The sequence below is a fragment of the Acinetobacter sp. CAU_H_60 genome, assembly GCF_058599385.1.
Window position 1 is genome coordinate 2,998,214 of the sequence record NZ_CM178653.1, and the last position, 57,671, is coordinate 3,055,884.

The following is a 57,671-nucleotide window of genomic DNA, read 5'->3' on the forward strand; positions in this document are numbered from 1 at the left end:
TGTAAACAAAGCAAAAAACATGAAGACATAAGCCATCGCCACGGAGCGTCGCATCTTGGTGAGTGTGTCTTGAGTCATGTTTAGTCAACCTTAGTGTGCGGCCCAGCACAAGCGAGTTCCGCAGCAGTATGTCTTTTTTGAATTATTAAAAAATCAGGTACTACTATATTGAAATTTTCAATATTTCGCACCTGAAATTATGACAAATTTAAACAGAATTTAAACTTTTTTTCACTTTAAACCATTGTGCATATAAGGCTGGCAGGAAAAACAGCGTTAATAGCGTTGCAACGATCAATCCTCCCATAATGGCAACCGCCATTGGCCCGAAAAAAATACTTCTGGATAAAGGAATCATGGCCAGAACAGCAGCCAGTGCAGTCAGGACAATCGGACGGCAACGGCGCACTGTGGCATTGATAATGGCATTCCATTGCGATTCACCTGCCTGAATATCCTGTTCAATCTGGTCAATGAGAATCAACGAGTTACGCATGATCATGCCTGATAAGGCAATCGTACCCAGCATGGCCACAAAACCAAAAGGTTTATTGAAAATTAACAGGAATAAGACCACGCCAATAATGCCCAATGGCGCCGTCAGGAAGACAATGAAGGCACGTGAAATACTTCGGAGCTGGATCATCAGCAAAGTCATCACCACCGCTAAAAATAATGGCATACCCGCATTTACTGAATTCTGCCCTCGCGCAGATTCTTCGACTGTGCCGCCTACTTCAATCAGATAGCCACTTGGTATTTCTGATCTGAGCTGCTCAAGTTGATCTTTCAGCTCGTTGACCACGGTTGCCGGTTGCAGCTGTGTCCGGATATCGGCTCGTACCGTAATGGTCGGCAAACGATTCCGATGCCAGATCAGGCCTTCTTCAAAGCTGTATTCGATCTTGGCAATCTGGGCCAGAGGAACTGAGCTCCCATTCGTGGTCGGTACTGCCAGACTACTCAGTGAACCGACATCGACACGTTCAGCCTGATCACCCCGTAAACGGATTTCAATCAGTTCACGTTTTTCACGATATTGATCAATCGCAGTTCCAGAAATCGAGCTATTCAGGAAATTGGCCAAATCGCTACTGCTCACGCCAAGCTGACGGGCGCGGTCCTGATCAATATCCAGCTTGATGACTTTACTTGGCTCGCCCCAGTCCAGATGCACATTAGTGGTATTCGGATTGTCTCCGACCGTTGCTGCAACTTTCTGTGCCCATTGACGGACTAATCCCAGGTCTTCACCCGATACACGGAACTGTAATGGATAGCCAACGGGTGGGCCATTTTCCAGTAGAGATACCCGGGTACGGGCTTCTGGTAACAGCACCCGAATCTGGTCGCTTAAGGATTTACGGATTTCATTGCGGTCTTCTAAGGAGGAAGCCAAGACCACAAACTGGGCAAAGCTGGCTTGCGGCAATTGCTGATCTAGAGGTAAATAAAAACGCGGTGAGCCGGTACCGACATAGACCACATAATTATCAATTCCCTCCTGTTTGGACAGGAAGCTTTCAACTTTTTTCACTGCCGCTTCAGTTGCTTTTAATGAAGCACCCTCTTCCAGTTTCAGATCCACCAGAATTTCGGCACGGTTCGATGGCGGGAAGAATTGTTTAGGCACCAGATTAAACATCAAAATGGATAGCACAAAAATCCCGACAGTCGACGCAATGACCGTTTTACGGTAGGTGACACAGATATTCACCCAGCGACGAAAGCCCTGATAGAAATTGGTTTGATAAGGATCATGATGTTCACCAGCATGATGGACCAGCGGCTCCGGTTCAGGGCGTTTGCGTAAACGCGCCCAGAGACGTTGATACCATGGCGCTCTCTGCACCAGATCCTTGTTAAAATCTGGCAGGAGTTTGTCACCCAGATAAGGCACAAACAGGACGGCTGCGATCCAAGATACTAATAGTGCCAGCGTCACCACCTGGAAAATCGAGCGGGTATATTCCCCGGTACTGGATGCTGCTGTCGCAATCGGCAGGAAACCAGCAGCAGTAATCAGGGTTCCGGTCAGCATTGGAAATGCTGTGGTTCGCCAGGCATGACCGGCCGCCTGTAAGCGGCTAAAGCCCTGCTCCATTTTGATTGCCATCATTTCAATGGCAATAATCGCGTCATCCACCAGAAGGCCAAGTGCCAGAATCAGGGCACCCAGAGAAATCTTATGCAGACCAACATCAAACAGCTGCATCCCGGCAAAGGTCATTGCCAGTACCAGCGGAATCGAAAAAGCCACCACTAGACCGGTACGGAACCCGAGTGAGAAAAAACTCACTAAGAGAACAATAATCACTGCCTCGGCCAGAACTTTCATAAATTCATTAATACTGCGCTTCACTGCTACCGGCTGATCTGAAACTTTTTGCAGATCCATTCCTAAAGGCAAAGTTTTCTGCAACCGGGCAAATTCCTGTTCCAGATTTTTACCCAAGGCAATAATGTCACCCCCTTTACGCATCGATACGGCAATGCCGATGCCATTTTCGCCCATAAAGCGCATACGCGGTTGTGCCGGATCGGTAAAGCCGCGATAAACTTCAGCCACATCGCCGAGCTGGATGGTCTTGCCATTCACCAGTAAAGGTAGCTGCTGCAATTCTTCGACATTATTCAGCGCCCCACTGACCCGCACCTGAATCCGGTCAGAACCGGTTTCAAAAAAGCCCGCCTGAGTCATGGCATTTTGCTGCTGCAGTGCCTGCTGAATGGCAGTCACCGGAATACCCAGTTGGGTGGCTTTGGTGTTGGAGATTTCGATCCAGATTTTTTGGTCTTGGAGTCCAATCAGTTCAACTTTGGCAACATCCTTGACCCGTTGCAACTGTAACTGCAAACGGTCGGCATATTCTTTAAGCGTCGCATAATCGAAGTCATTGCCTTTAATGACGTAGATGTTGCCAAAGGTATCGCCAAATTCATCATTAAAAAATGGACCTTGTACGCCTTGCGGTAATTCATGCCGAATATCATTGATTTTCTTACGGACGTTATACCAGACATCTGCGACATCCTTGGAAGCCAAGGAATCCTTGGCAATAAAGGTCACCATAGATTCTCCCGGACGGGAATAGGCCATGATTCGGTCATATTGTCCGGTAGTCATCAACTCTTTTTCAATCCGGTCGGTAACCTGTAAGGATACTTCTTTAGCACTGGCACCCGGCCAGTAAGTCTGGATTACCATCACCTTAAAGGTAAACGGCGGATCCTCACTTTGTGACAGTTTGGAATAAGAGACGATGCCGATCAGACCGAGCAGGATCATGAAATACAGTACCAGACCTTTATTCTTTAAGGCCCATTCAGACAGGTTAAAGTTCATATTTAACTCCCTGCCTGAATTTTCACACTACGGTTTTCACGGTCAATCGGATTGATTTTTTGCTGGTCACGCAGCAGATGCACTCCACCAATCACCACATAATCATCAGCCTTTAAACCACTGAAGACTGGCACAGAATCACGGCCATAAGCACCCAGCTGCACCGGCACTTTGCGAATAGTATGATCCGGCTTGACTACTATCACATAGGCCTGCTGATCAGTCGCTGAAACGCTGGATAAAGGAACGCTAAGGACATTGTCCTGACTGTTCTGGAAGAACACCCGGGCACTCTGACCGAGCTGAATCTGGCTATTACCTTCGCGTAAAGCCACTTTCACCCGGAAGGTACGCGATTGATCTGCTGCTGGTGAAATCTCACGAACAAAGGCAGCAAATTTTTCATTCGGTTTGGACCATAAAGTGACCCAGGCCGGCTGACCGGTTTTAATTTCGGAAATCGCCTGTTCAGGAACCCCAATTACGACTTCACGCTCACCGGCAATCGCCAGTTCAAAGGCAGCCTGCCCTGCTGCAACGACCTGACCAATTTCGATATTGCGTGCAGTAATTACCCCATTTTTATTGGCAATGAGCTGGTTATAAGCGGTCTGGTTTTTGGCCGTATCATAATTGGACTGAGCCTGTTTCAGATTTGACGCAGCTGCCTTATATTGATTTTCAACCGCATCATATTGCGAGCGGCTCACAGCATTGGTCGGTAACAGCTGCTTGAAACGCTGTAATTCATCCTGAGCAATTTTACTGGCCGATTGAGCACTTTCTAGCTGGGCACGTGCTGCATTTAATTGAAGTTGAGCATCTTTCACATCTAGGGTCGCCAAGACTTGCCCGACTTTTACCTGATCACCCACATCGACAAAACGCTGGGTGACCTGCCCGCCTACCCGGAACGCCAGTGCCGTTTGCTGACGTGCCTGGACATCACCGGCATAGCTTTTCAATTCCTGATGTGAAGTTTTCGGTGTGGTCACCATGACAAATGGAACTTCCTGTTCTGCTGCAGCGCTGTCCTTGCTACATCCTGAGAAAGCCATACTGCATAGGACGATCATGCCAGCCAGTGCGCTCTGTATCGTGCTCATTATTGTTCGCTCTTATCTAATCATCATTTTTAGGGCAAAATAGGTAGATATATAAATTGCTTATTTTTTAATTAATATACCACCCGGTACACTAATTAGGATTCTGCAGTTAAAACAATGACCATATTGATTTTTTTTGGATGAAATTGTGCAAATACCGGTTGGACGGCCCAAGGATCTGGAAAAACGCCAGCGTATTCTGAACGCAGCTAAACAGCTGTTTTTACAGCATGGTTATCATGGTTCCAGCATGAACCAGATTGCGCTGGAAGCCAGTGTGACCAAACTCACTGTCTATAATCATTTTCAGGATAAGGCCACGCTGTTTAGCTGTGCGGTTGAAGAAACCTGTGAGGCAATTCTGCAGGAATCTCCTAAAGTTCTACAGCCTGATAGTGATTTTCAGCAGGAGCTATATCAGATCTGTCTGCGCTCATTCAATATTGCCAATCTGCCGGAAGCTCTCAAACTGGACCTGCTCATCATGCAACTGGCCTATGAAAAAAATCCGTTGGCGGAACGTTTTTATACGGCCTCACATATCAAGCTGAATCAGGCCTGGCATGATTTCTTTGAGCAGGCGCAGCAACATCAATTTATCCAGACTGATGATCCGCAGCATCAGACCGAACTGATGGTGTCCTTACTGCTAGGTATGCGACATCACAAAGTCTTACTGGGCTTAAGTCCGCTACCCGACATGCAACAACGCCATCAGATCATTCAGCAGGCCATCGAGATCTTTATGCTGAAATATGCAATTTCCCGTTAAATTTCTTCTATCTGGCCGGATCCTTGCAACAGCGTAAAGACTAAAATTCATTCAATTATCAACAAATGATATTCAACTTTTGTCTGCAAAAGACTTGGATTGTCATGCAGTCGGGGTATAGTCAAAGGAAGAATCGGAGGAATATAAAAAATGGTTCAACAGATTGATGCACCTCTACGCGAAGACGTACGTTTACTGGGTAATCTACTGGGAAAAACCCTGAAGTTACATGCGGGGCAAGATTTGTTTAATCAGGTCGAGCAAATTCGGGCCTTATCGAAAGGTGCTCGCGATGGACAGGTTGAAGCAGAAAAACAGCTGGAACAATTATTCCTGACTTTAGAAGATCATGAAATCCTGCCATTGACCCGTGCCTTCACCCATTTCTTAAACTTTGCCAATATTGCCGAACAGTACCATGTGGTACGTCGTCGCCGTCAAAGCGAATTTGAGGAAAGCACAGAATCTCCAAATCCTCTGATGCCTTTATTTGAGAAATTTAAACAGCAAGAAATTTCTGCAGAAACCTTATATCAGCAAATCTGTGAATTAAAGATTGAACTGGTGCTGACCGCACATCCAACAGAAGTCAGCCGACGCACCCTGATCCAAAAATATGATGGCATCAATAATGCCCTATCTAAATTTGACCAGCAGAAATTGACCCCGCGTGAACGTCAGGCAGTTTTGGCTGACTTAAAACAGCTGATCAGTTCTGCCTGGCAAACGGACGAAATCCGTCAACATCGCCCAACCCCGGTGGATGAAGCCAAATGGGGCTTTACGACAATCGAACAGACCCTCTGGAATGCGGTACCCAAATTCATTCGTGAACTGAACGGCATGGTTGAGGAACAATGTGGCCAGACTTTGCCGCTAGATGTTGCTCCGGTACGTTTCGCTTCCTGGATGGGTGGCGACAGGGATGGCAACCCGAATGTGACGCATAATGTGACTCAGGAAGTATTGTGGTTGTCACGCTGGAAAGCAGCTGATCTTTATCTGCGTGATATTGAAAACCTGCGCTGGGAACTTTCTATTCAGCAATGCAGTGATGAAATTACACAGGCGTTAGGCCATCAACATCCTGAACCGTACCGTGAATATTTACGCGATATCCGTGAACGTCTAAAAATTACCCGGGCTTGGCTGGCTGAAAAACTGCATGGCAAAGATGCTGATGATAGTCGGGTCATTAAAAGTAAAGATGAGTTATTAAAACCTTTACTGACCTGCTATCACTCATTGATGGCGTGCAATCTGGCAGAACTTGCCAATAGCAGTCTGCTGGACCTGATTTACCGGGTGAACTGTTTCGGCATTGAACTGCTCAAACTGGATATTCGTCAGGAATCGGGTCGTCATCGTCAGGCCATTTCAGCCATTACTGAATATCTGGGTCTGGGTAATTTTGAAACCTGGACTGAACAGGCCCGTCAAAACTTCCTGTTGCAGGAACTGCAAAGCAAACGTCCTTTACTACCTAAGCACCTGAATGAACCAGCGGGTAGCCTGATTGAACATCCGGATGTACAGGAAGTGTTTATCACCATGCGCACATTGGCCGAACAGCCAAGTGAGTCTCTGGGTGCCTATATTATTTCCATGGCCGAATACCCAAGTGATGTGCTAGCTGTCTTGCTGCTGCAAAAAGAAGCCGGGATTAAACAGCCTTTACGGGTAGTACCTTTATTTGAAACCTTAAAAGATCTCGACGGTGCTGCTGACACCATGTCGACACTCTTTAATATGCATTGGTACAAACAGCATATTCAGGGCAAGCATGAAGTCATGATTGGTTATTCGGATTCAGCCAAAGATGCCGGCTTTATGTCAGCCAACTGGGCACAGTACCGTGCGCAGGAAGAACTGACCGCAGTTGCTAAACAGCATGGTATACAGCTGACCCTGTTCCATGGTCGTGGCGGCTCGATCAGCCGCGGCGGTGCACCCACCCAACAAGCCTTGTTCTCGCAACCGCCGGGTTCGATTTCAGGGGCCATTCGGGTGACTGAACAAGGTGAGATGATTCGCTTTAAATTTGGTCTGGAAGAAATCGCGCTACAAAATCTGGAAATTTATACTGCAGCGACTCTGGAAGCGACTTTATTACCGCCACCCGAACCGAAACCGGAATGGCGTGATCTGATGCATAAGATGACGGATCTATCGGTACAGGTCTATCGTCAGACAGTACGTGAAAATCCGCATTTCGTAAAATACCTGCGTACCGTGACCCCAGAACTGGAACTGCAAATGCTGCCGCTTGGTTCACGTCCTGCCAAACGTAAGGTCAGCGGTGGAATTGAATCCTTGCGTGCTATTCCCTGGGTCTTTGCCTGGACCCAGATCCGTTTGATGTTACCGGCCTGGCTGGGTACCGGTGCTGCATTAAATGAGGTACTGGATCAAGGGCAACGTACAATTCTGGATGAGATGCTAACTGAATGGCCTTATTTTCAGACCTTGATTGATATGCTGGAAATGGTGCTGTCTAAAGCAGATAGCAATGTCGCGCTCTATTACGAATCGCATCTGACTCAGGATGAAGACCTGAAAGAGCTTGGTACGGAATTGCGTCAACGCTTGCAGGATGCGATCCAAACCCTACTCACTTTAAAAGGTGAATCAAAACTGCTGAGCAGTAATGGCGTCTTGGACCAGTCCATGACGGTGCGTAAACCTTATCTGTTACCGCTCCATTTACTACAAGCCGAACTGATGAAACGTCGTCGGTTGTATCTGGAACAGCAGCAGGCTGAACACACTCCGGTCGATCATGCATTAATGGTCAGTATTGCCGGCATTGCCGCCGGTTTACGAAATACCGGTTGATTTTTTCCCTTCCATTTAAAGCACATCTACACGATGTGCTTTTTTATTGATCAGTCAATAGCCAAAAAAAAGCTTTATTTATATATCAAATTAAAATTACTTATAGAAGTTGAATATGAATTGTCCGGGAATTAATCCACTGATTTAACTTTAGTTTTGATTTAAAAAACTTTTACCGCACGGTAAAATCTCAAATAAAGTCATAGAATTAATTTGAACAAAAATTTTGTTTCAGTGATTAAATCTTCTAAAAAACAAGAGTATGATGTGCACAATTTATCTTTTGAGTGCTCATTTTATGTCCAATTGGTTTCCCAAGTGGCGCCCTTATGAGGGTAGTATCGATGCACGACCAGTAGGTACCGCAGAGTATTTACCGCCTGCCCAGACCCTGATCTTGGGGGTACAACATGCCTTTGCCATGTTCGGTGCGACGGTACTGGCGCCATTTCTAATGGGTTTTGATCCCAATCTGGCCATTTTAATGTCGGGGATCTGTACCATCCTGTTCTTCCTGATCACGGGTGGTCGTGTACCAAGTTATCTGGGTTCAAGCTTTGCGTTCATTGGGGTAGTGATTGCGGCAACCGGTTATGCAGGTGCTGGCGGACTAAATCCAAATATTGGTGTCGCCGCTGGCGGGATTATTGCCTGTGGTGTGCTTTATGCCTTGATGGGTGTTCTGGTCATGGCAACGGGAACCCGCTGGATTGAAAAATTGATGCCGCCTGTAGTGACCGGTGCGGTGGTGATGATTATTGGTCTGAACCTGGCCCCTGTGACTGTGAAAAACGTCATGGGCAATACCTTTAATATGTGGATGTCACTGGTGACCGTCCTGTGTATGGGTTCCATTGCGGTGTTTACCAAAGGTCTGGTACAGCGTTTATTGCTCTTGATCGGTTTATTGCTGGCTTACTTCATTTACTACATTTTAAGTAATGTGATGGGCTATGGGACTGCAATTGATTTTGCGCCCATTCAGCAAGCTGGCTGGTTTGGTGTTCCGAGCTTCCATGCGCCAGTATTTGATAGCAATGCCATGCTGATCATTGCGCCTATTGCCCTGATTCTGATTGCAGAAAACCTGGGACATATTAAAGCCGTAGGTGCCATGACCGGTGAAAATCTGGATCCGCATATCGGTAAAGCCTTTGTGGCGGACGGTATTGCAACTACCTTGGCAGGTGGTGTGGGCGCACCGGGTATGACTACCTATGGTGAGAACATCGGTGTGATGGCAGTTACCCGGGTTTACTCAACGATTATCTTTGCAGTTGCAGGTGTGTTTGCGGTATTCCTCGGTTTATCACCGAAATTTGGTGCGATTATTCATACCATTCCAACAGCGATTTTAACCGGCGCCTCAATTGTGGTCTTTGGTCTGATTACTATTGCCGGTGCGAAAATCTGGATCGAAAATAAAGTCGATTTTTCACAGAACAAAAACCTGATGGTAGCAGCAGTGACCATTATTCTGGGTACGGGTGACTTTGCCCTGACCTTCGGTAACTTTAACCTAGGTGGAATTGGTACAGCGACCTTTGCTGCGTTATTCCTGAACTGGTTCTTTAGCCTGGTCGATAAAAAATAATTCGAAGACTTAAATTTTCAAGCAGCCGCCAGGCTGCTTTTTTTATATTGCAAGAATTGTTTAAATAGGCCTGATCTTTTATATGAGCATCCTGCCGATGCGTCTGGATTTTTTTGATTTACGTCTTTTTCTCAATATAGTCGACACAGGTAGTCTGACCAAAGGTGCTGAACGCTCTGCCATTTCCTTACAGGCAGCCAGTGAGCGGATTAAAAAGCTGGAACAGCAATATCAGGTCAGTCTGTTCAGCCGCCATTCTGCTGGGGTAAAAATGACTTTTGCGGGACAGGTCTTTGCTGAGCATGCCCAAGCCCTGTTGCAACAGGGACAACAGTTGTCTCAAGCCATGGCCGGCTTTAGTGAAGGACTCAATTCCAATATCAGCTTATGGTGTAACTCTTCAGCACAAAGTGAGTACCTTCCCCTATTATTGCCCCAGTATCTGGTGAATAACCCAAATATCCAGATCGACCTCAAAGAAGCAGAGAGCAATGACATCATTGCGGCTTTGGCGAGTGGTACTGCCAAGCTAGGACTTATTTCCAGCTTTTTTCCTGCACCACAATTACAGACTTTGGAATTTTCAGATGATCCTCTGGTGCTGATCTGCCCTGAACAGCATGATCTGGCAGCTAATCAGGCATTAACATTAGCAGACTGTCTGAATTATCCCTTTGTTGGTCTGATGCAATATCACTCTTTGCAGCAATCCATCGAAACTCAGGCTCGCTTGCTGAACTGTGAAATTCAATACCGCTTACGCTTACCAAATTTTGCCGCCATTGCCCAGGTTGTGGCCAATGGTGTAGGTATCGCGATCATGCCAAAACGTGCTGCACAACGTTTGTCGAAGCTCTATGCATTTCAGCAAATCCAATTGACTGGAGATTGGGCCAACCGCAAGTTATTGTTAGCTGCAAAGAACTTTGATGAACTGAGCACGGCCTATCAGCACTTTAGCCAGTTCCTCATTTCTGCGGATGTACAAAAAATCCTGAATTAAATCCAGCCGAATTGATGCAGCATCATATAGCTGCCTAAGGCAATCAGGCCGATAAAAAATACCGTCCGGAATTTCTGTTCAGGGATACGGGAACGGATTTTTTTGCCGAACCACATCCCGATCAAGGCTGGAATCAGTGCAATCGCCGACATGGCATAATCAATCGGCATATCTTCCACCGGGTTTTGGTGCAGGAAAATTGCCAAACACACCGTCGAGGTAGTAAATACCAATCCTAAGGCCTGAACCAGATCATCACGTTTTAAATGCAAGGTTTGCAAATAAGGCACGACCGGAATTACCACTACCCCAGTTGCCACGGTCAAGGCACCCCCGAGATATCCCATAATCGGAGAAAGCCACTTTTCATGCTGGCTTAAATCTGGCATCCGTTTCGCCAATAAACCATATAGGCCATACAGGGCAAGCATCCCGCCCAGTAAGGCTTCACTATGAAATTCAGAATGACCCAAGGTCGGGAAAATACTCCAGACTGAACCCACGATAATGCCTGCCAGCAATAGCCAGAAACGGCGAATCAGTTTCAGCACATGACCTTCGGCAAAGAGTTGCCAGAAATTGGTCAGCATCGAAGGTACAATCAGTAAAGTTGCTGCCTGAAATGGACTCATAAATATGGTCAACAAACCCATGGACACCGCAGGCAGACCTAATCCAATGGTGCCTTTAATCAGGCCAGCCAGAGCAAAAATAGCAATAACAAAAGCAGTCATCTGATGACCCTAAATTAACTTAAGCCCATGCTATAGAAATCACGAATAGAGTAAAATCAGGGTTTTAAGAAGGAAGCCTCAAGTAAATATTGAGGCTTCAGATGGATGTGCCGAAACTCATCAGATTCATCAGCAAAAATCGGATATGAAAATTGTTTAAGGACGGAATTCTTTCAGTTCACGCTGAATGAAATACTGGAACATTTCCCGGTACAAATGTTCAATAAACGCCTGATCCACACCCTGCTGTTGTGCCAAGGCTTTGACATTTTCCACAATCTGCTCCACACGCTCCGGTGATTGCAGATCAGTTTCAGTTTTTTTAAAACGGGTGGTTTGATCAACATAAAATTGACGCGCAGCGATCAGCTCGACTAAAGCTGTATCAATGGCATCGATCTGTTGACGTGCATGTTGTAATGATTCAGCTTTGATTTTTTCCATGTTTATTCAGTCACTTTCAGTTTAGTTATCACTCTTATACTTTTCTTCTAACACATTACTGAAAATACTTTCAATCATCCAGACACGATATAAGCTATTAAATGTATAACTTTGCCCATCAATACGCAGTTCCAGCACCGGTAAATTCGGCTGGGACTTCATTTCACATAAGGTGTCATTTTCCTGCAACTTGGCCAGAACGTCTTCCTGGGTCAGTTCAGTAATATTCAGTTCCTGCTGCATACGCTTGAAATGCGCTGCATAAGACAGATCATAACCACGAGTCCAGACCGCTTCCAGAATCTGGTACATGGCTTCAATCCGCTGCTCTTCCGGACAGCTATAAAACAATTGTGCCATCGGCATCACGGCCTGCTCGGTTGGCCGGCAGAATGGGGTAAATTTAACTTCAGTCCGCTTGGATAAGCGCGTCGCCAGACTCCAGTCAAACCAGTCCCGTCCCTGATAAGACAACGGATAGACATTCAACTGGATATTATAAAAATCAGCCAGCTCTTCCTTGATATAAGCCAGTAACAACCAGGAAATCGGATCTTCCAGAGCGATATACAAATCCAATTCAGGATCCATGGACTGGATTTCATTCAGCTCTTCGGCATCACTGATCAGATGCTCGCGCCATTCAATATGATTGATCAGGAAAATCGGGTTGCCGGTCAGTAATCTCTGCTGTTTCAGGCGACGGGTCAGACGTAACAAGTCATCTACCGCCTGATACTGGCGTCCGCCAAACTGGAAATAACTGGCCAGAATCGGACTATGCTCAAAAATCCGTTCAGGAAAATTCTGCGGCGCATGATGACGGCTGGCCATCGCATATAAAGTGCGTAATTTTCCGTTCTGTTTTTGCCAGAGCATATGAAAGACATCTTCTAGCAAATACAGAAAATCCTGTCCGCGTAATGGCGTATTTCTCAGGATGGTTTCTGCCTGCTTTAAGGCTTCAGCTGTCGGTAATTCTGGGGTCTCATGAAAGCTGAAACGATGCTGTTTAGATAAAATTTTGGCATCATTCAGGCAATAGTGCTGCCATTCATCAAAAGACATCTGATTAGGTGGCTCAGCCCGCTGATCTGAAATGATGACTTTGAGTGGCTTCAGTTCTGGGCTGAGAATTTCTTCCAGTTGCGGTAACTGTTGTACCGCCAGATAACTATAAACATCATCCAGTCTTAAATAGATGCTCAAGCCATCTTCAATAGATAACACCGTTTGACGAACTGGTTTCTGGTAAAACCAACTCGATCGGATTGGATCAAACCAACGGCGTAGCAGGGACATGAGAGGTGCCTCGAAAAGATTTTGTCATGCCAGCCCTTGCCAGCAGGATCGTTTTATTCAACATCCTATTATGAGGATGTTTATGACCTGATATAAGTCTTGTGCAAAACTTATATCAAGTCAGCAACAAATGTTCAATGTTTTCTAAGACTTTAGATTTCAAGATTTAGGTCAGTCACAGCCCCGGTCTCAGCGCCAGAAGTCAGTTTGGCGAATTTCGCCAGTGCCCCGTGGGTATAATTTGGTTTCGGTTTCACCCAGGCCGCCTGACGTGCAGCAAGCTCTTCATCCGAAATATGCCAGGTCATTTCACGGGTTTCCGCATTAATGGAAATTTCATCGCCATTTTGCACCAGACCAATCGGGCCACCCTCATAGGCTTCCGGTGTGACATGACCAATCACAAAACCATGACTTCCGCCTGAGAAACGGCCATCAGTAATCAGTGCGACTGAATCCCCCAGACCTTTACCAATAATAGCAGAAGTCGGTTTTAGCATTTCCGGCATGCCCGGTCCACCTTTCGGGCCAACACCGCGAATTACGACCACTTCACCTGGCTGAACTTCGCCATCCAGAATCCCGCGCATCGCGCCCTGTTCACCTTCAAACACCCGTGCCGGTCCTTTGAAATATAGGCCTTCCTTACCGGTAATTTTGGCGACTGCCCCATTCGGTGACAGGTTGCCTTTCATAATGATCAGATGTGAGTCTTTTTTCACTGGCTTGTCGAATGGCAAAATAATCTGCTGACCTTCTGGATAATCTTCTACATCGGCCAGGTTTTCTGCCAGTGTTTTTCCAGTCACAGTCAGGCAGGAACCATCTAGCATACCGGCATCCAGCATGCGTTTCATCAATGGCTGGATCCCACCAATAGCAATCAGTTCTGACATTAGATATTTACCGGATGGGCGGACATCGGCCACAACAGGAATCTCTTTTCCAATTCGTACAAAGTCATCCAGACTCAGCTCCACACCCGCCGTATGCGCCATGGCTAACAGATGCAGTACACCATTGGTTGATCCACCTAATGCAATTAATACTTTAATTGAATTTTCAAAAGCCGCTTTGGTCATGATGTCACGTGGCTTGATATCCAGACGGAGCAGATTCATCACTGCTTCACCAGCACGGGCACAGTCAATCTGCTTGCCTTCAGACACCGCTTCCTGTGCAGAGGAACCCGGCAGGCTCATTCCCAGAGCTTCAATCGCAGAGGCCATAGAATTCGCGGTATACATCCCACCACAAGAACCTGGACCCGGCAAAGACACTTCTTCAATGTGTTTCACCTGAATTGCATTAATTTCGCCTTTGGCATGCTGACCGACCGCTTCAAATACCGAAATCATGTCGGTATGGCCTTCACCCGGTTTGATGGTACCGCCATAAATAAACAGACCCGGACGGTTTAATCGTGCCAAGCCCATGATGCAGCCCGGCATGTTTTTGTCACAGCCCCCTATCGCAATCACGCCATCATAGGCCTGACAGCCGACCACCGCTTCAATCGAATCGGCAATAATTTCCCGCGATAGCAAGGAGTATTTCATCCCTTCAGTCCCGTTGGAGATCCCGTCGGAAATAGTGATGGTATTGAAGATAATCCCCTTACCACCGGCAGCATTAACGCCCTGCTCGACTGTACGCGCCAGACCATCAATATGCATGTTGCAGGGAGTGACATTGGCCCAGGTCGAAGCGATCCCAATAAAAGGACGAGTAAAGTCTTCATCCTGAAAACCGGTGGCACGCATCATGGATCGGGCCGGTGCATTTTCAATGCCTTCATAAACAGGCGCGGAATGTTCTCGGATATTGTCTTTACTCATTTTATTCGTCCTGAGTGTAATTTTTGAGAAGCCTAAATATTGGCTAGGTTTTATCCGATTGTATAGAAAGCAATCTCGACATAAAAGTAAGACTCTGTGTATCTGACTCAGTTATTTTTTATTTTCTTAGATGAGTATTTGAAGTACGAAGTTGCCATACATAATAAAAGACCCGGTCTTTTCAAGCCGGGCCTTTTACTGAGACTGTAAATCAGTCATGGGATGATTTCTGATTAGATTCATCTTTACACTATTTAAAATCAATTACTTATAAATTTTTAGTGTAGGCGTACTTAATTCACCTGATGCAGACCAAGTTCTTCATTGGAAGCCAACACCACAGATGCCAGAATCGGAGCCGCCAAAATCACAGGAACAGCTAAGATCCAAAAGACGACGGTATAATGTGGATCAAAGAAAAATTGAATGCTCAGTGCAGCTAAAATCATAATGAGCGCTAAAATTGCCACAAAGCGGCTAATAAATTTCATGGACATGCGTGTAATCACTTTTGCATTGATACTGTCGCTTTAGTATACACATACTTTTTTCAAGACTTTATCGGTTTTAAGTATCTAAAGCCCTCTCTCCATTGATTTTATTGAAAGTTTAGGTGTTTTACTTAAGTTTAAATCGCTAAGGAATAAAAAAGCACTCCCATCTGGAGTGCTTTTTCGCGCTATAAAAATTTACAGCTTAGATTTCACGTACCGCACCTTTTGCAGCACTTGTAGTGTGCATCGCATAAGCTTTCAATGCTTTAGAAATCTTACGTGGACGTTCTTCCACTGGGTGCCAGCCTTTTTCATCCTGTGCTGTACGACGAGCGGCCATGGTCGCATCATCTACTGCCAGGTGAATGGTACGGTTTGGAATATCGATTTCGATACGATCGCCATCTTCAACCAGACCAATCGCACCGCCTTCAGCCGCTTCTGGAGAAACGTGACCAATGGATAGACCTGATGAACCGCCAGAGAAGCGGCCGTCAGTTAACAGTGCACATTCCTTACCTAAACCTTTCGATTTCAGGTAGCTGGTTGGGTACAGCATTTCCTGCATACCAGGGCCACCACGTGGGCCTTCGTAACGAATCACAACCACATCACCTGCTGTGATTTTGCCACCCAGAATCGCGTCTACCGCAGAATCCTGGCTTTCAAATACACGTGCAGTCCCATTGAATTTCAGGATTGATTCATCTACACCGGCCGTTTTTACGATACAACCATCTAGCGCGATGTTGCCATAAAGTACAGCCAGACCACCGTCTTTAGAGAATGCATGTTCTGCATTACGGATCACACCATTTTCACGGTCGCCATCCAAACGTGAGTAGTAACGGTCTTGTGAGAATGCAGTCTGGGTTGGTACGCCACCTGGTGCTGATTTAAAGAATTTATACACTTCTTCATCTTCAGTACGGATGATGTCCCATTTATCTAAAGCATCTTTTAATGTTGCTTCGTGAACCGTACCTACAGAGGTATCTAACAGGCCTGCACGATCCAGTTCACCGAGGATCGACATGATCCCGCCGGCACGGTGCACGTCTTCCATATGTACATCATTCTTCGCAGGAGCGACCTTACAAAGCACTGGTACTTTACGAGATAGACGATCGATGTCATCCATGGTGAAGTCCACACCCGCTTCGTTTGCAGCAGCTAATAAGTGTAGAACGGTATTGGTTGAACCACCCATTGCGATGTCCAAAGTCATGGCATTTTCATACGAAGCTTTAGTCACCATTGAACGTGGTAATACGCTGTAATCGTCTTGTTCATAATGGCGTTTTGCCAGTTCAACAATGAGAGAACCTGCACGTTCGAACAGTTTTTTACGGTTCGCATGAGTTGCCAAAGTTGAACCGTTACCTGGAAGCGATAGACCCAATGCTTCAGTCAAGCAGTTCATTGAGTTCGCAGTGAACATGCCTGAACATGAACCACAGGTTGGACATGCAGAACGTTCGTATTCAGCCACTTCTTCATCAGTATAGTTATCATCTGCAGCGACGATCATGGCATCGATCAAGTCGATGGCTTTATCATTACCACGGATTTTCACTTTACCGGCTTCCATTGGACCGCCAGACACGAATACCACTGGAATGTTCAGGCGCATTGCTGCCATTAACATCCCCGGAGTGATCTTGTCACAGTTCGAGATACACACCATCGCATCGGCACAGTGTGCGCTGACCATATATTCTACCGAGTCAGCAATTAGGTCACGTGAAGGCAGTGAATACAGCATACCGTCATGACCCATCGCGATGCCGTCATCGACAGCAATGGTATTGAATTCTTTTGCTACACCGCCTGCCTGTTCAATCTGACGTGCCACGAGCTGACCTAGATCTTTAAGGTGAACATGACCCGGTACAAACTGGGTGAATGAGTTCACCACTGCAATAATCGGTTTACCGAAGTCTTCATCCTTCATCCCAGTTGCGCGCCATAAGCCACGCGCACCCGCCATGTTTCTTCCGTGTGTCGATGTTTTTGAACGATAGTCAGGCATTTTATATTTCCAACAAAGTTTGAGCTTGAAATGAACCAAAAAAGGTTCACTCTGGCTAGATCATACTGACAATGAGCTTAAATCAGTCGAATGTTAGACCTATCATACTACAAGCCATTGTTTTACAAGATGACCTATTCGTTGTAGATGCAGACAAAAATGTCTATAGAGAGGTCTCGGTGAGCTGACAATAAAAATCTCTTAATAAAGCTACTATACCGCCATCATGGAGTAGACAATACAAAACTTTCATGAATAATTTTTAGAATTTGCATGATTTTTTTTTATATAAAATTTAATTAAAAGTAGGAATCTATAATCGCTGTAACAGTTAAGTGCATTGTAGATTAGGCGGCCATTTGGCTTTTAGCTTATAATAGCTGCCAAGTTTATTTGGAATTTCATGTGTGAAAATCATATTTGCAGGCACACCAGAATTTGCAGCAACTGCATTGGCTGCGCTTCTCAAAACCGATCATGAAATTGTGGCGGTCTATACTCAGCCGGATCGTAAAGCCGGCCGTGGTCAGAAACTTACCGCTTCTGCTGTGAAACAGCTGGCGCTTGAACATGACATTCCGGTATATCAGCCACTTCATTTTAAGTCTTCAACTGAAGAAGGTCTGGCAGCTCAGGCTGAACTGAAAGCGTTGAATGCCGATGTGATGGTTGTAGCTGCCTATGGTCTGATTTTGCCGCAAGTGGTTCTGGATACGCCTAAATATGGTTGCCTGAATATTCATGGTTCACTGCTGCCACGCTGGCGTGGTGCTGCGCCGATCCAACGTGCAATTGCAACAGGTGATCACGAAACTGGCGTGACCATCATGAAAATGGCTGCCGGGCTGGATACTGGTGACATGATGTATAAAACCTTATGTCCAATTACTGCAGAAGATACCTCAGCCAGCCTGCATGATAAACTGGCTGCTCAAGGTGCTGAAGCAATTGTAGCGGTACTGGAATCTGAAGAAAAATTACAACAGTATTTAGCTGCCCGGGAAGTGCAGGACGAAGAACTTACCGTCTATGCTCATAAGCTGTCTAAGGCAGAAGCCCGAATTGACTGGAGCTGTACTGCCTCTAATATTGACCGTAATATCCGTGCCTTTAATCCTTGGCCAGTCGCTTTTATTCCTCTGGATGAAAATAACAACCTGCGGGTTTGGGGTTCGGTACTTTCAGAAAAAAATGCACACTGTCATACCGCTGGTACAATTCTGGCGATTGATAAACAGGGTGTGCATGTAGCCTGTGGTGATGAAAAAGCAGTATGTTTAACTTCACTGCAATGGCCGGGCGGCAAACCGCTCAATCCGGTACAAATTAACCAGACCCAAAAATTACATGTAGGACAATTATTGGCATGAGTCATTCTGAATCAGGCACATCTCACCTTAACTTGCGTGCCCAAGTGATTCGTACCTTACTTGCTGTACAGCAAGGACAATCTCTGGCCAGTATCTTGCCGCTGCATTTAAAGAAAGTGGCAGACCGTGACCGTGCCCTGTTCCATGAACTGGTTTTAGGTACTTTGCGTCAATGGTATGCGCTTAAAAGTATTACCTTGCCTCTGCTGGTGAAGCCTTTAAATAATGATACGGTCGAAACCTGTCTCTATGTCGGCCTATACCAGTTACTGGAAACCCGGATTGCACCGCATGCTGCCATTTCTGAAACCGTAACTGCAGTAAAGCAACTTGGTTATCAGGCTTTAAGTGGTGTAGTCAATGCCATCCTGCGCCGTGTTTCACGTGAAACATCGGAATTTCAGGCAGCACTGGATCAAGCTCATGGCCTGCCAAGCTGGCTCTTTAAACGTCTGAAAAAAGATTGGCCAGAGCAGCTTACTGAGCTGAGTCATGAACTGAAACAGATTGCTCCACTGACTTTGCGCGTAAATGAACGTCAGGTTAGCCGCGAAGACTATCTGGAAATTCTGGAAGAGCACGAAATTCCTGCCCATGCCTGTGCTGTTTCCAAGGTCGGAATTGTCCTTGATGCCAATGTACAAGTACCTGACTTACCTGGTTTTGATGTCGGTGGTTTTTCGGTACAGGATGAACATGCCCAGCTTTGTGCTACCTTGTTGCCAAATCTGGATGACAAGTTTGTGATTGATGCCTGTGCAGCACCGGGTGGTAAAACGGCGCATATTCTAGAAAAATATCAGCCGCGTAAACTGATTGCTTTGGATCAGGATGCCAAGCGCTTAACACGTGTCACTGAGAATCTTGAACGTCTGTTACTTGAAGGCGATCATGTTGAAATTAAAGCCGCAGATGCCATCACCTGGCAGGCACCGGAACAGCCGGACTGTATCGTGCTGGATGCGCCGTGTTCAGCCATCGGTGTAATGCGTCGCCATCCAGATATTCGTCTGTTACGTCATTCAACCGATATTACCCAGACAGTAGAGTTGCAAAAGCAGATTCTGGAAAATATGTGGCAGCAACTCAAAGTTGGCGGCACCCTGCTCTATATCACCTGCTCAATTCTCAAAGCGGAAAATGAACAGCAGATGGTCGAATTCTTTAGCAAACACCCCGAGGCTAAAGAAATTAAAATTGAAGCTAATTGGGGCATTGAACAGATCCATGGCCGTCAGCTGCTACCTAAAACCGGTCAAGGCGATGGCTTCTTCTATTGCCGGATTGAAAAAACTGCTTAAATGATATTGCTAAAAGAAAAGGTAGCTTTGGCTGCCTTTTTTATTGTTTTGATTTGAAATTCTTATTGTACAAATTTAAAAATCACTAGACTGGTCGCCAATGCCGCCATCCCACTGACCAGGCCATACACGGTTTCATGACCTTTAGAAAAACGTTTTGCAGTCGGTAAGAGTTCATCTAGTGCCAGATAAACCATCACCCCACCGATAATCCCAAACACCATGCCATAAATGGTATGACTCATATACGGCGCCAGAATGAAATAACCCAGCGCAGCGCCCAGAGGTTCAGCAAGGCCTGAAACCAGACTGGCCACAAGTGCATAATCTTTACGGCCTGTTGCACCATAAACCGGTAATGCAATCGCAACACCTTCAGGTACATTATGAATCGCAATGGCGACCGCCAAAGGTGCACCGAGTGCAGGACTTTCCAAAGTTGCAAAAAAAGTCGCCAATCCTTCTGGCAGGTTATGTGCACTAATCGCAAATAATGTCAGCAGACCGGTTCTTAGCAGTTGCGGCTGACTCAGATCCTGTTTCGATTGTGCCTCAATGGTTTCATGCGGATTAGGAACGAATCGATCCAGCAATAAGACCAGTACCACCCCCAATAAAAAGGCAAAAGTACCATAAGCAAAACCGGATTTTTCATCAAAGGCCAGGCTAAATGAACTGATCGATTTGTTTAGAATTTCTGTGAGCGAGACATAGATCATTGCTCCCGCAGCAAAGGCCAGTCCGAAGGCTAAAACCCGGTAATTCGGTTTTTTTAAGAACAGCACTAATCCCCCACCTACTAGGGTAGCCAGACCTGCCAAAAATGTCACTGCAAAAGCAGTATAGACTTGCACATCGGTAACGGGAGCAATTCCCATAAGTCTGCCCATTAAAAAGTCATTATCACCAAAGATGATAATGACTTTCATTTACAGCAACAATGTGTTTATGTGAAGATTTTTAGTCTTCTGGTTCTTCTGGATTTTTTGCCAGATGCATGACAGCCAGTGCCAGACCACCCCATAATAAAACCATGGAGAAAATCATCATAATCAATGCAGATGTATTCATATTCGTTCTCCTAACTATGACGATCTTTAACTAGACTGAACAAAATGGCGCCCAGAATAAAGAATGCAATGGTGCCCCCACCGATCAGCCATAGCGTGCTTGCAGGATAACCACCATAGCCTTCTGCCATGATTGATTTCAGGGTTAAAGCCAATGCCAATAATAAAGACAACGGCGTGATCAGGGTCAGCATGAACTTCCAGCTGCCCCCCAGTTTCAGGCTGGCAAACTCGTTCACATGTGTTTCCAGCTCTTTCATCAATGGACGGCGGAACCAGGACAGTAAAATAATCGATAACAGACCACCACCCACGATACCAATGTTATTGGCAAAGTAGTCAATGATATCGACAAATGTAATGGCACTATGCGTTGAGAACATCAAGGTGGATACAACTGCTGAACCACCCGCAATAATCGTCACTGACTTGTTCTTCGACCAACCCAGCTTGTCCTGGAATGCCGCAATTGGTACCTGCAGAATACTCACCATGGAGGTAATACCTGCCACCGTCAATGAACCAAAGAACAGGAAGCCGAACAGGTCACCGCCTGCACCTAAGCTGGAAATGATTTTCGGGAAGGCAATAAAGGCCAGACCGATACCACCAGAGACCACATCTTCAACTTTCGCACCTGAACTGAACGCCATAAAACCAAGCGCTGCAAAAACCCCAATACCTGCCAAGATTTCAAACGACGAGTTAGCCAATGCCACCACGACACCTGAACCGGTCAGGTTAGTTTTACGTTTCAGGTAAGAGGCATAGGTCAACATAATCCCGAAGCCCACTGAGAGTGAGAAGAAGATGTGACCAAACGCAGCCAGCCAGACTTTATAATTGGTCATGGCTTCCCAGTTTGGGGTAAAGAAAGCATTTAAGCCATCGACTGCACCCGGTAAACGTACCGCCTGAATCACCAGAATCGTGAATAAAATTACCAGTAATGGCATAAAGATTTTATTCGCCAGTTCCACCCCACGGCGTACCCCACCGTAGAGAATCAGCATCACGGCTGCCCAAACGATCACCAGACCAAAGAACAGTACAGGGACGAAACCGAAGGTCAGGCCCTCACCATTTTGCAGGTAGCTATTGAAGAAAAAGGCTTGTGTATCTGTGCCCCACTGCTGTCCAAAGGAATAAATCATATAGCTGCCGGCCCAAGACAGGACGCTGGCATAATAAATCCCGATGATCAGGGTCACCATGACCTGCCACCAACCCAGAGATTCTGCATTCATGAGTTTTTTATAGGCCATTGGTGGTGCTTTGCGGAACTTATGTCCGACTGCATAATCTAAAAATAATAGAGGTAAACCTGCTGCAAAAATCGCAATCAGATAAGGAATCAGGAATGCCCCGCCGCCATTTTCATAGGCAACGTATGGAAAGCGCCAAATATTCCCCAAACCAACGGCAGAGCCAATGGCTGCAATAATAAATCCTGATCGTGCCGACCAATTCTCTCGAGTATCTGTCATAGAACACCTAAACTTTAAACTTCATTCAATACTGCTTGTTATGGTTATGTCGCGAGCACTGAAGAAGCATTTCAATTATTTCGGGTGTTTGAATTAGAGTTATACCTTTTGGGCATCGAATTCTAATATACAAACAGGTCAGCTAGCCGGACAGCTTGCTTAAAGTCTGAGCAGAAAGCAGACCTTGTAGATGGTTCAACAATACTGACTTTTTCAAATTTTTTCTGTAATTTCTGCTTAAAACATTCTTTTTTTATAATCTATTCTTATCAAATGCTCAATAATTCTACGCTGAGCTCTTGATTTTCTTAGTTATATATAAACAAACTTTTTGGAATATATTGTTTTTAAGTTTTACTACAGTTTTCAAGCAATTTTTCGCTCTTAATTCATCAAGTATTAAATAGAAATTGAAAAAGTATTTTTTAAATCTTCTTCGTTCATTTTCTTCTGAATAAAAACAGAGCTATGTCTTAATTTATTCAGTCTATATTTTTGGCCTACTCTGCTGCCTTTTTAAGCAATAAAAATCAAAATTCCACAACCGGCCTTTCTTATGCCAATTGTGGAACAGTACTGATTGATTCGATCAGCTTAACATTTGATGACAAGCATACGTTCTTCCTGCATGTCACGAATCGCAGACTGAATGCCTTCACGGCCCAGACCGGAATCTTTGACACCGCCATAAGGCATATTATCAACACGGAAAGATGGAATATCATTGATAATCACACCGCCCACATGCAGATGATCCCAGGCATACATCATCTTCTGCAGATTCTGGGTATAGATACCGGCTTGCAGACCAAAGCGACTGCTATTAATACAGGCAATCCCTGATTCAAAATCGCTATAAGCTTCAATAATGGCGACAGGGCCGAAAACTTCATTACGGTAAATTTCCAGTTGATGATCTACCTTTTCCAACAGAATCGGTTCAAACATCGCACCTTTCACTTCACCACCAGTCAGTACATTAGCACCTTGCGCTACGGCATCTTCCATCCAGCGATGTAAACGTTTAGCTTCAGCTTCCTTGATCATTGGTCCTAGCAAGGTTGTTTCCAGATCCGGATCACCGGCTTTCAGATGTTGCAGTTTCTGAACCAGCTTGTCTTTCAGTTCTTCAAAAATATCCTGATGCACCAGAATGCGTTGCACACTGATACACACCTGCCCTGCATGACCATAAGCACCACCAATCAGACGGTCAATCAGCTGTTCGCTGAGTTCAGTATCTGGCTCAATCATCACTGCGGCATTCCCACCGAGTTCCAGAGTAACTTTTTTGCGGCCGGCACGGGCTTTCATATCCCAGCCCACGACATCGGAACCGGTAAAGCTCAGCAATTTAAAACGGTCATCTGTGACCAGTACATCCGCCAGATCACGTGGACACGGCAGAACTGAGAAGGCATTCTTCGGTAAATCGGTTTCTGCCAGAATCTCGGCAATTTTTAAGGCTGAAACTGGAGTCAGACTCGCCGGTTTTAATACAAATGGACAACCTGCAGCAATTGCCGGTGCAATTTTGTGTGCGGTCAGATTTAATGGAAAATTAAACGGACTAATCAGAGATACAGCACCAATCGGTACCTGTTTCACCATGCCCTGATAACCGGAAGCTGCGGCGGTGACTGCCAGAGGCAAAATACGGCCCTGATCCATCTGGGTGACCGCATCTGCCGCAATCTGAAAGGTATTGATCAGACGTTCTACTTCTGCGCCAGCTGCTTTACGTGGTTTGCCACCTTCGGCAATCAGGATTTCAGTCAGTTTTTCACGGATTTCATTAAACCGCTTCACACAATGCAGCAGAATTTTCTGTTTCTGGAAAGGTTCCAACGCTGCCATTTCTGCTTCTGCCTGAGTCGCAGACTGAATTGCCTTTTCTAAAGTTTCAGCATCTGCCAACGCGACACGTGCATAAAGCTCCTGACTATATTTATGTTTGACCTCCAGCCATTCACCCGTTTGTACCGGCTGTCCTGCCACATATAATGGATAGTCTTGATGATGTTGTGCTGCTGTCGATCCCATTATTCTGCCCTTCACATTAGCATATACATTTTAGAAATTACCTATATCATGCACTTACTGATTACGTTTAAGAAGATGTATTTAGGTAACAAAATCGCTCAATTTAAAGAAAGCGTAAGGAAAATTAGAAATGCGTACACAATTATTCACTGCATTATTACTAGGATTAGGACTGAGCAGCATAGGCCATGCCGATGTGATTGGTCTTAAAGCAGATGCCAGCTACTGGAATTTTGACGGTTATAGCCAGTCTGCCAATGCCAGCAAACAGGATCTGGATCGCCAAGGCACGGCTCAACTGTCTGTCGCATTTGAACATCCAGTACCACTACTGCCAAATGCCAAAATCAAATATGTGAATCTGGACAATAATAGCGAACAAAGCACCCCGCTGAGTGCTGCCGATATCGAACTCAATAATATCGACTATATTCTGTATTACGAACTGCTGGATACCATTGTCCATGCTGATATCGGTGCAGGTCTGACTAATCTGGATGGTACAGTCAGAAACCTGAATGCAGGTGCCCTGACTCAGTACGATCTAGATGAATACAGTCCATTAATCTATGCTACCGCTGGGGTAAAACTGCCATTTACTGGCATGAGTGCTAAAGCTGAAGCGGTTTACAGTCATGGTAGCGATATTAAAAAGACTGATGTTCAGGCTGAACTGCAATATGACTTTATTGATAACCTGCTGGTTGATGTAGGCGCTAAGGTCGGTTATCGCATCATGAATATTGATGCCGAACAAAATAATGCACCAGACTTGGAACTGGAATTTAAAGGTCCTTATGTTGGCTTAGATATACACTTCTAAATAATATAATGAGTTATGAAAATCAGTCCTTACCCTGTAAGCGCAGACGTACAAAGATAGATGTCATCGACGTCTATGCCAGCTTTCAGGTTCAGACTATTCTACAAACATACAGAGCAGGAAGCTCAAATACCTAAAAACAAGAAGAATAAAGCAGTGCACCAGGACGTGAGGTACGACAGGAGTTATACCTAAGCACGAGATACAAAAAAAGCCCCAACAGGATGTTGGGGCTTTTTTTATCTATAAATTCTTAGCATTGCTTAACAGTTCCGAGCTAAAAATCCAACATTGTAAGAATCGCCTTGTTGTTAATCTGAAAATCCTCACATTTTTTGGGAACAGCAATCATGGTAAAAAAGGTCCTCTTTATTACTTCAAACCAAGGCGTTGAACATGATGAACTGGTCGAGCCTTTAAATTTTCTAAAATCCAAAGGATTTGAAGTGATTCATGCGGCAGAAAAAAATGAAGAGGTGGCAACTGTAAAAGGCGATACCAAAGCTGCTACCTCATATACGCCTGATACCAGTTTTGATCATGTCACACTGGATGATTATGATCTCTTGGTTGTTCCTGGTGGCACTGTGAATGCAGATACGCTAAGAATCAATGAATCTGCCCAGAAAATCGTGCAGCATTTTGCTGATCAGCAAAAACCAATTGCCGCAATCTGTCATGGGCCATGGGTTCTGATTGATGCACAGCGAATTAAGGATAAAAACCTGACCTCGTATAAGAGCATCAAACTGGATCTGGAAAATGCCGGTGGTAAATGGGTCGATGAACAGGTTCATCGCTGCAATACCGGTGACTGGGTGCTAATTACTTCACGTAATCCGGATGATATTCCTGCTTTCAATGACGCCATCTTAAAAGAACTGGAAGACAATGCTGCCTAAGTTCAAACCATAAAAAGCCTCCATCTGGAGGCTTTTTTATTTTCTTGATCTATTTTATTTAAATGCCGCCTTTCAGGCTTTTTAGATAAGCCACTACATCTTTATTACCGGCCATTTCTGCCAGTTCCAACGCGGTATAGGTACTGCGATGATCGACATCTGCGCCTTTGCTAACCAAGAGTTTGACTACTTCCAAATGATCGTTTTCAGCCGCGGCTTGCAAAGCGCTATAGCCTTCTTCATCGGCAGAATTGACGTCCAGACCTTCCAGCAGACCCTGCTCAACCTGATCAACATCACCGATTGAGGCCCAGTACACCAGTTCAGGAAGATGCAGTTCGTCGTCATCTTCAGGGATTGGGGAGATAGAATTAAATTCCATGATTTTCTACCTAAAAATATCTTTATCTTAGAAATATTGCCTTAAATAAACCGTTATATAAACCTAATAAAAGTAATAGATTTTTTCTCTCTAACGTATCTTATCAAATCGATTCAGAGCATATTTGACATCTTCTTTCGAGTTCAATAAATATTTGCCTGTTTTATCTTTTTCAATTCTGATAGATAGCTTACTTCCTTGCGTGATTATCCCGGATTCTATTAGTCGGCTAATATCACTATTTGGAAGAATAATGTAGTTATTTATAAATGATGGTCCTGAAGTTGATCTCAACACAAAAATATAAAAGGTAGACGAGGCATCTTTTGAATCATACGATCTTTGATTAATAGTGAATTTATACTGATTATTAGATTCTGAGATATTCGCTGTTTTAACTTGAATATGGAAATATTTATTATCTTTGGTCGCTACAATATCAATCCCATCATCTACGGTCATAAATGAAGTATTAAAACCAAAGAAAAGTAATTCAGACATAACGGCAAATTCGCCTGCTTTTCCCGTATAAAGAGCGTTTACAACTGGAGGTGGAAGAACAATTTCAGGTGTAGCTCTTTTAATTTTGATTCGGTACATTCCTCTTCTAGGAGCACCCTTAGAATTTTTTGGTTTTACAAAATCAGATTTTGTCTTTTTCTTTGCAATATCTTTCGCTAATAACGATGATACTTTTTTAGATAATTCATCTAAGGGAGCACGTGTATGAGGATACTTTTCTACAATTGCTTCAGCGATCTCATCAACATGCATTTCCTTTTTAGCTTCTCTAAGAACGTCAGCAATCTGTTCAATTAATTCCATTACATTCCCTTAAATAAATTTTATATAATCTTAAAACGATATTTGACTTAATTATAATTTTAAATATAAAGCCTTTATAAATATTTAATCATGCTATTTGGTGGTTTACTTTTACAATAAAAAAAAGCCCCCTTTCGGAGGCTTCTTATTTCAAACTTGGTTTTAAGCTTTTGCAGGAATTGTATCTGCTGAACCAATCTTTTCAGATTCATCATCATGCATGATCAGAGCAACTGCAATCGCTGTAATCAGTACCGGTAAACCCACCGCCATAAAGTTAAAGTGTGCAGGCAGGTTCATACCGAGTAAGCCACCAATCAGGATCGGGCCAACAATCGCCCCCATACGACCAATCGCAGATGACCAGCCAATACCTGTTGAACGTACTGCCAATGGGTAGAACTGCGCAACATAGCTGTATAGCAACATTTGCGAACCGATTGATGCTGCACCAGCCAGGAACACCAGGATGTAAAGCAGGAACTGGTTAGATGCAAAGCCCATTGAGCTCATCACAATCGCACCCATCATACCGAGGAACATTAATACTGGTTTCAGGTGGAAACGGTCAGCCAAAATACCGCCGCCCACAATACCAACCACTGCACCCACGTTCATCGCCATCATGAACATCAGGCTGTTATCCATTGAGTAACCCGCTGCCATCATTAGCTTCGGTAACCAGCTGCTCAGCGCATACATAGTTAGTAGGCAAGTAAAGAAAGCAACCCAGAACAATAACGTATTTACTGCACGGCCACGACGGAACAGGCTCACCACGTTTGCTGCTTCAGGTACATTTTCCTGTGGCAGTTTAAAGGTTGTATTGTCTGTAACACTTAGATTTGGAGCCAAACGTCGTACAATTTGACGTGCTTTTTCCTGTTTGTTGTCTTTGACGATAAAAGCTAAAGATTCCGGCAGGAATTTCCAGATCACAGGTAATAAAAATAATGGAATACCTGCGATAAAGAACATGATTTGCCAACCAAAACTTGGGGTAAACCATGAACCTAATAAGGCAGCCATCACACCACCCACTGCATAACCACTGAACATGGTCGTCACCAAGGTACTACGCATTTTTTGTGGTGCATATTCAGAGGTGAGTGCGACCAGGTTGGGCATTACACCACCAATGCCCAGACCGGCAAGGAAGCGTAAAATACCGAACTCAGTCGGGTTTGAAGCAAAACCGCCGGCAAAGGTCAGACCACTGAATAATACGATACAGATCATGATCACTTTTTTACGGCCAATTTTATCTGCTAGAGAACCAAAGATCATCGCGCCAAACATCATGCCGGCAAGTGCAGTACTGGCAAGCATTCCCGCTTGAACAGCACTTAGGCCCCAGTCCTGCATTAATAAAGGTAAAACAACACCATTGATTGCTAAATCGTAGCCGTCAAACAAGATAATGAGTAAACACCAAGCAACTACATTGAAGTGAAAAGGCGTAAATTTCGCATTATCGACTACAGAATTTATATCTACTGTTTCCGTGGTCATCGTTCTCATCTCCCATGAGTACTTGTCCATAAAATCCTTATGAATATCCGGGGGAATATTCAAGTTTTAGCAATATACGCAAGTGAGATTTAGTGCACAATAAGACCAAATGATGGAGCAATTTCAGCCATAAAATAGCGGCTATTTGTGTGATTTATCACATTTTTATAAAACTAAATAATTGAATAATTAGACATTTATTACTCTCATTAAAATGCTTATATAAATAGTCTATAGACCAATGATTTTTTGATTTATTCAATTTTTTATGAATGATTTTTATACTTTAAACAAAAAATCCCTTTCTTATGAAAGAGATCTTTTGACTTAATTAAGATTTATAGCAAGTAGATTGGCAAAAAGTGACTAGGTTTTAATAGAATTCAGCTTCTGTTTCGCCAGTAAGGTCTCAGCATTTCGTTCTGCATTCAGATCTTTACGTACAATCATAGCCACTGAAATCGCGCCAATAATGGCTGGAATCGCAACTGCCAGGAAGTTCATTTTATGTGGCAGCTCCATACCCAACAGGAATCCAATAATAATTGGACCAACAATTGCCCCTACCCGACCGACTGCAGACGCGCAACCAATACCAGTAGAACGGATTGCCAATGGATAGTACTGAGCCACGAAACTATAGAGCAGAATACTGCTACCAATTGCCGAAGCACCTGCAGCAGCGACCAGCAGATAGATCACAGCTTGTGGAGAGTTAAAGCCTAATCCAACTAATGAAACTGCACCCAACAGGAACATGCCAATAATGACGGGTTTCAGATGGAAACGATCCGCCAGAATACCACCACCAATGGTTCCAACCACTGCACCAATATTCATGGCCATCAGGAACATCAAACTGTTACCCAGAGAATAACCCGCTGCCATCATCAGTTTTGGTAACCAGCTACCCAATGCGTAGACCATAAGCAGACACATAAAGAAGCAGCACCAGAATAATAAGGTACTCATGCTACGGCCCTGCTTAAATAAAGCAGCAATTGAAGCATCGGGTGCATGCACTTCATTCAGTACAAACTGGGTACTTGCAGTGACATTTTGCTCAGGACTGATCTGCTGAACAATTTTACTGGCCTTCTCATTTTGCTGTTTTTTTACCAGGAAAGTTAAAGATTCCGGTAAATACAAATACAGTATAGGCAGCATCAATAATGGAATACCTGCGATATAGAACATGATTTCCCAACCAAAACTTGGGGTAAACCAGGCACCTAATAACGCCGCCATAATCCCGCCGACTGCATAGCCACTAAACATGGTAGTGACTAAAGTGCTGCGCATTTTTTGTGGCGCATATTCAGAAGTTAATGCGACCAGATTCGGCAATACACCGCCAATACCTAAGCCCGCAATAAAACGTAGGATGCCAAATTCAGTCGGACCAGAGGCAAAACCGCCCCAGAACGTAAATCCACTGAATAAGGTCACACAAATCAGGATGACATTTTTTCGTCCAATTTTATCTGCCAGCATACCGAAGAGCATGGCACCAAACATCATGCCGGCCAGAGCGGTACTTGCAAGCATTCCGGCCTGAACTGCCGTCATATTCCATTCTTGCATCAGTAGGGGTAAAGCAACACCGTTGATTGCCAGATCATAACCGTCAAAAATAACGACAAATACGCACCAAAGTACGATCTTCAAATGAAAAGGTTTAAACTTTGCTTCATCCACTACAGCATTCACATTCACTGTTGTTGCTGTCATTTTTCCTCACCTCCAATTGTGAGCTTTTTTATTCTATAAAAAAATGAACGTTCATTCACTTTTGTATATAAAATGGATGATTCTTTAAACCTTGTCTACTGCAAAACTTACCAAGTTAGATTTTTTTAATAAAATTTAGGCTAAAGTCGTAGATCGAATATTTTTTAGACAGACCAATAAGAAAATAAGACGAAGTTGATTAATTATACTTTTCACGTTATTTATATTTTTATTATCTAGGCACAATTAGGAGTATATTTATTTCTTTTCCTAGAAATCTCACGCATAAAAAAAGCCCCCTGCATGAGCAGAGGGCTTTTTAGGAATAATGAGCTGGCGATGACTTACTCTCACATGGGAGACCCCACACTACCATCAGCGCTAAGAGGTTTCACTTCTGAGTTCGGGAAGGGATCAGGTGGTTCACTCTTGCTATGGTCGCCAGCACAACTGGTATGCTTACTCGCTATGGTCTTATCTACGTTGCTTACGCTTCGTTTGCCTAGCTTTCTTCAAATAGAATGCATTAACAGATGTATCTGAGTTGCTGTAGTTTGTTCGATTAGCTTAACTAAATCAAGGTTTCGTCTGATCGTTAGATCAATATGAAATCAATTGATGCTTTATATACAACTGCTTGGGTGTTGTATAGTCAAGCCTCACGAGCAATTAGTATTGGTCAGCTTCATGCATCACTGCACTTCCACATCCAACCTATCAACGTCGTAGTCTTCAACGGCTCTTTAGAGGACATAAAGTCCTAGGGAAATCTTATCTTGAGGTAGGCTTCCCGCTTAGATGCTTTCAGCGGTTATCCCTTCCGAACATAGCTACCCGGCGATGCGACTGGCGTCACAACCGGTACACCAGAGGTTCGTCCACTCTGGTCCTCTCGTACTAGGAGCAGATCCTCTCAAATTTCCAGCGCCCACGGTAGATAGGGACCGAACTGTCTCACGACGTTCTAAACCCAGCTCGCGTACCTCTTTAAATGGCGAACAGCCATACCCTTGGGACCTGCTTCAGCCCCAGGATGAGATGAGCCGACATCGAGGTGCCAAACACCGCCGTCGATATGAACTCTTGGGCGGTATCAGCCTGTTATCCCCAGAGTACCTTTTATCCGTTGAGCGATGGCCCTTCCATACAGAACCACCGGATCACTAAGACCTACTTTCGTACCTGCTCGACTTGTGGGTCTCGCAGTTAAGCGCGCTTTTGCCTTTATACTCTACGCGTGATTTCCGACCACGCTGAGCGCACCTTCGTACTCCTCCGTTACTCTTTAGGAGGAGACCGCCCCAGTCAAACTACCCACCAGACATGGTCCTCGCTCCCGATCAGGGAGCAGAGTTAGAACCTCAATATTACCAGGGTGGTATTTCAAGGACGGCTCCATGGCAACTAGCGTCACCACTTCAAAGCCTCCCACCTATCCTACACAAGTAAGATCAAAGTTCAATGTCAAGCTGCAGTAAAGGTTCACGGGGTCTTTCCGTCTAGCCGCGGGTACACCGCATCTTCACGGCGAATTCGATTTCACTGAGCCTCTGCTGGAGACAGCGCCGCCATCATTATGCCATTCGTGCAGGTCGGAACTTACCCGACAAGGAATTTCGCTACCTTAGGACCGTTATAGTTACGGCCGCCGTTTACTGGGGCTTCGATCAATAGCTTCGCTTGCGCTAACCACATCAATTAACCTTCCAGCACCGGGCAGGCATCACACCCTATACGTCCACTTTCGTGTTTGCAGAGTGCTATGTTTTTAATAAACAGTTGCAGCGGCCTGGTTTCTGAGGCTGCCAACAGCTCAAGGAGCAAGTCCTATCACCGCCGGCAGCGTACCTTCTCCCGAAGTTACGGTACCATTTTGCCTAGTTCCTTCAGCAGAGTTCTCTCAAGCGCTTTGGTCTACTCGACCTGACCACCTGTGTCGGTTTCGGGTACGATTCCAGTGTAACTGAAGCTTAGAGACTTTTCCTGGAAGTATGGTATCAGCCACTTCACCAGTAAACTGGCTTGCTATCAACTCTCAGCATAGAGCACCCCGGATTTGCCTAAGATGCATGCCTACTGTCTTCCACCTGGACAACCAACGCCAGGCTGACTTAACCTTCTCCGTCCTCTCATCGCATTACACTGAAGTATTGGAATATTAACCAATTTCCCATCGACTACGCCTCTCGGCCTCGCCTTAGGGGTCGACTCACCCAGCCCCGATTAACGTTGGACTGGAACCCTTGGTCTTTCAGCGAACGGGTTTTTCACCCGTTTTGTCGTTACTCACGTCAGCATTCGCACTTCTGATACCTCCAGCATGCTTCTCAACACACCTTCATCGGCTTACAGAACGCTCCCCTACCACTTGCAATAAATTGCAAATCCGCAGCTTCGGTACATAGTTTTAGCCCCGTTACATCTTCCGCGCAGGCCGACTCGACTAGTGAGCTATTACGCTTTCTTTAAAGGGTGGCTGCTTCTAAGCCAACCTCCTAGCTGTCTATGCCTTCCCACATCGTTTCCCACTTAACTATGATTTAGGGACCTTAGCTGGCGGTCTGGATTGTTTTCCTCTTGACTACGGACGTTAGCACCCGCAGTCTGTCTCCCGGATAGTACTCATTGGTATTCGGAGTTTGCATCGGTTTGGTAAGTCGGGATGACCCCCTAGCCGAAACAGTGCTCTACCCCCAATGGTATTCGTCCGAGGCGCTACCTAAATAGCTTTCGGGGAGAACCAGCTATCACCGAGTTTGATTAGCCTTTCACCCCTATCCACAAGTCATCCCCTGGCTTTTCAACGACAGTGGGTTCGGTCCTCCAGTTAGTGTTACCCAACCTTCAACCTGCTCATGGATAGATCACCCGGTTTCGGGTCTATACCCAGCAACTAAACGCCCTATTAAGACTCGATTTCTCTACGGCTCCCCTATTCGGTTAACCTCGCTACTGAATATAAGTCGCTGACCCATTATACAAAAGGTACGCAGTCACCACACAAAGTGGCTCCCACTGCTTGTATGCATGCGGTTTCAGGATCTATTTCACTCCCCTCACAGGGGTTCTTTTCGCCTTTCCCTCACGGTACTGGTTCACTATCGGTCAGTCAGGAGTATTTAGCCTTAGAGGATGGTCCCCCTATATTCAGACAAGGTTTCACGTGCCTCGCCCTACTCGACATCATCATATCAGCCCTTTCGTGTACAGGACTATCACCCACTATGGTTGCACTTCCCAGAGCATTCCACTAAAACTGATATGACTTAATGGGCTGTTCCCCTTTCGCTCGCCGCTACTGAGGGAATCTCAATTGATTTCTTTTCCTACGGATACTGAGATGTTTCACTTCTCCGCGTTCGCCTCATAAACCTATGTATTCAGTTTATGATACCGACCTTATAGCCGGTGGGTTTCCCCATTCAGACATCTCCGGATCACAGGATATTTGCCGCCTCCCCGGAGCTTTTCGCAGGCTATCACGTCTTTCTTCGCCTCTGACTGCCAAGGCATCCACCACATGCACTTAATTACTTGACTATACAACCCCAAACAGTCGTTCATCCCTACAAGTAGGATGAGCAACAGATTGTGATGATTACTCATCACTCTCATACAGTTGGCATCTCGTAGATTTAACTACCGTACAGCTTCAATTAGATTCATATACCAAAACGCTTGATTCAGTTAATTTCGCTAGTTCTCATTCAATCACTTCAACAATCAATCTTGCGATCTCTTGTTTCCGCTCTTTCATGAGTATGAACAAATTATTTCAACTCAAATATATTCTGTTAATGATTTAATGCATCCTCGTCGGACTGCATTACTGTGATAAATCACAGAGGTTAATAACAATGCCGCGCATTATACGCCGCTTTCTTACTAAGCTCTATAAGCTATCAAACCGTTTGCTTATTACGTATTCGAACGAATACGTGGTGGAGACTAGGAGAGTCGAACTCCTGACCTCCTGCGTGCAAAGCAGGCGCTCTACCAACTAAGCTAAGTCCCCAGCTTATCAATAAGTCAATGTTCTGATTTTCTGTTTTCTGGCAGATGGTGGGTCTGACAAGACTTGAACTTGTGACCCCACGCTTATCAAGCGTGTGCTCTAACCAACTGAGCTACAGACCCTCAGATACATCGTCATGAAGAACAACTTGTTGTGGATTCTTACCAATCGTCAATCTTTCGTTAAGGAGGTGATCCAGCCGCAGGTTCCCCTACGGCTACCTTGTTACGACTTCACCCCAGTCATCGGCCACACCGTGGTAAGCGTCCTCCCTAAGGTTAGACTACCTACTTCTGGTGCAACAAACTCCCATGGTGTGACGGGCGGTGTGTACAAGGCCCGGGAACGTATTCACCGCGGCATTCTGATCCGCGATTACTAGCGATTCCGACTTCACGCAGTCGAGTTGCAGACTGCGATCCGGACTACGATCGGCTTTTTGAGATTAGCATCTGCTCGCGCAGTAGCAACCCTTTGTACCGACCATTGTAGCACGTGTGTAGCCCTGGCCGTAAGGGCCATGATGACTTGACGTCGTCCCCGCCTTCCTCCAGTTTGTCACTGGCAGTATCCTTAAAGTTCCCACCCGAAGTGCTGGCAAATAAGGAAAAGGGTTGCGCTCGTTGCGGGACTTAACCCAACATCTCACGACACGAGCTGACGACAGCCATGCAGCACCTGTATCAGAGTTCCCGAAGGCACCAATCCATCTCTGGAAAGTTCTCTGTATGTCAAGGCCAGGTAAGGTTCTTCGCGTTGCATCGAATTAAACCACATGCTCCACCGCTTGTGCGGGCCCCCGTCAATTCATTTGAGTTTTAGTCTTGCGACCGTACTCCCCAGGCGGTCTACTTATCGCGTTAGCTGCGCCACTAAAGCCTCAAGGGCCCCAACGGCTAGTAGACATCGTTTACGGCATGGACTACCAGGGTATCTAATCCTGTTTGCTCCCCATGCTTTCGCACCTCAGTGTCAGTATTAGGCCAGATGGCTGCCTTCGCCATCGGTATTCCTCCAGATCTCTACGCATTTCACCGCTACACCTGGAATTCTACCATCCTCTCCCATACTCTAGCTAACCAGTATCGAATGCAATTCCCAAGTTAAGCTCGGGGATTTCACATTTGACTTAATTAGCCACCTACGCGCGCTTTACGCCCAGTAAATCCGATTAACGCTTGCACCCTCTGTATTACCGCGGCTGCTGGCACAGAGTTAGCCGGTGCTTATTCTGCGAGTAACGTCCACTTATCCCAGGTATTAACCAGGTAAGCCTCCTCCTCGCTTAAAGTGCTTTACAACCAAAAGGCCTTCTTCACACACGCGGCATGGCTGGATCAGGGTTGCCCCCATTGTCCAATATTCCCCACTGCTGCCTCCCGTAGGAGTCTGGGCCGTGTCTCAGTCCCAGTGTGGCGGATCATCCTCTCAGACCCGCTACAGATCGTCGCCTTGGTAGGCCTTTACCCCACCAACTAGCTAATCCGACTTAGGCTCATCTATTAGCGCAAGGTCCGAAGATCCCCTGCTTTCTCCCGTAGGACGTATGCGGTATTAGCGTCCCTTTCGGAACGTTGTCCCCCACTAATAGGCAGATTCCTAAGCATTACTCACCCGTCCGCCGCTAGGAATCAGGTGCAAGCACCCTATCCCCGCTCGACTTGCATGTGTTAAGCCTGCCGCCAGCGTTCAATCTGAGCCATGATCAAACTCTTCAGTTAAAATCATTTCGAACTTTATAAGTAAAGTTCTTAAACTTGGCTCATCAATTTTCTGACAAATATTTCTCAAATAAACTTCGAGTAATTTCTACCATTCAATCAATGAAAATAATTTCGATTAATCAACCAGTAAAAATCCACACAAGTTGTTCTTCATAATCTCTTAATGATCTTTCTAACATCTCGTCAATGCCAGAAGCTGGACTTCGATAAACTCAACAACTCAACGCTTCGCGTTTCGTTCGTTTCCGTCTATCTCGTCGGTATGGGTGCATTCTAGAGGATTTCAGAATCATTGCAACCCCCAATTCACTATATTTTTCACGTATGTATCTTTTTTCTACGAATTTCGTTAAAAAATCGCTTTTTTATCTAAATTTTGAGCGTTTTTCTTAAATAAAAGCCGTATTCATTGCAATTCAATTTAAAACAGTAAAATTTATTAAGACCTAATAACTATCAAAAAACTGTGATTTTTAAATAAGACCGTACAATTTAAGGGCTGTATCCAGAATTTTCTGAAACTTTCTTATATCAGCTTACATATTTTGCTGTTTTCTATCCGACTTATATATGGAGCTTTCTGTAAGGTTAAAATCTTAGCTGAATACAGATTTTTTCTTAACACCCGCTTTTAAGAAGCAAAAATGAGGATATGATCTTTCCAGATTTCAGATCATCCAGAAAGCTTACTTAAGCGCAGAAGAATAAGCAGAAGATTAAAATCGGTTAAGCCACATTTGAGTATCTATCTTTTACCCAATGCTGCATCACTTCCTCAATCACTTCTTTCTTGCCACTATAGTCTTCAGCAGCAAACAATAATTTGGCCCGACGTGGCAGACGTTCTTTGACTAATGAAAAGAGTAAATAGTGGGAGGCAAGATCTAATTGCTGAAATAAGGTCTGTGCCTGATCAAAAGATTTTTGTTTCTGCTCAGCAGACTCATATTCGAAGAGAAAACGCAAAATGAAATCGATGTCTTCATCAAACATCTGTTCAGTCTGGTATTGATACACCTTATTTACCTTTCTTTTTATAGATGGATTGAGATTCAAAAATGATCCATTTATCTCACCATGGATTTAACCTTAATCCAAGCTGATTCATCCATCTTTGTTTTGAATTTATTGAAGATTGAACATATAGCCAGACAACACCAATAAAAAAGGAAGAGATCTCTCCCAAAATCTCTTCCTTAGAATTGAATCTTTACCCGATCCATTATGTCATTATTATAGTTATTCACATTATATTAACTTGTCTCTTTACTTAGAGACCTGATCAATTATGGAGTTGTCTGTTATTGATCATTACCCTCTAGATATGCTTTTCACGGAATCTCTAGACGAATAAATCTTATACACAAAAAACCAGAAATGCAAGCCAAATGGCAAAATTTAAATGTTGTTTTTATAAGGTTTTTTTTGAATTTCTATATTTATATAATTCATATACAACTTAAAAAATAAAAGCAGGCCGAAGCCTGCTTTTATTTCAATAACTTAGAACCAGCCTTAGTCAACGAAGGTCACTTTTGCAATTGCTTTTTTGCTGGCCTGAATAATTAAAGTTACATTCTCTTTCACAGAAAAAGACGCATCAACCGGTTTCCAGTCCACTTTCACAGTGCCGCGGCCTAAGGCATCTTTAGCTTGAGCAGCATTTTTGGTTAAGCCAGCTTCACGTAAAATTGAAGTAATGAAGATCTCACCACCAAATTCGCCACGTGAAATAGTCACTTCTGGCGTACCTTCAGGCAGTTCACCTTCAGTAATGATATTACCTGCACCTTTATGGGCGTGAGCGGCAGCTTCAGCACCATGGAAACGTTCCACCAGTTCCAGCGCAAGAATGCGTTTCACTTCCTGCGGGTTACGGCCTTCTTCGATTTCTTTCAACAAGCCTTGAATTTCTTCTATAGATTTGAAGCTGAGCAGATCGAAATAACGCTCAATCAGTGAATCTGGCATAGACAGTACTTTCTGGTACATCGCGCCCGGTGCATCAAATACACCAATATAGTTGCCTAAAGATTTAGACATCTTGTTCACGCCATCCAGACCTTCAAGAATTGGCACAGTAATGCACACCTGCGCTTCCTGGTTATAACGGCCTTGTAGAGTACGACCCATCAACAGGTTAAAGGTCTGGTCTGTACCCCCTAACTCCACGTCAGCTTCTAAGGCGATTGAGTCATAACCTTGAACTAGCGGATATAAGAATTCATGAATCGCAATCGGTTGCTGGTTGTTATAACGTTTGGTGAAGTCATCACGCTCTAACATACGTGCAACTGTTTGTTGTGATGCCAATTGAATCAGGTCAGCTGCAGTTTTTTGTGCAAACCACTCCGAGTTAAACACGACTTTGGTTTTGTTTGGATCAAGAATTTTAAATACTTGTTCCTGATAGGTTTTTGCATTTTCCAGCACCTGCTCACGTGACAATGGCGGGCGGGTTGCGCTCTTACCAGTCGGGTCACCGATCATCGCAGTATAATCCCCGATCAGGAAGTACACTTCATGACCCAAGTCTTGGAATACTTTTAATTTATTGATTAAAACTGTATGACCTAAGTGCAGGTCCGGTGCAGTTGGGTCAAAACCCGCTTTAATTTTTAAAGGACGATTCTGCTTTAATTTCTTCAGAAGGTCTTCTTCGGAAATAATTTCGTGGGTGCCTCGTTGGATGAGGGCAAGTTGTTCTTCAGCCGGCAGGAAATTTGACATCACAAAATCCAAATACATCAGTTATTCAATTTGTGCGATATACTAACACTTTTTCAGCACATTGCAGGCTTAAGAATAATCATGACAGCGATCTATATTGGGGTAATGACCGGCACAAGTATGGATGGTGTCGATATTGTTGCTGCTTCTTTTGATCCACTTCAGCTTCATGCCACCCTCACCTTGCCTTTTGATCCCGATCTTCGTGATGAACTGATGGCGTTAACTTTGCCAGATGACAATGAAATCGACCGCATGGGCAAAGCTGATGTCGCACTGGCACAGATGATTGGTCATGGCATCAATACGCTGATTAAAGAAAATAATTTAGATCGATCTCAAATCAAGGCGATTGGCTCACATGGTCAGACCATCCGCCATCGTCCTGAACATGGCTTTACCCTGCAAATTGGTGATCCAAATATTATTACGGAAATTACCCAGATTCCGGTCATTTCTGATTTCCGTCGTCGCGATCTGGCTGCTGGCGGCCAAGGCGCACCTTTGGTTCCCGCTTTCCATCAGGATATTTTCCAGCATGACAATATTCACCGCGTGATTCTGAATTTAGGCGGCATTGCCAATGTGAGTATTCTGCCAGCAGGTCAACCAGATCAAGTTTATGGCTTCGATACCGGCCCTGCCAATATTCTGATGGATGCCTGGTGTCAGCGTTATACCGGCCAGCCTTTTGATGAAAATGGTAACTGGGCAGCTTATGGCACGCCAATCCGTAGCCTATTGGACCGTTTACAGGAACATGAGTTCTTCTCAAAAGAGCCACCGAAAAGCACTGGCCGCGAAGACTTCAATCTAGAATGGCTGGACGAACAGATTGCCGACTGGCGCAATGACCTTCAATATGATGAACTTGAAGATACACCAGAGAATGTGCAAGCCACTTTAATGAAGCTCACTACCCGCGCGATTAAAAAAGCCATTTACCGTTCTGGTCTGGATACCGGTGAAGTCTATGTCTGTGGTGGTGGTGCCTATAATTCGCATTTATTGGAACAGTTACGCTGGCGTTTACGCAAACATCAATGGAGCGTACAAACCACAGCCGATCTTGGCTTAAATCCAACTTGGGTAGAAGGCACAGCTTTTGCCTGGCTGGCGATGCGTTTTATGAATCAACTCAGCGGCAATCTGCCGGCTGTGACAGGCGCATCAGGTTATCGCGTTCTGGGTACAATTACCTCTGTATAAGAGCAGCTTTAAGCTCACTATATAATAGTTATAAAAAAGGTCTGCATATTTGCAGACCCTTTTTATGATGAAGAACTATATTTAGATCATGTCTAAATTCTTCCTAACGCATCATTAGTTTGGCATTTTCATTTCTAAATGCACGCAGGATTTGCTGTCCTGCACGACCGGTCGGGCTTAAACCCAGACGGTTCTGTTCCTGACGAATCGCCTGACGGGTTTTATCCCCAATTAGACCATCTACCTCACCAATATCATAGCCACGGTTTAACAGGAATTGCTGGATCTCGCGACGTTCCGCACGTGACGTACCCGGATCATCGGTTGGCCAAGCTGCCTGGATGCTTCCTTTACCTTGTAAGCGGTCAGATAAATGTGCAATCGCTAAAGCATAACTTTCTGCTGCATTATAGCTATAAATAGCATCAAAATTCTTAAAGACTAAAAATACCGGGCCATTTTCACCTGCAGGTGCCAATAAGCCAGCCTGAGAAGATTCTGATAAATTGCCCTGCAATAGCGAAGTACCGTCAGCGCGCACCACACCACGGTTCATCCAGCTACTCAGTGATTTTTTATTGCGTCGGCCTTCGCCTGAAACAGACATGCCTTGTGGAATTTTTACTTCAAAGCCCCAAGGTTGGCCAGTCTGCCAGCCACGTTTTTTCAGGAAATTGGCTGTAGAAGCCAGTGCATCAGGAATACTGCCGACTAAATCACGACGACCATCCCCATCAAAATCTACCGCTAGTTCATCATAGGTTGATGGCATAAACTGGGTGTGACCAAACGCGCCTGCCCATGAACCTTTGAGCTGGCTTTCATAGACATCACCACGCTGTAACAGTTTCATAGTGGTGAAGAACTCACCACGGAAATAACTTTGACGACGACCTTCACAACTCAAAGTACCCAAAGACTGTAATAAAGGATATTTCCCGGAAATGTCTCCAAAATTACTTTCTACGCCCCATACGGCTACGATGGTTTCTGCCGGCACTCCATAGGCTGCGCTAATCCGGTTTAATACCTCACGATGTTGCTGCAGTTTTTGTCGACCCAGTTGTACACGTTCTTCATCCACCAGTCCGGACAGATAATCCCAGATCGGAGTCGAAAACTCAGGCTGATAATTCAGCTTTTCAATCACAGAATAATCGGGTGTTAAATTTTGCGTATAACGATCGTAGGTTGGACCACTTACGCCTTGTGCAATCGCCTGACTGCGCAAATTGGCAAGACAATTCTGAAAATTATTTTGGGACGCATAATTGACTGGGCTGCTCGGCATAGAAGACATATCCGTTGATGTCACACGCTGACCATTAATAATCAGTTCTGCCTGTGCCTGTGTAGCAGCTAAAACCAAAGAACCAACAAAAAGTGCAAGCCGTTGCATAAGACCCTTAAATATTTAGATTTTGAATTATGTTTCTACCTTAGCAGTTCATGATGAAAATTAAAGCGCTAATGCGTAAATTTAAATTCATAATTCCTACACTTTTGAATTCATTTTGTAGCTTTTAAATTTAAAAACTTATCCATAAGCCCATTTTAAATTCAAATCAAGCTCCTTTTTAAATTTAAATTCAAAACTCAGGAAATTACTTTTGAATTTAAAAAATTATTGTGGATAACTTGTCTTTAGATCAGAACTTCTCAATCAACCAAAGGCTTCTGGTATATAGCATTTCTATTTTAAATTCATTTTTATTAGGAGTGCCTATTTTTAAATTCAAAACTTTGAATTCATTTGTCAGCTTTTAAATTTGAATTTATTTTTATGAATTTAAATTCAAATATTTTTCCAGTTTTAAATTCAAACTCAATGTTAAGTTTATCCACAAGTGAATAACCCAGAATTCAGCTCAAAATAGCAGCGAATTAAATTATTATATTTATACTCAATTGATCAGTTTGTAAGCAATTGATTTTAAAAATGATCCGACCAATGGCAGGGGATTTTTAAAGAGGCGCAATCATGCCTGAATCTGGACAAATAAAAAAGCGATCACCGAAGTGATCGCTTTTTTTATCAGCAGCTTAAAGCTTAGATGGTCATATCTTCGCTCAATGCCAATGGATTCGGTAAAATCTTCGCCAGTTGACGGCATAAAATGGTCAGCTGAGTGCTGTCTATGGGCATCAAAGTGACGTGGCCAATCTTGCGACCTTCGCGTTCTGTTTTGTTATACAGATGCAGGTGTGCGCCTTCTAAAGCCAGGACTTCTTCAGTTTTTGGATGCTGACCGATAATATTCACCATCACGGTTGGACGCACCACTTCAGTTGAACCCAGTGGCAGACCTGCGACCGCACGAACATGGTTTTCAAACTGCGAGCAAACAGCGCCTTCAATCGACCAGTGACCTGAGTTATGCACACGTGGTGCCATCTCGTTTGCATACAGGCCTTTGTCTGTCACAAACAGCTCAAGGGTCAATACACCCACATAATTTAAGTGATTGAGCAGGCGAGTGATGTAGTCTTGCGCGACTGGCTGCAGATCCGCACTATTTGGCGCAGGTACAATCGAATGCGACAGGATGCCGTTGTGGTGATGATTTTCCGCCAATGGCCAGGTTTTGACATCACCATTTTGACCACGTACCGCAATGATCGATACTTCACGCGAGAAAGTCACAAAACTTTCTGCAATCAGTTCACCGGCAGGGCCGAGTTCCGCCCAAGCCTGATCAATTTGATCGGCTGAACGTAAAACAAACTGACCTTTACCATCGTAGCCACCACGAGAGGTTTTCAGCACGATCGGTAAGCCAAGCTCAGCAACGGCCGCCTGCAAGCTTTCCAGTGAAGTCACCGCTTTATACGGTGCAACCGGAATTTCCAGTTCATCAAATAGGGCTTTTTCAGACAGACGATGCTGTGCGATGGCTAAAGCCTGACGTGGCGGATGCATATCTTTGTTTTGCGTTAAAACATCGACATCAGCCAATGGTGTATTTTCAAACTCCAGGCTGAAGACATCTGCGCTATTGATAAAGTCCTGCAAGCCATTTACGGCTTTGGTTGAGAAAACCGGACCCAAAGCCGCAGAAGGGCAATCCGTATTGGCTTCAAAGAAGGTACATTGAATATTTAGAGGTAGTGCGGCTTGTGCCATCATCCGGCCTAGCTGGCCGCCACCAAAAATACCGATGGTTTTATCCATTGTATTTGATCCCGTATTAAGCTTGGACTTACATTTGACCTGGAATATTGTTACTTGCGACTTTCTCGGTTTGTGCCGCGCGAAAATCTGCGACATTTTTTGCGATCTCTGGACGGGTTAAACCTAAAATCTGTGCTGCCATAATGGCTGCATTGGTTGCACCGGCAGGACCAATGGCCAATGTTCCTACGGCGATACCCGCTGGCATTTGCACAATAGAAAGCAATGAATCGACACCATTTAAAATCGAAGATTTGACGGGTACACCCAATACTGGCAGATCGGTTTTGGCTGCACACATACCTGGTAAATGCGCTGCACCACCTGCACCGGCAATAATCACCTGAATACCACGATCGCGCGCTTGTTCAGCATATTCAAACAGACGGTCCGGGGTACGGTGTGCGGAAACGACTTCGGCTTCAAATGGGACACCAAGCTGCTTGAGCATATTGGCAGTGTGTTCGAGAGTTGCCCAATCTGATTGAGAACCCATGATAATACCTACGAGAGGAGTATCTTGTGCAGCAGCCGCATTCATTGCAAATTTTCCAGAGATTAAAGTAAGAAAGATAAATCTCGACGAGAGAGCCAAGCTTGAATAGGAATGCATATTATAGACTGATTTTTCAGCTTCATAAAATTTAACGGTCAAAGCAAGGCTCGATTTTTCTTATTTTTTTAGCAGATTCTTAAAAACTGGAATAAAAATAGGGAAGTAGTGGCTAGTAGATGATTTCAAGAACTGCGGAATACAAAATAGACACAACCACAGAGACATAGCGCCGCCCATAAATAATCCAGTTTAAACGGCTGTTTGAACAGGAAGATCATAAAGGGAACAAAGACCAGTAGAGTGACGACTTCCTGAGTAATCTTCATTTGACCCACCGCCAGTCCCTGTTGGGCTAATAATTTGGTTGCTGGAATCATCAGGCTATATTCAAACAAGGCAATGGCCCAGCTAAATAAAATCGCCTGCCACAGCGGTGCATCATGCGGCAGGAATTTGAGATGTCCGTACCAGGCCAAGGTCATAAAACAGTTGGCAATCACCAGAAGAAATAGAGCCGGTAGCATCTGCATGCACTCTGCAAAAAGTTCGGGCTTATTTTACGATTTATTTTGCCAAAAGATATTCCGGAAGCTTGAAAATTTCCCTGAATTTGTCTGTGAAACAGGATTTAAAAAATCCCGCAGGAATGCTTGAACTTTGACTATCTTTTCGGTCAAAGCCTTGCTATCGTTGCTTGCAAATCGAATAAATCATGGCAACAGCACCAGTACAAAGTGATGTGTCAGGCAAAATGGAGTGAAGTAGATGCATCTGCATATTTTGGGTATTTGTGGCACCTTTATGGGTTCACTGGCATTACTGGCACGTGATCTGGGCCATAAGGTGACAGGATCGGATCAAAACGTTTATCCACCGATGTCGACCCAGCTGGAAAATGCAGGCATTACTTTAATGCAGGGCTATGACCGTAGCCATTTACAGCCGCATCCGGATCTGGTGATTGTCGGCAATGCCATGAAACGTGGTATTGATGCCGTGGAATATATGCTGAATGAAGGCCTGCCTTATATTTCAGGCCCACAGTTTCTGGCAGATCATGTGCTACAAGGTAAACACGTTTTAGGTGTAGCCGGTACGCATGGTAAAACGACAACCACCACTATGCTGGCATGGGTACTGGATCAGGCCGGTTTAGAACCTGGCTTCCTGATTGGCGGTGTACCGCTTGGCTTTTCTGAAAGTGCGCGTTTAGGTGGCGGGAAATACTTCTGTGTTGAAGCCGATGAATACGATTCTGCTTTCTTTGACAAGCGTTCCAAGTTCGTACATTACCATCCTAAGACGGCAATTCTAAACAATCTGGAATTTGACCATGCCGATATTTTTGATGATCTGGCAGCGATCCAGAAACAGTTCCACCATTTAGTGCGTACCATTCCAAGTGAAGGCCGCATTATTGCGCCAATTACTGAAACAAATATTGATGAAGTGCTAGAGCAGGGCTGCTGGACACCTGTGGTTCGTACTTCATTAGATGCCAATGAAAAATCTGAGCTTTATGCTGAACAGCTTTCAGAAGATGGTTCTCACTTCAAGGTACTCCAATACGGTATCGTGAAAGGCGAAGTGAAATGGAATATGACGGGTCAGCATAGTGTAGCCAATGCACTGGCAACGATTGCTGCTGCTGAACATGTCGGTGTCTCTATTGAAATGGCTTGTGAAGCACTTTCAAACTTTGGCGGTGTTAAGCGCCGTATGGAACTGCTGGACACTGTACGCGGCATTGAAGTCTATGATGACTTTGCCCATCACCCAACCGCGATTGATACCACCCTTGATGGCGCACGCAAGCGTCTCGGTGAACGTAAGCTGTGGGCAATTATTGAACCACGTTCCAATACTATGCGTATGGGCAGTCATAAAGATGGCTTGGCACATTCCGCGCGTCTAGCGGATGAAGTGATCTGGTATCAACCGGAAGGCTTGGACTGGGATCTGCAACCGGTAATTGACGCTGCGCCAAATAAAGCTGTAGTCGCACGTACTCTAGATGAGATTATCCAGACCGTAGTGGCTGAAGCAGGTGAGGGCGATGCTGTAGTGATCATGTCTAATGGAGGTTTTGGCGGGCTACATCAGAAACTGATTAGCGCTTTAAAAGCTTAAAAATTTATATGAAAAAGCCCGTAATTGCGGGCTTTTTTATTTTAAAAATTAAATTCGCTTTCTATCTTTTCTTAAGAAAATAGAACCTCATCCGAGATTAAATCAACTTTCTTATTTCACTGTTAGAACAGCTAAAATTTATCTTTTTTCTTTTCATTATCTTTTGTTGCAATCTAAACATAAGACTCATTGCAGTCTTTGAGTGCCCTAGGCACAATCAATAAGAACAACAGTATTTCGATCCTTTTTATTCTCAACCCTCCTGATGATTTTCCAGGCTGTAAATGCAGCAAAAAAAATAGCTTTATCTCTCTTGTTCAGACCCTCATTCCCTTAGGAGATCTGTCATGACAACAATGAAAGCCATGGTTTATTACGGCGCCAATGATATCCGCTTTGAAGAGCGTCCCATTCCCCAAATTCTGCAACCTACTGATGCCATTATCAAACTTAGCAAAGTCACCATCTGTGGTACTGACCTCGGGATCTGGAAAGGCAAAAACCCCGAAATTGAGGAGGTTGCAAAAGAAAAGACTGGCAGCTTTAATGGCCGGATTCTCGGTCATGAAGGTATTGGTATTGTGGAAGAAGTCGGTTCCGCAGTTCAGAACTTTAAAAAAGGTGATCGGGTGATTATTTCCTGTGTCAGCCGCTGCGGTACCTGTGAAAACTGTCAGAAACAGCTGTATGCCCATTGTAGAAACGAGGGTGGCTGGATCATGGGCTATATGATTGACGGCACTCATGCCGAATATGTCCGTACCCCATTTGCCGATACTTCTCTCTATCACCTACCAGAAGGTTTGAATGAAGATGTTGCAGTCTTTCTTTCCGATATTTTGCCGACCTCACATGAAATTGGGGTGCAATATGGTCAGGTTAAACCGGGAGACAATGTGGCGATTGTCGGTGCCGGCCCGATTGGCATGAGTGCCTTGCTCACTGCCCAGTTTTATTCTCCAGCCAATATCATCATGGTCGATGTCGATGATAACCGGCTGGAATTTGCCAAAACGGTTGGGGCAACTCATACCATTAACTCGGCCAATGAAGATGCCATTCAACGTGTACTGGAACTTACTGATGGGCGAGGGGTGGACTGTGCTATTGAAGCGGTGGGCCTGGAAGCCACCTGGAATATTTGTCAGCACATTGTAAAAGAGGGCGGCCATCTGGCCAATGTCGGTGTACATGGCAAATCCGTCAATTTTGAACTGAATAAACTCTGGATTAAAAACCTGACCATTACCACAGGCCTGGTCAATACCAATACCACTGGCATGCTGCTCAAAACCTGCTGTTCCGGCAAATTGCCACTGGAAAAACTGGCCACCCATCACTTCAAGTTTGCTGAATTTGAAAAGGCTTATGAGGTGTTTAAACATGCCTCTGACGAAAAGGCTTTAAAGGTCATGATTGAAATGACTTAAATCATTATCGACAACAAAAAAGTCCGCATAGCGGACTTTTTTTGTTTTTAGCGTCAATTAAAAATAGGGAATATAACCACGCTGTTTATAACCTTGAGGAGAAGCAAGATTGGCCTGATTTTCATCCAGACGATAGAGCAGTTGCAGAAATCCGCCCAGCTGTTCCTGTTGCAGTGCATGAGGTTCAAACTGACCTAAACCGAAACGTGAAAATAAAGAAGAAATTTCACTGTGTTTATGGACATATTTCATTGACCATTCCGAGAAATGTGGACGTTCTACCGTTGCATCCTGAAAGCGAAGCACCTGATGATGGCGTGAATCACGGCAAATGCTCTGAAACAGATTTTCTACCACCTCTGCTTCACCTTCCAGACATTGAAAAAACTTACCATGGGAATAATATAAAACCCCGTTAATCTGATGAGCTTTATTAAATTTTCTCGCTACAGATAATATATCGCTAAGATCCTGCAATAACTCTTGTTCAGATTCTATCCGCTCACTGGCGTAGCAAAGCTGTAGCATCAGGTCATCTCACTGAAGAAAGAATTAAAAGCATAATTTAATCAATTATTTTAATTTAAGTCGATCATTTTTTAAGCAAATATCCGTTTTTGCTTACATTGTTTTAGGTTTGCTTTTCCAAAGAAAACTTCTAACAATTACCTCCTGAGAGGAAATCAATGATTTCAGATATATAGCGATAATGATGAAGGAGTGAAACCTGATGTTAAAAGATCTGATTTTCACTGTAGCGTTGTTGTGTATATGTTTTATGCTTTTGATTATGCTGAATGAGATGGCCTTGATGACCGAGACCAACATTTTGCTCAGTTCAGTTTTTGTAGGCTGGACGCTTTTACAGTTTGTTCGCCGTCGTATGTTTTTTTATATCAGTGTAAGCCTGATGATAGGAATACTTACGCTGTTAGGCAAATATGAAGAAGTGTTATGGAACAGCATAGGCCTGATGGCAGGTTATGGCGTATATAACCTGCTGCAGCGTATTTCTGTACCTGCACTTAAAGGCAAATTACAACATATCTCTATCTTGGATAAGTTTAATTCAATTGCTAAATAGCAGCTGCCACATCCTGTAGGCTGCGATCACGTTTAAACATGACATCTACATAGGAACACTGGGGAATAATTTTTAAGCTATTCTTGCGGGCAAAGTCGACCAGTACATCCAGCATTTTGCGTGCTACGCCTTGACCGCGTAAGGAATTATCTACCCAGGTATGATCAGCCACGATGGTCGATGCTTCTTGCCACTGATATGTAATTTCAGCAAGACGTCGACCATCTTCCTCCATAAAAAATACACCGCCGCGTTTTGAATCTTGATGTTGAATGTCCATACTGAAGGCTGATCTCTTGATAAAATTATTGGTTTATTTAATTTAAAACATCTTCCTCAAGAAATAATATGAATTATTGTTAAGTTTTTAATATTGGATGAAATTTTTTATTCTCTTTCATCATTTCCTGTGAATTTTTTCAAATATTGATAACTTTTTATTTCTCTATTTTGCTTGATCACGGATGATCCAGTTTGAGTCATTACATGTCATCCCAAAAATTTAATTTTAGCTACTCCCTAATTCAGAAAGACAGGATTAGAATGCAGCATCTTTTTGCATGCAAATTCGTATGTCTGACTCATCTTCCGCTTCTTCCGTCACCAAGCAATGGATTGGTGTCATCGCTTTAGCCTGCGCGGCTTTTATTTTTAACACTACCGAATTTATTCCTGTGGCCTTACTGAGTGGAATCGGGCAAAGCTTTGCCATGTCCGCCACTCAGGCTGGCATCATGCTGACCATTTATGCCTGGATCGTGGCTCTACTATCTCTTCCAATCATGCTGCTCACCAAAGCTATAGAACGGCGTTTTCTACTGATGCTGGTCTTTGCAGTTTTTATTTTGAGTCATGTGCTGTCCTATTTTGCCTGGAGTTTTAGCACTCTGGTGATCAGCCGGGTGGGAATTGCCATAGCGCATGCCTTGTTCTGGTCGATTACCGCTTCACTTGCGGTTCGGGTCGCACCGAAAGGTAAAGAGTTTCAGGCACTCGGTTTATTGGCCACAGGAACGGCGATGGCGATGGTGCTCGGTATTCCATTTGGCCGGATGATTGGCGAGGCGTATGGCTGGCGTAACAGTTTTGCCCTGATTGCATGTCTCGCATTGATCATTTGCCTGATTCTGGCCAAAACCTTGCCATTGCTTCCAAGTGTTAATTCAGGCTCCCTCAGCAGTTTAAAAAGCCTGATCAAACGTCCAAGCCTGATGTTGGTCTTTGTCCTCACCATTCTGGTGATTACAGCGCAATTTACCGCTTATAGTTATATTGAACCGTTTTCCCTGAATATTGCCCGGTTTGATTCAGCCCAGACCACGACTTTACTCTTGGTCTATGGCGGAGCAGGATTCCTGGGCTCCTATCTGTTTGGCCGCTTTGCCGCACAGTTTCCGAAAATGACTATTCCTGCTTTTACTTTTGGACTGGTTATTTCCATGCTGCTGTTATTGCCCTTGTCGAACACAGTCACAGGTCTGTCTGGCTTGTCTCTGCTGTGGGGTTTGAGCATCATTGGTTTCAGCCTGGCTCTACAATCCAAAACCCTGAACCTGGCTACAGATGCCACAGATGTTGCCATGGCCATTTATTCCGGCCTGTATAACGTCGGTATTGGTGGAGGAGCTTTGCTTGGCAGTATAGTCACGCTTCAGATTGGACTATCGAGCATTGGCTGGGCCGGAGCAGGGCTGGCAATCCTTGGATTTCTGCTCAGTCTCTATCTGGTTCAGCGCCTAGATTTTTTACCCAAAACTGCTGATTAAACGCTACTTTTTGTAAAATAATTTGTGATTATGCACAAAATCTGTCATGCTCATTTGATATTGAGCAATTGCTCAAACAGAATTGAGTTTGAACAAGGGGAGTAGCCTCCTCCAAACGTTTAAGAATGGAATTTCAGTTTTTGAACGTGTCAGAATATCGTCATTACACTTTGCAAAAAGTCGGTATCTGAGCATCTTGAAATGCGACTGGATCTCATCCAGTAGAGCACAAAGATGTAGGCAAGACCTTGATCATGTTGTTATAGATGTATTTCATCTGACAGCAGGTCAAGGTTTTTTTATGGCCGATTGTCAGATGTGGAGAATTCCCATGGAAACAATTGGTACACCCTGGCTGTATCTGGCTTTTTTCACTATCGTTGCAGTGATGCTGGTTATCGATTTTATCGGCTTTAAGCATCAGCACGGACAGCCCACCAAAGTTCGCACTGCTGCATACTGGAGTGTTGCCTGGGTCAGTGTAGCGACCCTGTTCGGGGGTGCATTATGGCTGTATCTGGAACAGACTTCAGGGGCTGCTCTGGCTAACCAGAAGGTGATGGAATACTTTGCCGGTTATCTGCTGGAAAAATCCCTGGCAATTGATAATGTCTTTGTCTGGCTGATGATCTTTGCTGCCTTCGCCATTCCTCCTGCACTGCAACGCCAGCTGCTGCTCTATGGTGTTTTGGGTGCCATTATTCTGCGGACCATCTTTATTTTTATTGGCGCATGGTTCGTACAGGAATTCTCATGGATTCTGTATATCTTCGGTGCCTTCTTGGTTTATACCGGTTTTAAATTCCTGCGCGGTCAGGGAGAAGAGCATACCAATATTGAAGATATGGCGGTTCTGAAATGGCTACGTAAACATATCCGGATTACGCCGCAAATGCGTGGCAATAAATTTTTTGTGCATCAGAACGGTGTCCTGTGGGCAACGCCATTATTTCTGGTGCTGATTCTGGTCGAAGCTTCTGATGTGATCTTTGCGGTAGATTCGATTCCGGCTATTTTTGCTGTCACCACCGATCCCTTTATTGTTTTAACGGCGAACCTGATGGCGATCCTGGGTCTGCGTGCCATGTTCTTCCTGCTCGCTGGTGCTGCATCGAAAATGTATTATCTGCCTTATGGCCTCGGGATTATTCTAGTCTTTATCGGCTTCAAGATGCTGATGCTGGAAGTATTCCATATGCCGATCTGGATTTCCCTGAGCTTTATTGTCATTGTGCTGACGATTACCGCATGGTTATCGATCCGTCATAGCAAAAAATACAATGAAACAGCGCTATAAATAATTTCCTCCTTATTCCTAATAAGTCCGCAAAATGCGGGCTTTTTTATTCTAGGCTAATAATCTTTTTACTACTTTAATTAGCATCATTTTCTTTATTTAAATCTAATTTAAATATCTCGTGATAATTGCTCTGATCTTGGCCGCTATTTTGCATGATTAAAATCAGGGGATTTTAGTTGTGTATTTCCCCTACAAGGTAGAACTTTTCAGCTACAATCAATTGAAAAAATTACAAAGTGCAGGTTTTCAATGTCTTCTTACATTGCGACGACAGCTATCCGTGGTCGTTTCCTCGATATCCAGAATACAGTTGCCCAAGCACGTGAAATTCACGACCAAGTGCGTTATATAGAAGATGGTTTACTCATCATAAAAAATGGAATAATCCAGTGGTTTGGTTCCTGGCAGGAAGGTCAGCAGCAGCTCCCTGAAGGTCTGGATATTACTTATTATCCTGAACAGCTCATCATTCCGGGTATGATCGATACCCATATCCATTTCCCGCAAACTGAAATGGTCGGTGCTTATGGGGAACAGCTACTAGAATGGTTAAATACTTATACCTTCCCGACTGAGATCCAGTTTCAGGATCCGGCATATAGCCAGAAAATTGCACAGTTCTTTATTCAGGAATTGCTGAAAAATGGTACAACCACAGCTTTGGTGTTCTGTACCGTTCATCCAGCCTCGGTAGAAGCACTGTTCGAAGCGGCTACAGCACAGAATATGCGTCTGATTGCCGGTAAAGTGCTAATGGACCGCCATGCACCTGAAGCCCTGACGGATACTGCAGAATCTGCCTATAGCGACTCTAAAGCCCTGATTGAGAAATGGCATGGTAAAGGACGTAATCTTTATGCGATTACGCCACGTTTTGCTCCGACCTCAACGCCTGAACAGCTGGAAAAAGCAGGGCAGTTAAAAGTCGAATATCCAGATGTTTATATCCATACTCATCTCAGTGAAAACAAAAATGAGATTGCCTGGGTAAAAGAACTCTTTCCGGAACGTGAAGGCTATCTGGATGTCTATCATCATTATGGGCTGACCGGCGCTAAATCCGTATTTGCGCATTGTGTGCATCTGAAAGAAGGGGAGTGGGATTGTATGCATCAAACCGACTCTGCGATTGCCTTCTGTCCAACCTCAAACCTGTTCCTGGGTAGCGGTTTATTTCCGCTGAAGAAAGCCTGGGATAAAGGCGTGAAAGTCGGCTTAGGTACCGATATCGGGGCAGGAACCTCCTTTAACCAGCTGCAAACCCTGAATGAGGCTTATAAAGTGCAACAGCTGCAAGGAGAAAAACTTTCGGCTTTTGAGTCGCTATATCATGCGACCCTAGGTGGTGCGAAAGCCTTAAGTCTGGATGACCGTTTGGGGAATTTCAATGTGGGCAAAGAAGCAGACTTTGTGGTGCTGGATCTCAATGCCACCGCTTTACAACAACTGCGCCAGAGCAGGGCTAAAAATATTGAAGATACCTTTTTTGCACTGACCATGCTGGGAGATGACCGTAATATTGCAGCAACTTATGTCTATGGACAGGCTGTCTATGTCAAAGCCCAATAAATCGCGCCAGCGTCGGATCATTTTGGCTGCAATCGTCGCCGTCTGTGCCTTTGCGCTGAAGAAAGATTCACAGCAGCCCAAAAATTGATTACATTTACAGCAAGTAAAACAGGTGCATCTCAAGCAAGGATGTATTAAAATTGCTGCAATTCAGGTGTTGCAGGTCAACACCTTTTTTATTTTGCTATTTTTATTTTTTAGGTATCTACCCATGACCGTTCAAATGAGCGTAATGATTTCCGCTGAAGAAATTCAAGCTAAAGTCAAAGAGCTTGGTGCTAAAATCGATGCACACTATGCCAATAGTGACAAAGAGCTTGTACTTATCGGTTTATTACGCGGTTCAGTGATTTTCATGGCAGACTTGTGTCGTGCCATTACCAAGCCACATGAACTCGACTTCATGACTGTATCCAGCTACGGCGGTGGTACGATTTCGAGCCGTGATGTCAAAATCCTGAAAGATCTGGACGGTGAAATCCGTGGTAAAGATGTGCTAGTGGTTGAGGATATTATCGACTCAGGTAATACCTTAAGCAAAGTCCTGGAAATCCTGCAAACCCGTCAGCCAAACTCAATTGAACTATGCACTCTGGTGAGTAAACCTTCACGTCGTGAAATCGAGCTGGAAGTAAAATTCCTGGGCTTTGAAGTCGAAGACAAGTTCATTGTTGGTTATGGCCTGGACTATGATCAAAAATACCGTCATATTCCATTTATTGGTGAAATCGGTCTTTAAGAACCGGTTTAAAAGAAGTGGCTTCGTGCCACTTTTTTTTATTTCTTGAATCATTTCAGTAACACAGAGAACAAAAACACTACAGCCCGTTGCAGGACATGACTTTTTTCAGTGCTTTTCTTGCCGCAAGATAAACCTGATGTAAAAACAAAGACATGATAACAAGGAGTATGCTGATGTGGTCAATTATCGTTGCGATTGTGGTGGGTTTTATTGCGGGTCTGGTTGCACGCGCGATTCATCCTGGTGATGACAAAGCTGGATTCATTGTTACGACCCTGCTGGGGATTGCCGGTTCACTGGTTGCGACCTTTGCCGGACGTATGCTGGGCTTGTATTCTCAAGATTCTGCCGCAGGTTTTATTGCCTCAGTGATCGGTGCCGTAGTCATCCTGTTTATCTATAATATGGTGACTAAACGTAAACGGATCTAAGCTCTGCTTGGAATAAGTTACTTTCATAAAAAAGAGCGCCTAGATAGGTGCTCTTTTTTTTATTTGCTGATCATGGTCAGAATTTTACAGGCCGAATTCTTTGAAGCCTTGTTCAATCTGTTCTGCTGGCTGAGCGCCCATGACCTTAAAACCATTCGAGAAAATAATTGCTGGTGTGCCATTTACACCGAGTGATTGTGCCAGCTGTTTATTACGTTCAATTGGATTGCTACAGCTCTTTTTCGATTTAGGCTGTATGCCTTGACCAATCAGGTCTTCCCAGGCTTGGGCCGGATTTTTTTCACAATAAACTTGTTTAGATGGCGCAATTGACTGCTGTTTTAAAGGCAGAATAAAAGTATAAATGGTGACGTCTTTAAGTTTTTTCAGCTCTACTTCAAGCTGTTTACAATACGGGCAATTTGGGTCAGAAAAGATGGCAAGCTGACGTTTTCCTGTCCCTCTGACTGATTTAATCGCATCCTGTAGCGGTAACTTTTTCCAGTCGACACTGTTTTGTTTCAGTAATAAATCCTGAGTCAGATTATGCTGATCCTGGATCCGGAACATTGAACCGGCTAGGAGATGCTGGGCATCTTCATTCAGATAGACAATCTGCCCCTGCATGGTACCGCTATAGATTCCTTTCATTTCGGTAGGCTGAATATTTTCAATTTTCAGGTTGGGACTGTTTTTTGCCAGATTGGCTTTAACCGTATCCACATTGGCAAAGCTAAGGCCAGGGAATAGGGTCAAAGCCAGCAGCATATTTCTTATTTGCATGAATGTCCTGCTCAGGTCCAAGTTAAATATGTTTCGATTCTAGTCTTTTTAAAAAGAAAATTCTGACTATTTTATGTAGCGTGATTTTCAAATCGAATTGATCAATCAACCATGTTTCACGTGGAACATTAACCCTTTAATACGGATTCACTTCCACCGAGATATGTACGATTTCTTCATGAATAGAGATCGCCTCACGGATCTGATCAGCACTCATGGGGATTCCTGTTTGAACGGCAACAAAACAGGAAAATTTACCTTTACCGACTCTCGATACATGCAGGTCAGTTAAGTGTAGATCATTTCCATATTCAGCAATGACTTCACGTATTTCGTCGACCACTGGGGCATCCATATCGGCATCCAGTAAAGTCTTGGCACTTTGCTTTAACAGGCCAATCGCCCAACGTGCAATCAGGACTGAGCCGACCAGTCCCAGTACTGCATCGAGAAAATCCCAGCCCATATATTTTCCGGCAATCAAAGCAATAATCGCCAGAACAGAAGTCACGGCATCAGCAACCACATGCAGAAAGGCCGCTTTATGGTTCAAGTCATGATGACCATGATTATTATCATGCTCGTGATGGGAATGTCCGTGATGATGATCATGGTGATGGTGCCCATCATCATGCAGCAACCAGGCACAGGCCAGGTTAATCAGTAGTCCTAAAATTGCGATTGGAATGGCTTCGTTATAATGAATCTGAACTGGCGAAAATAGACGTTCTACCGAATGGATCTCCATAAAACCGGCTACTACGAGCAATAAAATCGCACTGCTATAACTGGCCAGAATTTCAATCCGCCAGGTGCCCATATTAAAGCGGGGATCATTCGCATAATGGCGGGCCGCTTTATAGGCAAAGTAAGCCAGTCCCAAGGCCAACACATGCGAGCCCATATGCCAGCCATCAGCAAGTAAAGCCATTGACTGGAAGATCCATCCCCCCTAATACTTCCAGCACCATCATGACGGCGGTCAGAATCGTGGCAAACAGAATCTTTTTCTGTGCGAGTGGATTACCTTCATCAAATTGATGACTGTGCGAATCGGCGTTATGTTTTTGCATAAAAGGGAACTATTATTAATACTCCCCCCTAGTATATTTATTTTTGGAGATTTGTGGTGAGTCATGTACATGATGATAAAAAAATATTAAACCGGGTACGGCGCTTGCAAGGCCAGATGAACGCCGTAGAGCAGTCTCTCCTGAATCCTGAAGCGGGTTGTATTCAGGTCTTGCAACAGGTTGCAGCCATTAAAGGTGCTATAAACGGCTTAATGAATGAATTGATCGAGACCCATTTAAGAGAGCATGTCATTGGAGAAGCTGCGGTCAATGAAGAAGAACTGGCTGAGTTTTTAAAATTATTAAAGCGTTATGGCTGATTGTTTAGCTCAATATTTTTGTTTTGTTTACAGCAAGATAATTGACCGATTTTTTATCTAACCGATACACTGCCATCCATTCTCTTCTTTCTTCCACATCATTCTTTTTAAAGTGTGGTGAAACTTTTACGGCAGCTACATGACAGAAAATATCTCATGGCGACCTTTCGCCATGGTCAGTCTTGCATTGATTATGGGTACCATCGGCACAGCACTGGCAAGTCCGCTTTACCCCATTTATCAACAGATCTGGCATTTATCCTCAAGCCAGATTACCTATATTTTTGTCGCCTATATGTTTGGCTGTCTCGGTACCTTGTTATTCCTGGGACGTACCAGCAACACGATTGGTTTCTTAAGAACCCTGCAAATTGGCCTGGTATTTATTAGCATTGGCTTGGTCATTTCAGTCTTTGCCGAGAATGCGCTGATTTTATCGGTGGGTCGTTTTATTATTGGCATTGCTTCAGGCCTGATGACCACTTCAGCAATGCTGGGCATGATGCAAACCATTCCAGAGTCTCATAAGCAGCTTGCACCACAACTGGTGTCGATTCTGACGGCCATAGGCTTTGGTTTGGGGCCGTTTGTGGGTGGAGTGATTGCGCAGTTTTCTCAAGCTCCATTAATTACTCCATACCTTCCAATTATTCTTGGGGCAGTGCTGTGTTTTGTCGGATTATTCTGGCTA

45 protein-coding genes, 2 tRNA genes, 3 rRNA genes and 1 pseudogene (2 of these 51 running past the window's edge) are annotated in these 57,671 nt (G+C 44.4%); 19 read left to right on the forward strand and 32 right to left on the reverse strand.

Translation table 11 applies throughout. The annotated features are described in order from the left end of the window. From AC4MBN_RS14290 to AC4MBN_RS14300, 3 genes are all read right to left on the reverse strand, one after another. On the reverse strand, positions 1-78 hold the 5' end (the start) of the coding sequence (locus tag AC4MBN_RS14290; RefSeq protein ID WP_341121036.1) for a hypothetical protein. Its footprint begins 300 nt before the window's first position; 78 of the gene's 378 nt are visible here — the first part of the coding sequence; its start codon is at positions 76-78; its stop codon lies beyond the left edge, outside the window. A 130-nt stretch (positions 79-208) separates the two neighbouring features. Next, positions 209-3,346 carry an efflux RND transporter permease subunit gene (locus AC4MBN_RS14295; RefSeq protein ID WP_491880438.1) on the reverse strand — a complete coding sequence of 1,046 codons (3,138 nt, stop codon included), beginning with the start codon at positions 3,344-3,346 and terminating at the stop codon, positions 209-211. A gap of 2 nt (positions 3,347-3,348) precedes the next feature. Beyond that, positions 3,349-4,452, reverse strand: a complete 1,104-nt coding sequence (locus AC4MBN_RS14300; RefSeq protein WP_491876338.1) for an efflux RND transporter periplasmic adaptor subunit — start codon at positions 4,450-4,452, stop codon at positions 3,349-3,351. Positions 4,453-4,600: 148 nt separating this feature from the next. Between AC4MBN_RS14300 and AC4MBN_RS14305 the strand changes: the two genes are divergently transcribed. The 4 genes from AC4MBN_RS14305 to AC4MBN_RS14320 all read left to right on the forward strand — a co-directional run bounded on the left by AC4MBN_RS14305 (position 4,601) and on the right by AC4MBN_RS14320 (position 10,656). Beyond that, positions 4,601-5,224 carry a TetR/AcrR family transcriptional regulator gene (locus tag AC4MBN_RS14305; protein ID WP_419365137.1) on the forward strand — a complete coding sequence of 208 codons (624 nt, stop codon included), beginning with the start codon at positions 4,601-4,603 and terminating at the stop codon, positions 5,222-5,224. Positions 5,225-5,374: 150 nt separating this feature from the next. After that, positions 5,375-8,059, forward strand: coding sequence for a phosphoenolpyruvate carboxylase (gene ppc / locus AC4MBN_RS14310; RefSeq protein WP_491880439.1), 2,685 nt, complete (start codon positions 5,375-5,377; stop codon positions 8,057-8,059). A 298-nt stretch (positions 8,060-8,357) separates the two neighbouring features. Further along, positions 8,358-9,653 (forward strand): solute carrier family 23 protein, encoded by a 1,296-nt coding sequence (locus AC4MBN_RS14315; RefSeq protein ID WP_491880440.1) that lies wholly within the window; start codon positions 8,358-8,360, stop codon positions 9,651-9,653. Positions 9,654-9,750: 97 nt separating this feature from the next. Beyond that, positions 9,751-10,656, forward strand: coding sequence for a LysR family transcriptional regulator (locus AC4MBN_RS14320; RefSeq protein ID WP_180131547.1), 906 nt, complete (start codon positions 9,751-9,753; stop codon positions 10,654-10,656). Here the strand turns inward: AC4MBN_RS14320 and AC4MBN_RS14325 are convergent. The 6 genes from AC4MBN_RS14325 to ilvD (AC4MBN_RS14350) all read right to left on the reverse strand — a co-directional run bounded on the left by AC4MBN_RS14325 (position 10,653) and on the right by ilvD (AC4MBN_RS14350) (position 17,500). After that, complete coding sequence (locus AC4MBN_RS14325; RefSeq protein WP_180053063.1) at positions 10,653-11,390, reverse strand: sulfite exporter TauE/SafE family protein; 738 nt, start codon at positions 11,388-11,390, stop codon at positions 10,653-10,655. The two genes, AC4MBN_RS14320 and AC4MBN_RS14325, sit on opposite strands and share 4 nt — an antisense overlap. Before the next feature lie 156 nt (positions 11,391-11,546). Then, positions 11,547-11,834: a chorismate mutase gene (locus AC4MBN_RS14330; protein WP_419375215.1), complete on the reverse strand. Its 288-nt coding sequence runs from the start codon at positions 11,832-11,834 to the stop codon at positions 11,547-11,549. Positions 11,835-11,855: 21 nt separating this feature from the next. After that, a complete protein-coding gene (locus AC4MBN_RS14335) occupies positions 11,856-13,136 on the reverse strand; it encodes a hypothetical protein (protein WP_491880441.1) in 1,281 nt (426 codons plus the stop codon). A gap of 152 nt (positions 13,137-13,288) precedes the next feature. Further along, positions 13,289-14,974: a dihydroxy-acid dehydratase gene (gene ilvD / locus AC4MBN_RS14340; protein WP_491880442.1), complete on the reverse strand. Its 1,686-nt coding sequence runs from the start codon at positions 14,972-14,974 to the stop codon at positions 13,289-13,291. Between the two features lie 293 nt (positions 14,975-15,267). Beyond that, positions 15,268-15,471 (reverse strand): hypothetical protein, encoded by a 204-nt coding sequence (locus AC4MBN_RS14345; RefSeq protein WP_067731511.1) that lies wholly within the window; start codon positions 15,469-15,471, stop codon positions 15,268-15,270. A 199-nt stretch (positions 15,472-15,670) separates the two neighbouring features. Then, positions 15,671-17,500, reverse strand: a complete 1,830-nt coding sequence (ilvD, locus tag AC4MBN_RS14350; protein WP_491880443.1) for a dihydroxy-acid dehydratase — start codon at positions 17,498-17,500, stop codon at positions 15,671-15,673. A gap of 407 nt (positions 17,501-17,907) precedes the next feature. Between ilvD (AC4MBN_RS14350) and fmt the strand changes: the two genes are divergently transcribed. Together fmt and rsmB are read left to right on the forward strand one after the other, a co-directional pair. Beyond that, the gene (gene fmt / locus AC4MBN_RS14355) at positions 17,908-18,870 is read left to right on the forward strand and encodes a methionyl-tRNA formyltransferase (protein WP_312317752.1); all 963 of its coding nucleotides are present in this window, start codon (positions 17,908-17,910) and stop codon (positions 18,868-18,870) included. Then, entirely contained in the window at positions 18,867-20,171 is a 1,305-nt protein-coding gene (gene rsmB, locus AC4MBN_RS14360; RefSeq protein ID WP_419365145.1) for a 16S rRNA (cytosine(967)-C(5))-methyltransferase RsmB, read from the forward strand. The genes fmt and rsmB overlap by 4 nt, the downstream gene beginning before the upstream one ends. Before the next feature lie 62 nt (positions 20,172-20,233). On the opposite strand, the gene zupT is transcribed toward rsmB, so the two are convergent. From zupT to AC4MBN_RS14380, 4 genes are all read right to left on the reverse strand, one after another. Continuing rightward, complete coding sequence (gene zupT, locus AC4MBN_RS14365) at positions 20,234-21,049, reverse strand: zinc transporter ZupT (protein ID WP_312317747.1); 816 nt, start codon at positions 21,047-21,049, stop codon at positions 20,234-20,236. A gap of 82 nt (positions 21,050-21,131) precedes the next feature. Next, entirely contained in the window at positions 21,132-21,242 is a 111-nt protein-coding gene (locus AC4MBN_RS14370) for a methionine/alanine import family NSS transporter small subunit (protein ID WP_004780392.1), read from the reverse strand. A 10-nt stretch (positions 21,243-21,252) separates the two neighbouring features. Continuing rightward, positions 21,253-22,728 (reverse strand): sodium-dependent transporter, encoded by a 1,476-nt coding sequence (locus AC4MBN_RS14375; RefSeq protein ID WP_491880444.1) that lies wholly within the window; start codon positions 22,726-22,728, stop codon positions 21,253-21,255. A gap of 594 nt (positions 22,729-23,322) precedes the next feature. Beyond that, positions 23,323-24,771, reverse strand: coding sequence for an aldehyde dehydrogenase family protein (locus tag AC4MBN_RS14380; RefSeq protein WP_491880445.1), 1,449 nt, complete (start codon positions 24,769-24,771; stop codon positions 23,323-23,325). 130 nt (positions 24,772-24,901) lie between these two features. Here AC4MBN_RS14380 and AC4MBN_RS14385 point away from each other — a divergent pair, with 130 nt between their 5' ends. Both AC4MBN_RS14385 and AC4MBN_RS14390 read left to right on the forward strand, forming a co-directional pair. After that, on the forward strand, positions 24,902-25,594 hold the full coding sequence (locus AC4MBN_RS14385; RefSeq protein WP_491880446.1) for a TIGR04219 family outer membrane beta-barrel protein: 693 nt from the start codon (positions 24,902-24,904) through the stop codon (positions 25,592-25,594). A 350-nt stretch (positions 25,595-25,944) separates the two neighbouring features. Next, a complete protein-coding gene (locus AC4MBN_RS14390) occupies positions 25,945-26,496 on the forward strand; it encodes a type 1 glutamine amidotransferase domain-containing protein (RefSeq protein WP_312317738.1) in 552 nt (183 codons plus the stop codon). A gap of 58 nt (positions 26,497-26,554) precedes the next feature. Here the strand turns inward: AC4MBN_RS14390 and AC4MBN_RS14395 are convergent, their stop codons facing one another. From AC4MBN_RS14395 to tyrS, 11 genes are all read right to left on the reverse strand, one after another. Further along, positions 26,555-26,878, reverse strand: a complete 324-nt coding sequence (locus tag AC4MBN_RS14395) for an ankyrin repeat domain-containing protein (RefSeq protein WP_491880447.1) — start codon at positions 26,876-26,878, stop codon at positions 26,555-26,557. Between the two features lie 90 nt (positions 26,879-26,968). After that, positions 26,969-27,703, reverse strand: coding sequence for a hypothetical protein (locus AC4MBN_RS14400; RefSeq protein WP_491880448.1), 735 nt, complete (start codon positions 27,701-27,703; stop codon positions 26,969-26,971). A 162-nt stretch (positions 27,704-27,865) separates the two neighbouring features. Further along, the gene (locus AC4MBN_RS14405; protein ID WP_312319670.1) at positions 27,866-29,215 is read right to left on the reverse strand and encodes an aromatic acid/H+ symport family MFS transporter; all 1,350 of its coding nucleotides are present in this window, start codon (positions 29,213-29,215) and stop codon (positions 27,866-27,868) included. Between the two features lie 366 nt (positions 29,216-29,581). Beyond that, a complete protein-coding gene (locus AC4MBN_RS14410; protein WP_034171560.1) occupies positions 29,582-30,946 on the reverse strand; it encodes an MFS transporter in 1,365 nt (454 codons plus the stop codon). Between the two features lie 331 nt (positions 30,947-31,277). Further along, a 5S ribosomal RNA gene (rrf, locus tag AC4MBN_RS14415) occupies positions 31,278-31,392 on the reverse strand. A 202-nt stretch (positions 31,393-31,594) separates the two neighbouring features. Beyond that, positions 31,595-34,486 (reverse strand): 23S ribosomal RNA (locus AC4MBN_RS14420). Positions 34,487-34,885: 399 nt separating this feature from the next. Next, positions 34,886-34,961, reverse strand: a tRNA-Ala gene (locus AC4MBN_RS14425). Between the two features lie 45 nt (positions 34,962-35,006). Then, positions 35,007-35,083 (reverse strand) — tRNA-Ile (locus AC4MBN_RS14430). A gap of 61 nt (positions 35,084-35,144) precedes the next feature. Beyond that, a 16S ribosomal RNA gene (locus AC4MBN_RS14435) occupies positions 35,145-36,682 on the reverse strand. Together the 16S, 23S and 5S rRNA genes with 2 tRNA genes alongside form the textbook arrangement of a ribosomal RNA operon. 729 nt (positions 36,683-37,411) lie before the next feature. Further along, entirely contained in the window at positions 37,412-37,702 is a 291-nt protein-coding gene (locus AC4MBN_RS14440) for a hypothetical protein (protein ID WP_179993044.1), read from the reverse strand. 498 nt (positions 37,703-38,200) lie between these two features. Then, positions 38,201-39,433: a tyrosine--tRNA ligase gene (gene tyrS, locus AC4MBN_RS14445; RefSeq protein ID WP_161792066.1), complete on the reverse strand. Its 1,233-nt coding sequence runs from the start codon at positions 39,431-39,433 to the stop codon at positions 38,201-38,203. A gap of 63 nt (positions 39,434-39,496) precedes the next feature. Between tyrS and AC4MBN_RS14450 the strand changes: the two genes are divergently transcribed. Further along, positions 39,497-40,624: an anhydro-N-acetylmuramic acid kinase gene (locus AC4MBN_RS14450; RefSeq protein ID WP_491880449.1), complete on the forward strand. Its 1,128-nt coding sequence runs from the start codon at positions 39,497-39,499 to the stop codon at positions 40,622-40,624. 103 nt (positions 40,625-40,727) lie between these two features. Here the strand turns inward: AC4MBN_RS14450 and AC4MBN_RS14455 are convergent, their stop codons facing one another. The 4 genes from AC4MBN_RS14455 to AC4MBN_RS14470 form a co-directional block, all read right to left on the reverse strand. Continuing rightward, entirely contained in the window at positions 40,728-42,023 is a 1,296-nt protein-coding gene (locus AC4MBN_RS14455; RefSeq protein ID WP_419375186.1) for a lytic murein transglycosylase, read from the reverse strand. A 651-nt stretch (positions 42,024-42,674) separates the two neighbouring features. Further along, the gene (locus AC4MBN_RS14460) at positions 42,675-43,796 is read right to left on the reverse strand and encodes a 5-(carboxyamino)imidazole ribonucleotide synthase (protein WP_419365841.1); all 1,122 of its coding nucleotides are present in this window, start codon (positions 43,794-43,796) and stop codon (positions 42,675-42,677) included. Between the two features lie 28 nt (positions 43,797-43,824). Next, complete coding sequence (gene purE / locus AC4MBN_RS14465; RefSeq protein ID WP_180004433.1) at positions 43,825-44,337, reverse strand: 5-(carboxyamino)imidazole ribonucleotide mutase; 513 nt, start codon at positions 44,335-44,337, stop codon at positions 43,825-43,827. A gap of 197 nt (positions 44,338-44,534) precedes the next feature. Further along, positions 44,535-44,876 (reverse strand): DMT family protein, encoded by a 342-nt coding sequence (locus tag AC4MBN_RS14470; protein WP_004780323.1) that lies wholly within the window; start codon positions 44,874-44,876, stop codon positions 44,535-44,537. 241 nt (positions 44,877-45,117) lie between these two features. On the opposite strand from AC4MBN_RS14470, the gene mpl reads away from it, so the two are divergent. Further along, the gene (gene mpl / locus AC4MBN_RS14475) at positions 45,118-46,482 is read left to right on the forward strand and encodes a UDP-N-acetylmuramate:L-alanyl-gamma-D-glutamyl-meso-diaminopimelate ligase (protein WP_419365840.1); all 1,365 of its coding nucleotides are present in this window, start codon (positions 45,118-45,120) and stop codon (positions 46,480-46,482) included. Between the two features lie 347 nt (positions 46,483-46,829). After that, positions 46,830-47,912 carry a zinc-dependent alcohol dehydrogenase family protein gene (locus tag AC4MBN_RS14480; protein ID WP_419365839.1) on the forward strand — a complete coding sequence of 361 codons (1,083 nt, stop codon included), beginning with the start codon at positions 46,830-46,832 and terminating at the stop codon, positions 47,910-47,912. Between the two features lie 57 nt (positions 47,913-47,969). Here AC4MBN_RS14480 and AC4MBN_RS14485 read toward each other — a convergent pair whose 3' ends face one another. Continuing rightward, positions 47,970-48,440: a BLUF domain-containing protein gene (locus AC4MBN_RS14485; protein WP_491880450.1), complete on the reverse strand. Its 471-nt coding sequence runs from the start codon at positions 48,438-48,440 to the stop codon at positions 47,970-47,972. A 202-nt stretch (positions 48,441-48,642) separates the two neighbouring features. Here AC4MBN_RS14485 and AC4MBN_RS14490 point away from each other — a divergent pair, with 202 nt between their 5' ends. Next, positions 48,643-48,996 (forward strand): hypothetical protein, encoded by a 354-nt coding sequence (locus tag AC4MBN_RS14490; protein WP_419365837.1) that lies wholly within the window; start codon positions 48,643-48,645, stop codon positions 48,994-48,996. Here the strand turns inward: AC4MBN_RS14490 and AC4MBN_RS14495 are convergent. Next, positions 48,989-49,276 carry a GNAT family N-acetyltransferase gene (locus AC4MBN_RS14495; protein WP_004780333.1) on the reverse strand — a complete coding sequence of 96 codons (288 nt, stop codon included), beginning with the start codon at positions 49,274-49,276 and terminating at the stop codon, positions 48,989-48,991. The two genes, AC4MBN_RS14490 and AC4MBN_RS14495, sit on opposite strands and share 8 nt — an antisense overlap. Positions 49,277-49,568: 292 nt before the next feature. Here AC4MBN_RS14495 and AC4MBN_RS14500 point away from each other — a divergent pair, with 292 nt between their 5' ends. The 5 genes from AC4MBN_RS14500 to AC4MBN_RS14520 all read left to right on the forward strand — a co-directional run bounded on the left by AC4MBN_RS14500 (position 49,569) and on the right by AC4MBN_RS14520 (position 54,804). Further along, entirely contained in the window at positions 49,569-50,762 is a 1,194-nt protein-coding gene (locus AC4MBN_RS14500) for a sugar transporter (protein WP_419365845.1), read from the forward strand. A 331-nt stretch (positions 50,763-51,093) separates the two neighbouring features. Next, entirely contained in the window at positions 51,094-52,059 is a 966-nt protein-coding gene (locus AC4MBN_RS14505; RefSeq protein WP_419365836.1) for a TerC family protein, read from the forward strand. Positions 52,060-52,311: 252 nt separating this feature from the next. After that, positions 52,312-53,631, forward strand: coding sequence for a guanine deaminase (gene guaD, locus AC4MBN_RS14510; protein WP_419365835.1), 1,320 nt, complete (start codon positions 52,312-52,314; stop codon positions 53,629-53,631). 211 nt (positions 53,632-53,842) lie between these two features. Then, positions 53,843-54,370 carry a hypoxanthine phosphoribosyltransferase gene (gene hpt / locus AC4MBN_RS14515; protein WP_004780337.1) on the forward strand — a complete coding sequence of 176 codons (528 nt, stop codon included), beginning with the start codon at positions 53,843-53,845 and terminating at the stop codon, positions 54,368-54,370. A 176-nt stretch (positions 54,371-54,546) separates the two neighbouring features. Further along, a complete protein-coding gene (locus tag AC4MBN_RS14520; protein WP_034171345.1) occupies positions 54,547-54,804 on the forward strand; it encodes a GlsB/YeaQ/YmgE family stress response membrane protein in 258 nt (85 codons plus the stop codon). Positions 54,805-54,888: 84 nt separating this feature from the next. On the opposite strand, the gene AC4MBN_RS14525 is transcribed toward AC4MBN_RS14520, so the two are convergent. After that, positions 54,889-55,587: a DsbC family protein gene (locus AC4MBN_RS14525; protein ID WP_419365834.1), complete on the reverse strand. Its 699-nt coding sequence runs from the start codon at positions 55,585-55,587 to the stop codon at positions 54,889-54,891. Positions 55,588-55,723: 136 nt separating this feature from the next. Beyond that, positions 55,724-56,660 (reverse strand): annotated as a pseudogene (gene dmeF / locus AC4MBN_RS14530) (CDF family Co(II)/Ni(II) efflux transporter DmeF). Positions 56,661-56,716: 56 nt separating this feature from the next. Between dmeF and AC4MBN_RS14535 the strand changes: the two are divergent. Both AC4MBN_RS14535 and AC4MBN_RS14540 read left to right on the forward strand, forming a co-directional pair. Continuing rightward, a complete protein-coding gene (locus tag AC4MBN_RS14535) occupies positions 56,717-56,980 on the forward strand; it encodes a metal/formaldehyde-sensitive transcriptional repressor (RefSeq protein WP_034580717.1) in 264 nt (87 codons plus the stop codon). A 139-nt stretch (positions 56,981-57,119) separates the two neighbouring features. After that, positions 57,120-57,671, forward strand: partial view of an MFS transporter gene (locus AC4MBN_RS14540; RefSeq protein ID WP_441084976.1) — the beginning only. It continues 627 nt past the right edge of the window; the window shows 552 of its 1,179 coding nt (coding positions 1-552); the start codon lies at positions 57,120-57,122; its stop codon lies beyond the right edge, outside the window.

Bases quoted from the DNA above. Each gene is read 5' to 3' on its own strand.
- AC4MBN_RS14455 (WP_419375186.1), bottom strand. From the start codon at position 42,023: ATGCAACGGCTTGCACTTTTTGTTGGTTCTTTGGTTTTAGCTGCTACA.
- AC4MBN_RS14370 (WP_004780392.1), bottom strand. From the start codon at position 21,242: ATGAATACATCTGCATTGATTATGATGATTTTCTCCATGGTTTTATTA.
- AC4MBN_RS14300 (WP_491876338.1), bottom strand. From the start codon at position 4,452: ATGAGCACGATACAGAGCGCACTGGCTGGCATGATCGTCCTATGCAGT.
- AC4MBN_RS14495 (WP_004780333.1), bottom strand. From the start codon at position 49,276: ATGGACATTCAACATCAAGATTCAAAACGCGGCGGTGTATTTTTTATG.
- AC4MBN_RS14500 (WP_419365845.1), top strand. From the start codon at position 49,569: ATGTCTGACTCATCTTCCGCTTCTTCCGTCACCAAGCAATGGATTGGT.
- ppc (WP_491880439.1), top strand. From the start codon at position 5,375: ATGGTTCAACAGATTGATGCACCTCTACGCGAAGACGTACGTTTACTG.
- rsmB (WP_419365145.1), top strand. From the start codon at position 18,867: ATGAGTCATTCTGAATCAGGCACATCTCACCTTAACTTGCGTGCCCAA.
- AC4MBN_RS14385 (WP_491880446.1), top strand. From the start codon at position 24,902: ATGCGTACACAATTATTCACTGCATTATTACTAGGATTAGGACTGAGC.
- AC4MBN_RS14330 (WP_419375215.1), bottom strand. From the start codon at position 11,834: ATGGAAAAAATCAAAGCTGAATCATTACAACATGCACGTCAACAGATC.
- AC4MBN_RS14490 (WP_419365837.1), top strand. From the start codon at position 48,643: ATGTTAAAAGATCTGATTTTCACTGTAGCGTTGTTGTGTATATGTTTT.
- AC4MBN_RS14395 (WP_491880447.1), bottom strand. From the start codon at position 26,878: ATGGAATTTAATTCTATCTCCCCAATCCCTGAAGATGACGACGAACTG.
- AC4MBN_RS14505 (WP_419365836.1), top strand. From the start codon at position 51,094: ATGGAAACAATTGGTACACCCTGGCTGTATCTGGCTTTTTTCACTATC.
- AC4MBN_RS14525 (WP_419365834.1), bottom strand. From the start codon at position 55,587: ATGCAAATAAGAAATATGCTGCTGGCTTTGACCCTATTCCCTGGCCTT.
- ilvD (WP_491880442.1), bottom strand. From the start codon at position 14,974: ATGAGTAAAGACAATATCCGAGAACATTCCGCGCCTGTTTATGAAGGC.
- AC4MBN_RS14450 (WP_491880449.1), top strand. From the start codon at position 39,497: ATGACAGCGATCTATATTGGGGTAATGACCGGCACAAGTATGGATGGT.
- AC4MBN_RS14295 (WP_491880438.1), bottom strand. From the start codon at position 3,346: ATGAACTTTAACCTGTCTGAATGGGCCTTAAAGAATAAAGGTCTGGTA.
- AC4MBN_RS14325 (WP_180053063.1), bottom strand. From the start codon at position 11,390: ATGACTGCTTTTGTTATTGCTATTTTTGCTCTGGCTGGCCTGATTAAA.
- ilvD (WP_491880443.1), bottom strand. From the start codon at position 17,500: ATGCCTGACTATCGTTCAAAAACATCGACACACGGAAGAAACATGGCG.
- AC4MBN_RS14335 (WP_491880441.1), bottom strand. From the start codon at position 13,136: ATGTCCCTGCTACGCCGTTGGTTTGATCCAATCCGATCGAGTTGGTTT.
- guaD (WP_419365835.1), top strand. From the start codon at position 52,312: ATGTCTTCTTACATTGCGACGACAGCTATCCGTGGTCGTTTCCTCGAT.
- AC4MBN_RS14400 (WP_491880448.1), bottom strand. From the start codon at position 27,703: ATGGAATTAATTGAACAGATTGCTGACGTTCTTAGAGAAGCTAAAAAG.
- hpt (WP_004780337.1), top strand. From the start codon at position 53,843: ATGACCGTTCAAATGAGCGTAATGATTTCCGCTGAAGAAATTCAAGCT.
- AC4MBN_RS14480 (WP_419365839.1), top strand. From the start codon at position 46,830: ATGACAACAATGAAAGCCATGGTTTATTACGGCGCCAATGATATCCGC.
- AC4MBN_RS14470 (WP_004780323.1), bottom strand. From the start codon at position 44,876: ATGCTACCGGCTCTATTTCTTCTGGTGATTGCCAACTGTTTTATGACC.
- AC4MBN_RS14320 (WP_180131547.1), top strand. From the start codon at position 9,751: ATGCGTCTGGATTTTTTTGATTTACGTCTTTTTCTCAATATAGTCGAC.
- AC4MBN_RS14380 (WP_491880445.1), bottom strand. From the start codon at position 24,771: ATGGGATCGACAGCAGCACAACATCATCAAGACTATCCATTATATGTG.
- purE (WP_180004433.1), bottom strand. From the start codon at position 44,337: ATGAATGCGGCTGCTGCACAAGATACTCCTCTCGTAGGTATTATCATG.
- zupT (WP_312317747.1), bottom strand. From the start codon at position 21,049: ATGGGAATTGCTCCCGTTACCGATGTGCAAGTCTATACTGCTTTTGCA.
- AC4MBN_RS14405 (WP_312319670.1), bottom strand. From the start codon at position 29,215: ATGACCACGGAAACAGTAGATATAAATTCTGTAGTCGATAATGCGAAA.
- AC4MBN_RS14460 (WP_419365841.1), bottom strand. From the start codon at position 43,796: ATGGATAAAACCATCGGTATTTTTGGTGGCGGCCAGCTAGGCCGGATG.
- AC4MBN_RS14485 (WP_491880450.1), bottom strand. From the start codon at position 48,440: ATGCTACAGCTTTGCTACGCCAGTGAGCGGATAGAATCTGAACAAGAG.
- mpl (WP_419365840.1), top strand. From the start codon at position 45,118: ATGCATCTGCATATTTTGGGTATTTGTGGCACCTTTATGGGTTCACTG.
- AC4MBN_RS14520 (WP_034171345.1), top strand. From the start codon at position 54,547: ATGTGGTCAATTATCGTTGCGATTGTGGTGGGTTTTATTGCGGGTCTG.
- tyrS (WP_161792066.1), bottom strand. From the start codon at position 39,433: ATGTATTTGGATTTTGTGATGTCAAATTTCCTGCCGGCTGAAGAACAA.
- AC4MBN_RS14315 (WP_491880440.1), top strand. From the start codon at position 8,358: ATGTCCAATTGGTTTCCCAAGTGGCGCCCTTATGAGGGTAGTATCGAT.
- AC4MBN_RS14345 (WP_067731511.1), bottom strand. From the start codon at position 15,471: ATGTCCATGAAATTTATTAGCCGCTTTGTGGCAATTTTAGCGCTCATT.
- AC4MBN_RS14390 (WP_312317738.1), top strand. From the start codon at position 25,945: ATGGTAAAAAAGGTCCTCTTTATTACTTCAAACCAAGGCGTTGAACAT.
- AC4MBN_RS14375 (WP_491880444.1), bottom strand. From the start codon at position 22,728: ATGACAGATACTCGAGAGAATTGGTCGGCACGATCAGGATTTATTATT.
- AC4MBN_RS14410 (WP_034171560.1), bottom strand. From the start codon at position 30,946: ATGACAGCAACAACAGTGAATGTGAATGCTGTAGTGGATGAAGCAAAG.